We start from the raw sequence: 54462 nt of genomic DNA, 5'->3' as shown, positions 1-54462 counted from the left end.
CGCGCCTGAAATCCTGCTTCTTTACGGGGCGAACCTGTTCTGGACTCTGGGCTATGACACCATCTACGCCTGTCAGGATATGGAGGACGACGCCATGGTGGGGGTGAAATCCTCCGCCCGCGCGCTTGGCGGCAAGATCAGCTTCGGCGTTCTGGCCTTCTATCTCATGACGGCGGCGCTGGCCGCGCTGGCCGGGCTGGTCGCGGGCGCCGGGCTGATGTTCGCGCCCGCCTTCGCGGTCTTCGCCGCGCACCTGCTGCTACAGACCCGCAAACTTGACCCCGAGGACGGGCGGGAATGCCTGCGGCGGTTCAAGGCGAACCAGATCACCGGCTTGCTGCTGGCCGGCGCCTTTCTGCTGGGCGCTTTGTGAGCGAACACGCCGGCTTCACCAGCATGTGACTGGTCATGACGCGCTCTGAGCTTAACTGTGAAGGGTGACGCCAAGAGGAGGCCTCGTCATGACCACGCTCAGCCGCCGCCTGTTTCTCGCCACCGGCTTCGCCGCATTCGCCAGCCCCGCCCTTGGGCAGAGCGATCAGGACGGGCTGGAAGTCGCGCTGTTTGACCACCCGGACATCACGCCCTGGGGCGAGGCCGACATTGATTTCATGAGCCTCACTCGGGACCAGTGGCGCGAGCGCCTGAATGGCGAACAATTCCGCGTCTTGCGCCAGGAAGGCACCGAGCGCGCCGGGACCAGTCCTCTGAACCGCGAGCATCGCGACGGCATCTTCGTCTGCGCGGGCTGCGCTCTGCCGCTCTTTTCGTCTGAAGCCAAATACGAAAGCGGCACAGGCTGGCCCAGCTTCTGGGCGCCGATCCGCGGCGCCGTGGCCACCAAAGCCGATTATCGACTGTGGACGCCGCGCACCGAATACCATTGCGCCCGCTGCGAAGGCCATCAGGGCCATGTGTTTGATGACGGCCCGCGCCCGACGCGCCAGCGCTGGTGCAATAACGGGATCGCCCTCAACTTCGTGCCGCGCCCGGATAACGCCTGACCTGATTTTCCTGAAAGGATCTGACGATGAGCGACGACAATTACACGCATGTGACGCGCGCCAACGCGGACTACGCCGCGGGCTTTGATCGCGGCGGCAAACCCATCCCGCCCGCCAAGCAGGCCGCGATCCTGACCTGCATGGATGCGCGCATCATCCCCACCGAAGCCCTGGGCTATGAGCTGGGCGATGTTCACGTGATCCGCAATGCCGGCGGCCGCGCCAGCGATGATGCGATCCGCTCGCTGGTGATTTCCCACAAACTGCTAGGCACGAAAGAGTTCTTCGTGATCCACCATACCGATTGCGGCATGGCGCTGTTTGATCAGGAGACCATGGAGCGCCTTCTGGCCTCCAGCCTGAACACCGCGACGCCCGGCCCGGACGGCTGGAGCGATCCCGGCGGATCGGACGGCTCAGATGCCGGCAAGGATGTGGACTGGCTGACCTTCAAGGACGCCGCCGACGCCGTCACCGACGATGTGAAACGCGTGCGTGAACACCCGCTGGTGCCCGCGCGCATTCCGATTTACGGCTTCATGTATGATGTCGACACCGGAAAACTCACCGAAATCGAAGCCGCCAGCGCCATCGGCAAAGCCCGCTGAACCGCTGACGCCCGATCAGGTTCTGGACGCGCACTGCCGCATCGCCAGCGCTCCGCTGACGCCTGAATTGCGCTTTCACCTCGCCAATCCGCAGAGTGATCTGTGGCGGGAGGAGGAAGATGCGCTGATCTCCATGGGCCTGCCCTCTCCCTTCTGGGCGTTCGCCTGGGGCGGCGGGCAGGCGCTGGCGCGGCTGGTTATGGAGCAGCCTGATCTGGTGCGCGGCAAACGTGTGCTCGACTTCGCCTGCGGCTGCGGCGTCGCCGGGATCGCAGCCGCCAAGGCCGGGGCGGATCTTGTGACGGCGACAGAAATCGACCCCTTCGCCGTTCACGCCGCCCGCACCAATGCGCGCCTCAATGACGCTGAGATGCTGGTGCTGCACGCTGATCTGGTGGGCTGTGATGATGGCTGGGATTTGGTTCTGGCGGGCGACGTGTTTTACGAGACTGATGCCGGCGCCGCGATCACGGACTGGCTTGAAAGCCTGCATGACCGCGGCGCGACCGTGCTGATCGGCGATCCGGGCCGCGCCTATCTGCCCAAGGACAAGCTTCACGTCGCCGCCCGGTTCGAGGCGCCCAAAGCGGGCGATCTCGAAGACCAGGATGTGGGCGCGGCGCGGGTCTGGCGCTTTCACGCCAAGCCCCGCGGCCTGCCCGAAATGGACTAGCGCAGATTGGCGTAACCGCCGTCGAGCGCGATGATCTGCCCGGTCACATAATCAGACGCGGGAGAGGCCAGAAACGCCGACAGGCCGATCATGTCATCCGGCGCGCCGATGCGGCCCAGCGGGATATGAGCCGAGACCGCGTCGCGGCCTTCGGGATTACTCAGCGCGAAGGCGGTCATCTTGCTTTCAAACGGCCCCGGCGCGATGGCGTTCACGGTGATCTTGTCGCGCGCCAGACGCCGCGCCATCACCTTGGTCAGATGGTGCACCGCCGCCTTGCTGGCCGGATAGGCGTAAGTGTCTTCCATCATCGGCACGGCGAGACCCTCGATGGAGCCGATATTGATGATCCGGCCCCGGCCCGCCGCTTTTGACGCCGCCTGAAGCTGGGGCAGCAAAGCCTGGGTCAGGAAGAAGATGGATTTGACGTTCAGATCCATCACACGGTCCCAGCCGTCCTCGGGAAACTCTTCCAGCGCTGCGCCCCAGGTCGCCCCGGCGTTATTGACCAGGATGTCGATGGCGTCCGTCTGCTCACCCAGCCATTTGGCGAAGGCCTGCCCGCCTTCATTGGTGGACAGGTCCGAGGGAACAGCATGAACTTCGCCAAATTCCGAGAGACGCTCCTGCGCCGCCTTCACCGCATCCGGCTTGCGCGACGTGATGAACACCCGCGCGCCTTGCTTGAGCAGGCCGGTGGCGATCATCTCGCCAATGCCGCGCGTGCCGCCGGTGACGACGGCGGTCTTACCGGTGAGGTCAAAGAGTTGGGTGACGGACGTCATAATCGCGCTCCTTCATTCGGTAAGCGCTTAAGCAAGCAGCAAAGGCGGGCTGTGGGAAGAGGGTTTTGCTTTATTTTTCAGGCTCTGCCCCTGACCAGAAGCGGGTAAAGTCTTTCACACCCGAATGAATCGCGGCAACACTTCGGCATGGCTCGCGTTCGCGCCGTTGACCGGCGACTCTTCTTGCTGATCGAAATCGCCGCTCGGCGTCTGAGCCGGGAAGCGGATGCGCGTTTGCGCGCGGAAGCCAATGTCAGCGCCAGCCAATCCGCCGTCCTGTTCTTGCTGTTAAGGCGCGGCGAACGACGCCTGGGCTCCATCGGCGATATGCTGGCGCTCGGCGCGCCCGCGGTGACGGGCCTGATCAACCGGATGGAGACCGCCGGGCTGGTGATCAAACGCAAGGACGCGAGCGATAAGCGCGGCGCCCTGGTGGATCTGACCGAAGCGGGCCGTCGCGCCGCCGAACGTGCGGACCAGGTCTTGCGCGGGTTCAACACCGAGCTTGACGACAAGCTGGGCGAGCATGACGCGGCTGTGGTCTATGACGCCCTGACCCGGCTGGCGATTGATAGCGACGAATAATCAAACCGTCCGCGTTCAATTTCTGGACGCCGTTCACGCTGCGGCGTAGCCTTCCTTCATAGAAAACAAGCGTTGGGGGATCGGGTCATGTTTCGATTGATTTTGGGAGTGCTGGGCGTTGTCCTGGTTTTGGGCGTTGTACGCATCGGCTATGTGGTCACCCGCGCCAGCGGGGCGCTGAGCCATCCTGAATACACCGATAACGCCGCCTGCACGCCGGTGGAGATCGCGCCCGGCACTGAAGACGTGACCTATGATCCTGTGAGCGGGCTGGCCTTCGTGTCCGCAGCCGAGCGTCGCTCGGGCGAGATGCATCCGCGCAACGGCATCTATGTGTTTGACCCGGAAGACCCTCAGAGCGTGCGACTGGTCTCCATTGATGCGCCGGCGGACTTCCGCCCTCACGGCATCAGCCTGTGGCGCGGGGAGAGCGAGAGCGGCGAGCCCCTCGCCCGCCTGTTTGTGATCAGCCACCCCTATAGCGGCCATCAGGTGCTGATCTATGACGTGGCCGAGGATGGCGCGCTGTCCCATCTTCAGACCGTCAGCCATGACGCCCTGCGGTCGCCCAACGACATCGTCGGGGTCGGGCCAGAGCAGTTCTACGCCACAAACGATGTCTATTTCGGCGACACGCCGATGGGTTATCTTGAAGCGTTTCTCGGCCTGCCGCTGGGTTCGATCAGCTATTATGACGGCCAGGACGGCCGCATCGTCGCCGAAGGGCTGGCCTACGCCAACGGCATCAACATCAACGCCGACGGTTCTGAAGTTTACGCCTCGGGCTTTATCGGGCGCACGGTTCATGTCTTTGACCGGGATGCGGATACAGCCGAGCTGAACCGCACGGCGCGGCATCCTGTGCCGTTGGGCCTTGATAATATCGAGGTCGGCCCGGACGGTGATCTCTATATCGCGGGCAATGTCAGCGTCTTTGACTTCCTGGCGCACCAGTCAGACCCTGAGGCGCGCGCCCCGGCCCAGGCGGTTCGGGTTGACCCGCAAACGGGTGACTGGACGACGGTGTTCGCGGATTCCGGTGAAGCGATTGACTCCCTGTCCGTGGCGACACGCGCCGGCGATCAGCTGTTGCTGGGCGCGGTGTTTGATTCCCACGTCCTCGTCTGCCCCTATATGGCCAACTAATGCCCAGAGATTCCAAGGATGGCGTAATGACCGACCTGATCCGTGTGAGCGACGCAAATGGCGTGCGCACCCTGCGCTTTGACCGCGCTGACAAGAAAAACGCCATCACCCGCGCCATGTATTCGGCGATGGCGGACGGCCTTGAAGAGGCCAATGCGCGCTCTGACATCCGCGTGGTGGTCATCGCGGGCGGCGAAGGCTGTTTCTCCGCCGGCAACGACCTGATGGACTTCATGGAGGCCCCGCCCCATATCGGCGGCGGCGAAACCCCGCCCGTCGAGCGCTTCATGATGGCGCTCATGATGTGCGAAAAACCAGTCATCGCGGCGGTGGACGGGCTGGCGGTCGGCATCGGCACGACGCTGTTGCTGCACTGTGATCTGGTCTACGCCACCGAGCGCGCCCTGTTCACTACGCCCTTCGTCAATCTGGCGTTGGCGCCGGAATACGGCTCCTCCCAGATTCTGCCCGGCATTGTCGGTCGGGCCGTGGCCAGCGAAATGCTGCTGCTGGGCGCGAAATGGGACGCGAAGAAGGCCGAAGCGAAAAACCTGATCAATGCAGTCCTGCCAACCGAGGGCTTTGACGCGGCGGTGATGGAGATCGCCCAGCAAATCACCCAGCTGGCGCCGGGCGCGGTGAAAACCGCCAAAATGCTGATCAATCTGCCGCCCGAGGACATCAAGGACCGCATTGTGCGCGAAGGCGGCCTGTTCGCCGAGCAATTGCGCACCGATGAGTTCAAGGAAGCCGTGACGGCCTTCATGGAGCGCCGGGCGCCGGACTTCTCGAAGTTCGGATAGGCGAGATGGCCAAGGGCAGTCACGAATACATTGACGATCCCAGGAACGCCGCCATCCGGATCTGGATCAATGGCGAGCTGTTTGCACGCGAAGACGCCAAGGTCTCCGTCTTTGATTCCGGCTTCATTCTGGGGGATGGCGTCTGGGAAGGCCTGCGCGTCCATGAGGGCCAGATCGCTTTTCTCGATCGGCATCTGGACCGGCTCTATGAAGGCGCGAAAGCGATCGACATGGAGATCGGCCTCACCCCTGAGGCTCTGACGCAAGCGCTTTACGACACGCTCAAGGCCAATGAGATGAGCGGGGACGGCGTGCATATCCGCCTCATGGTGACCCGCGGGATCAAGGCGACGCCGTATCAGGATCCGCGCGTCACCATCAGCCCGGCCACCGTGGTGATCATTCCCGAATGGAAGACGCCCAAGCCCGAAACCGCTACCCAGGGCCTCAACCTGTTCACCGTCCATGTGCGTCGGGGCTATCCCGATGTGCAGGATCCCAAGCTGAACTCCCACTCCAAGCTCAACTGCATCACCGCCTGCATCCAGGCGGCGAAGGCCGGCGCCGACGAAGCGCTGATGCTCGATCCGCATGGCTTTGTGGCCACCTGCAACTCCACCCATTTCTTCATCGTCCGCAAGGGCGAGGTCTGGACCTCGAGCGGGGATTATTGCCTGGACGGGATCACCCGCGGCGTGGTGATCGAGATCTGCAAGGAGGCGGGCATTCCCGTCTTTGAGAAGAATTTCTCCCTGACGCAGGTCTATGGCGCCGACGAGGCTTTCGTGACCGGCACCTTTGCGGGCGTCGCGCCGGTCTCCACCGTGGACGGTCGACTTCTGTGCGAGGGGCGCGGCCCGATGGTGGAGCGCCTGCAGCAGCTCTATCTTGAAAAGATCACACGAGAGAGCGCGTCATGACGGACGCGCCCGTGCGCCTGTGCCTGTGGTCGGGACCGCGCAACATCTCCACCGCCACCATGCGCAGCTTTGAGGCGCGCGGGAACTGCGCCGTCTGGGATGAACCCTTCTACGGCTATTATCTCAAACAGACCGGGCTTGATCATCCGGGCCGGGAGCCGACGCTCGCAGCCTGGCCGACCGACCCAGCTGAGATCGCCCGCGCCTGCGCCGGGGCCGCGCCCCAGGGCCAGGCTGAGTTCTTCCAGAAGCATATGTGCCAGCACATGCTGGACGGGCTGGATCTGAGCTGGACCAAAGACTGCCGCCATATCTTTCTTATTCGCGACCCCGCCGAAGTCGCCGCCAGCTATCACGCCACCATGAAGCGCGCCTGCGCCGAAGATCTGGGCGCGATCCGGCAGGCGCGTTTGTATGACGAGATTTGCGATCTGACCGGACAGGCCTGGCCCGTGATCGAAGGCGCAGACGTGCTGGCGAACCCCGCCAGCATGCTCAGAGCGGTCTGCGACGCCGTAGGCATCGCCTATACCGACGCCATGCTGAGCTGGCCGCCCGGTCGGCGAACGACCGACGGCCCCTGGGCGCCATACTGGTATGCGCGCGTTGAAGCTTCCACCGGTTTTGAAGCCCCCCGGTCGAGCCCGCACGACCTGCCAGCGCACCTGTCCGAGGTCGTCGCAGACTGCGCGCCCGCCTATCAGCATCTCAAGGCTAGAAAGCTGACAGCGAGGTGACACTCGGAAAGCCTGCCTTTCCAAGTTCGACACAGACGCAGGACGGCCTCTGGCTTAGGGTTCCCTGAAGCGCAGAGACAGGGGCCGATCATGACCGAGTTCACGATTACCGAAGAGCGTTCACAAACCAAAGGTCGCTATGTCGCGACAGCCGCGGGCAAGCCTGAAGCCGAGCTGACCTATTCGATCGCCAATGACCATATGATCATCATTGATCATACCGGCGTGCCTGACGAGTGGCGCGGCATGGGCGTGGGAAAGGCGCTGGTTCAGCGCGCTGTTGAAGACGCGCGTGAGCGCGGCGTCCAGATCATCCCGCTCTGCCCGTTCGCCAAAGCCCAGATCCACAAGACCCCGGACTGGCACGACGTGCTCGAACCGGTGAGAAACACCTGAACGAACTTAGAAAAACGGGCGGACCACAGGTCCGCCCGATCAGGTGAGTGCTCACAGGGGAGATTATGATTTCAACCTAGCCTCCCACTTGTTTAAATTTAGTTAGTGAACGATTTCACCGAATACATTTCCTCACAAGCCGCTTGACCCTGCCCTGAAGCGCGCGGACCCTCTGAAAAAAGGGGAGGATTTTCAATGCGCCGTCTTGTCTGGGTGATCGCCCTGATCGCCGCACTGTTCGTGGGCGGCTGGCTCTATGTCAGCCAGTCGACCTGGGGCCGGATCTATCTGCCGTCCGGCGCCGGACTCACCGCCAAGCAGGCCTGTTCGCTGACCTTCGTCTCCGGCCTGGATCCGGAGCGCGCACAGACGGACTATATCGACCCGCTGCTCGGTCCTGCGAAATCCTTGATCAGCCTGGACGTTGACACAGAGGCGCGCACCACGACGAGCGCCATATTCGGCTTGTTCTATCGTCAAACGGCTGTGTTCCGGGACGGGCTTGGCTGCACCCTGGTGCACGACCCCGATCAGTTTGACGCCGATCTGACGGTTCCCATGCCGCCTCCCTCCGCACTGATGGAGATTGATACAGCCTGGCGGGACGCGCATTTTGATGCGGATGCGCTGGACGCCGCCCTGGACGCCGCGTTCACCGAGGATGGCCGCAACACGCTCGCCGCCCTGGTGCTGCATGACGGGCGACTGGTGGCGGAACGCTACGCCGACGGCGTGGATGCACGCAGTCCGCTACTGGGCTGGTCGATGACCAAGTCCACGGCCGTGACATTTGCGGGCGTGCTGGTCGAGCGCGGTCTGATCGACATGCGAGCCGAAGGGTTGTCGCCGGATCTCAACGCGGTGGACCGGCCAGACATCACGCTGGACGACATGCTGCGCATGACGGGCGGTCTCGACGGCTTCGAACTCAATAACGGCCATGACCCCAATTCAGAAATGCTGATGACCCAGGCCGACATGGCCGCCTACGCCGCGTCACGCAACAAGTTGCACGAGCCGGGCGAAGAGTGGAGCTATCAAAGCGTGAACACCATCCTGGCAGGGGCCGCGATGGAAGAGTTCATGGGCGATACGCTCGCAGACAGGGTTGAAACCCTGCGCGCCTGGCTGTTTGAGCCGCTGGGCATGAATTCTGTGGTGTTTGAGCCCGATCAGTCCGGCACGCTGCAATGGTCGAGCTATATGTACGCCACCGCTCAGGATTGGGCGCGACTGGGCCAGCTTTACCTCGACAATGGCCGGGTGGGCGACGCCCAGATCATCCCGCCTAACTGGCTGACCTATGTGGGCACGCCCACTGTGGACTGGTACGGCTCAGGCTTCTGGTTAAACATCGAGGGATTGCCCGCCGACACGGTCGCCATGCAGGGCTTCCAGGGTCAGCACGGCTTTGTCATCCCGTCTGAAGACCTGGTCATCGTGCGCATGGGCGCCACACTAGGTATGGAGAGCGGCGCACCCGAATTGGGCGCCGCTGTCATCGCCGCCAAGCGCGACATGTCTGATCTGGAGGCGCCCGCAGAGGCTCAGGCGGCGGAGGGCTAGTCCACTTCAGTCCGCTGCAGGATCCGGTCGAACGGGTGCGGGGTCATCCGTTCGGCCTTGATCATGAAGGCGTTGAACCTGGGATGACGACCGCGCCAGCCGCGCACATGGTTCCGCGCGCTGTCTGAATTGGACAGGATCAGCGCGGCGCCGATGGCGATCAGCACAAGCCCGAACGGCAAAGGCGTCCAGAAGAGTGGGAGGCCGACCGCGATCAGCAAGAACCCCAGTGTTTGATATACGAACCTCATGCATCACAAATGCGCAGGGCGGCATTTGGTTGCAAGAGCGTTAACAGCATCAGACGCCGCCCGCGCGCAGCCTTGCGCCTGTAACGCAGCTTCGCGCTTGGCCCGCCTGCCGGGCAGGCCTAGTTTGCACTCCATCTGACAGGAGGGCCGGATGGCGTACAAATCTCTGCGCGACTTCATCGCTTTGCTGGAGGCGGAAGGTGAGCTCAAGCGCGTCTCCCGCCCGGTCTCCACCCATCTGGAAATGACCGAGATCCAGACCCGGCTTCTGAAAAACGGCGGTCCTGCGGTCCTGTTTGAAAACCCCGTGCATGAAGACGGCCGGCCCAGCGAAATGCCGGCCCTGGCCAATCTGTTCGGCACGGTGGGCCGCGTCGCCCGCGCGGTGACCCTGGGCGGCGAGCCGCGCAAGACGGCGTCTGATCTGCGCGAAGTGGGCGAGCTTCTGGCCTTCCTGCGTCAGCCCGAACCGCCGCGCGGCCTGAAAGATGCGCTCGGCATGCTGCCGCTGGCCAAGACCGTGATGAGCATGCGCCCCGCCAATGTGCGCAAGGCGCCGTGCCAGGAAGTCGTGCTGCAAGGCGAGGACATTGATCTGGATCGCCTGCCGATCCAGGGCTGCTGGCCGGGCGAGCCGGACCCGCTGATCACCTGGCCGCTGGTGGTTACAAAGGGCCCGTCCGACGACAAGCAGGACGACTTCAACCTCGGCATTTACCGAATGCAGAAGCTGGGCAAGGACCGCGCGATCATGCGCTGGCTCAAGCATCGCGGCGGCGCCCAGCATTTCCAGCGCTGGAAGAATGAAAAGCCCGAGCCCCTGCCCGTGGCCTGCGTTCTGGGCGCCGATCCCGGCACCATCCTCGCCGCCGTCACGCCCGTGCCGGATACGCTGAGCGAATACCAGTTCGCAGGGCTGCTGCGTGGTCAGAAAGCCGAGCTGGTGGATTGCAAGACCGTGCCGCTGAAAGTCCCCGCCGAGGCCGAGATCGTGCTTGAAGGCCATGTGATGCTGGATGAGTACGAGGATGAAGGCCCGTACGGCGATCACACCGGCTATTACAACTCGGTCGAGAAATTCCCGGTCTTCAAGATCAGCGCCATCACCATGCGCAAGGACCCGATCTATCTGACCACCTTCACCGGCCGTCCGCCGGACGAACCCTCCGTGCTGGGCGAGGCGCTCAACGAGGTGTTCATCCCGCTGGTGCGCCAGCAATTCCCCGAGATCGTCGACTTCTGGCTGCCGCCCGAAGGCTGCAGCTATCGCATCGCCGTCATCTCGATGAAGAAAGCCTATTCGGGCCACGCCAAGCGGGTGATGATGGGCGCCTGGTCCTATCTGCGCCAGTTCATGTACACCAAATGGGTGATCGTCGTGGATGACGACATCAATGCGCGCGACTGGAAGGATGTGATGTGGGCGATCTCCACCCGCATGGACCCGGTACGCGACATCACCCCGATCGAGAACACCCCCATCGACTATCTCGACTTCGCGTCTCCGGTCTCAGGCCTCGGCTCGAAGATCGGGCTCGACGCCACCAATAAATGGCCGGGCGAGACCAACCGCGAATGGGGCGAAAAGCTCTATATGGAGCAGGACGTCATCGACCGGGTGGACGCGATGTGGAGCGAGCTGGGGCTGGACTAGGGCCCCAGCGCCCGGCGCAACGGCTTAGGCCGTCGCCCGTTCCGGTTTCATGACCAGCAGGGCCACGCCCACCACAAAGAACCACGCAATAAAGCCGAGCCCGAAAATCATCGTCGCGACCGAGGCCAAGACGGGCAGGGTTGAGGCTACGCCCGCGCCGCCCACCACCAGCCCCAGCAGATTGACCGGCATGGGGAGGGTCCGGGACTGAAACCCGGCCAGGCTAAGCAGAACGATCCACAGCCCGCCGGTGATCTCATTCCCGCCGCCCAGTCCGGCCGCCACCACGACCGTGCTCCGCCACAAGGATGCGGCAGCGGCCATATCGGTTTCGGCGAGCTGGACGATCTGGCTGGTGGCCACATTGGTCAACATGCCCGTGGCCAGGATCAATCCCGCCCAGATCAGTCCGAACGCCGTCGCGGTTTGCACCAATCCATTCGCAGCCGCTTTCACCCGTTGATGCACGGCGATGACCAACACCACCATGAGCACGGCGTTGAGCACATAGATCACCAGATTCCAGGCTGACATCAGAGCCGCATTTTCAACCAGGAACCCCACATGCTGCTCCGCAGGCACGGACAGGCTGCCATACTGAACCGGCCCCAATATGCTGAAATAGACCCAGAACCCGATCACGTAGGTCAGGCCCGCCGCGATTGCGGCCACTCCACCGAGACGTTGAAACATCCGTCTTCCCTTCCTTCAAAAGTCAGTTTGAAATCGGTCTAGCCCGTTGAGGCTTGCCGTGTGTGTCCGCGTGACGGCGTGGACATCAGCGCTGCATTCCACCGGCTGCGAGCCGGACTTTCACCCCGAAGACCAAGGTCCAACCGATCACGGTCAGAACCGGGACAGACAGAACAAGCGGAGTGCGAAGCGCTTCGGGCAGCACGTGGTTATTGCCAAAGAAAAAGATCCCTGTGGCCAGGAAGAAGGCGAAACCCATCCGCCAGAGATGACGACTGAGCCAGCTCACGCGCTGCGGCGCCGTGTTTCGGGCATAAAACAGATCCAGCACGAACAGCCCGAAACTCACCCCCGCAAGCAAGTAGAAGGCTGCCGGGGGGAGGTCATTGAGCCTTCCCTCAGGGGAAGACGCGGCAATCAGCCCGCCCGACACAGCCCCCAGACACAGCCCGCCTGAAACAAGGCCGGACCATCGCGCCAGAACGATTGAGAGCCAGGCCTGTCGTCGGGCCGCAGCCCAACTGGTCAAGACGGCATGTCCCGCTATGCCTGACAGAAACACCGTGAACAGAATGTCTCGCGCCAGACTGAGCCAGAGACCGCTGAGCGCCAGGGCCAGCATGGCGATCACAAAGATGGACCCCGAGGCGCGGTGCCAGACCTGCCCCTTGCGAGATGACAAGGCCGCCAGTCCGGCCAGCACGGCCACGCACCCCACTGCAAAATGGGCGATCCCCAACAGATCAGGCTCAGTCATCATCCCGCACTTCCATGACGTGTCCGCGCGAACGCCGCGCATATGTCTCATCGGCATAGGAGGCGAGACGGCCAAACGTCGTCCGCGCGTGAGGGCGAGGACACAATCAGGCAGGGATAGCGATTGAACGGGGCAATGCGCTGAACTAGACCCAAGCCATGCAAACTGACGCACTGCTCGTGATCTCTTCCGTACTGGTCGGCATTTCCCTGACCGGCGTTGTCATGACTTTGCGCGGGTCTGCACCGGCGCCCGGTCGCCCTACGCTGATCGTCGTGTTCGGATTGTTTCTGGGGTTGGCCGGACTGCCGCTGATCGCGCGGTTCGCCAGACCCGTGTATGATCTGTACCTGCCCGCGCTCTTGCCCTGCCTCATGCTCTTGCCGGCCTGTCTTTTCCAGTATGTCACAGAGCGGATTGACGCCATCGACCACAGGCCCTGGCGGCGTCGGCATCTGGGCCTCCCGTTCATCGGCGTGATTGTCATGATCGGCTACTGGGCCCTGCCCGGGCCGGTCCGGCGAACACTGCTGATCGAAGGCGATCTGCCAGAGGGCTGGTTCCCGGCCCTGCTCGCGCTGACAACCTTTGCGCTCATTCTGATCTGGGCCGTGACGTCCCTGATTTACCTGGCCGTGATCGTGAAACACCTGTCGCGCTACAGAGCCCGGCTCAAAACCCTCTATTCCAATACCGAAGCGTACGAGCTGCGCTGGATGGATGGGTTCATCCTCATGCTCGTCATCGGCTGGGGCCTCTCAGGCCTCTCAGTCATCAGTGACAATCTGGGTCCTGGTTTGATCGTGCCGGCTGAAGGGGTTGTTCTCACGATTGGCCTGGCCGTGCTGATGCTTGTGGTCTTCGCCACCGGACAAATGCCCGCTCAAGACATCCCGCTTGCACTGCCCCCCGAGCCGGACAAGTACGCCCGCTCGGCGTTATCGTCCGAACGCATGGAACACATCGCCCGCAAGCTCGAAACGGCCATGCGAGCCGAGGCGCTCTATCTGGACCCCACGCTGTCGCTCCAAAAACTGGCCAAGCATGTGGCCGCACCCCACAATCATGTCTCCCAAACCCTGAACGGGCATCTGGGCACGACATTTTTTGATTATGTGGCGCGATGGCGCGTTCAAGCGGCCCAGCCCTTATTGCTGGCACAAGAAGCCTCGGTCCTGACCATAGCCCTCGAAGTCGGCTTCAATTCACGCTCCACCTTCTACAAGGCGTTCAAACGTGAAACCGGGCTGACCCCTAAAGACTATCAGAAACAGAACGCGCCAAGCGCTTAACCCCGCGGTAACTCACATTACCAGTTCCGCGTGCAATTTCCGGATGTTGGACGCATGGTCTGGGTATGAACTCGGTTTTCTCATCCGGCGTACAAGCCTTCCAAGCCGCCACAGCGCGGCTGGATGCTGCGGCAGGCATGGTCAACCGCGTTCGCCCATCGACCATCCCTGCCGCGCTTACCCAAAGCGCTTCAGCTCCTGACGCGCCTGCCGGGCGATCCGACGCCCCCCCACCACCCGCCGGACCCGGCGGGCGCGTTTCTTCTTTTGACGATGACTATGTCACCGCCATGGTCGATATGATCAAAGCTGAACACCAGGCCTCAGCCGCCGTCAGCGTCATTCGCACGGCCGATGAGATGATCGGTAAGTTGCTGGACGCGAAAGCGTAAATCGCGCGAACTGACTGCAGTAACTCCGCCGATGCTCAGGAAGCCGTTAAGGCTTCACACCTAGTGTGCCCCCATGGCTGTGTCAGAATCCATCCCTGCTGCGGGTGCATCCCCCAATGTGTCGGCGCCCGTCCTGGATGCCGGCGAAGATCGGCTGCATATCCATATCTGCGAAGCCAGCCGGGTTCAGCGCGCCATTCTGTGCCGCATGCTGGGCGAAGCCGGCTTTGAGACCAGCTCGTCCGGTCATGCCGAAGACAGCCTCAAACAGCTGGCCGACAACCCGCCCGACATTTTCATGACAGCGATCGAGTTGCCCGATTTCTCCGGGCTTGAGAGCTGCTGGCTGGTCAAGGCCAACCCCGAGACCGAGCATATTCACACCATGGTGCTGACCGCGTCAGGCCAAGAGGACAAGCTCGCTGAATCGCTCGATTCAGGCGCTGACGATTATCTGACGAAACCGCTCGATCCCAATGAGTTGAAAGCCCGCCTGCGCGCGGCGTCGCGCATTGTGCGCCTGACCCAGCGCATGCGGAACGAAGCGGAGACGGATGCACTGACCGGGGCGTATAATCGCCGGGTCTTCATGCGCACGCTGGAGCGCGAACACAAGAAAGCGCTCGACCAGGCGCTGCCGTTCAGCGTCGGCATGGTTGATCTTGATTTCTTCAAGAAGATCAATGACACCCATGGCCATGCCAGCGGCGACCGGGTGTTGATCGAGACCGTGCGCCAGCTCAAAGCCCAGCTCCGCCCGCCCGCCATGCTGGGCCGACTGGGCGGCGAGGAATTCGCCGTTGTTCTGCCCGGTCAGGATGAGCAGCAAGCGCGCCAGACATGCGAAACCCTGCGCGAGACCGTCCAGGCCATGCATGTGGAGAACGATGTGGGACAGCGCATCCCCGTCACGGCCTCGCTGGGGCTCGCCGTTCTGAACCCCGGCGATCTCAACTCGACCGGCGAGCACATGCTCGCACGCGCCGACGGCGGCCTTTATGACGCCAAGGAAGGCGGTCGCAATCAGGTTTGCATCGGCTGATCTTTTCGAGCTGGTGCGAACGCTCTAGGGTCCGGCCATGACCCAAGTTTCCGTTGATATCGTCTCTGACGTGGTTTGCCCCTGGTGCTGGCTTGGCCTGCGCTATTGGGATCAGGCCCGAGCGCTGGTTCCCGAGATCCAGACCGAAACCCTGTATCGTCCGTTTCAGCTGGACGGCGCGATCCCGCCCGGCGGCGTCGCCTATAAGGACTATATGAAAAAGAAGTTCGGCGATGGCCCGGACGACCGCTTCAAGATGATGCGTGAGCATCTTGAACAGGCCGGCCCCGCCGCCGGGATCAACTTCCGCTTTTCCGGCATCCCCATGCGGCCCAACACGCTTAACGCGCATCGCGTCATCCGCTGGGCGCAAGGTCAGGATCTGGGCGAAGCCGCCTCCGAACGCCTGCACAAGGCGTTCTTTGACGATCATCTCGATATTGGCGATCTGGCCGTGCTGACACAGCTGGCGGGCGAGATCGGACTGGACGCCGACATCGTCGCCTCGCTGCTGCAGTCAGACCAGGACGCTCAGGCGGTTCTGGACGAAGAGCAATTCTACCGGCGGCTAGGCGTACAGGGCGTGCCGTGCTTTATTTTCAATGGACAGTTCGCAGTCTCCGGCGCCGAGGCGCCTGAAGTTCTGGCGGACGCGATCCGGCAGGCCGCAAGCCTGCCCCAAGACAATGACGACGCCGGATAACCGGCGCGCCGCAGGGGGAATCCATGACCGCAATGCAAGTCGCCAGCCTGTATGTTGGCCTCAACTTACTCATTCTGCTGATCCTCGGGGCCAATGTGGTCCGATATCGGCTCAGCACCAAGACCAGCCTGGGGATGGGCGACAGCCCCGACCTCGAACGCGCCTGCCGCGCCCACGCCAATGGCGCGGAATGGACGCCGGGCGTGCTGATCGCTCTGGTGGTGATGGCGCTGATCGGCGCGCCGGTCATGGCGATTCACGCTGTCGGTGTAACGCTGACGGTCGCGCGCGGCATTCATGGCTGGGGCGTCGCCACCCAGGACGGACCTAATATCGGTCGCTTTCTCGGCGCCCTGTTGACCATGACCATTTATGCGGTTCTGGCGGTCGGTCTGATCCTTCACGCGGTCACGGGCTGAGCCTTCAGCCGATCTGACGCGTTGCGCTCGGGGTCGTGTTGACGTTATGGGATCGGTATGACCGATCAAAACGCCAGCGCCGGCCTGGGCGCGCCCGACACCCGTTCGCTTCTTTCCCTGGCTCATGAGCTGGTCGACCGCGCCAAGGCGGCCGGCGCTCAGGACGCCGAGGCCCTGCTGTCTGAATCGCGCGCCATCGAAGCGGGCGTTCGCGAGGGCAAGCTGGAAACCGTCGAACGCAGCGAGACCCGCGATGCGGGCTTGCGCGTTCTGATCGGCAAACGCCAGGCGGGCGTCGCCTTCTCTGATCTTTCCGAAGCAGGGATGAGCCTCGCCGTCGAACGTGCGGTGGCGATGGCCAAGGCCGCGCCGGAAGACCCGTATTGCGGTCTGGTCGAGCCTGAAAAACTGGCCCGCAACCTGCCCGACATCAACACCTATGAAGCGTCGGACTTCACGCCGGAGCAGCTGGAAGCCGCCGCGCTTGAGATAGAAGCGGCCGCCCTGGGCGTCAAAGGCGTCGCAATGACCTCAGGCTGCGGCGCCAGCGCGGGCGTCGGCGGATCGGCCTTCGTGACCTCGACCGGATTTGAACGCGCCCGTCTGGGCTCGCGCTGCGGGCTGGGCGTCGCCGCCATCGCCAAGGACGCCTCCGGCGCGATGGAGCGCGATTACGACACCCACGCCGCCCGTCGCCGCTCGGACCTCAAGACGGCGCAGGAAATCGGCCTCAGCGCCGGCGAACGCGCGGTCAGCCGCGTGGGCGCGGAAAAACTCTCGACCGGCAAGATGGCGGTGGTGTTCGACAAGCGTGTCTCCACCACCTTTATCTCCTCGCTTTTGGGCGCGATTTCCGGCCCGGCCATCGCCCGCGGCACGTCCTTCCTGCGCGACAAGATGGGCGAGCGCCTGTTCAGCGAAGGCGTGGACGTGATCGAGGACCCGTTGCGCGACTGGAGCTTCGGCGCCCGTGCGGTGGACGCGGAAGGCATCGCCTGCAAACCGCGCGCCCTGATCGAAGACGGCATGCTGACCACCTGGCTTCTGAACGCCTCGAGCGCGCGCCAGCTGGGGCTGGAGCTGACCGGGCACGCGTCGCGCAATCTCGGCGGCGCGCCGGGCGTCGGCGCCTCCAACGTGCATCTGAGCGCGGGCGAGCTGGACCGCGACGGCCTGATCGAGGCCGCCGGAACCGGCGTTCTGGTCAGCGAGATGTTCGGTCCGTCGCTGAACGCCAACACCGGCGACTGGTCGGTGGGCGTTGCGGGGTACGCCATCGAGAACGGCAAACTGGGCGGTCCCGTCAGCGAAATCACCGTGGCGGGCAATCTGCTGGACATCTTCGCACGGCTTGTCCCCGGCTCGGATCTGGAATTTGACAGCGCCATCAACGCCCCGAGCGTTCTGGTGGATGCGCTGTCCATCGGCGGGCGCTGATGTACGACCCGCGCGCAGACCGGGACTTGCTGGCGGATGCGGCGCGCGCCGCAGGCGAGCTGGTGCTGGCCTTTCGGGCGCGCGGCATGCGCGACTGGGAGAAACTGCCCGGCGATCCGGTCACCGAAGCGGATCTCGCCTCGGACGCCCTGCTTCAGGAACGTCTGAAAGCGGCCCGTCCCGATTATGGCTGGCTGTCGGAAGAGACCGTGGACGATCAGTCCCGGCTGACCGCCAAGCGCAGCTTTCTGATTGATCCCATCGACGGCACTCGCGCCTTCCTGAAGAACAAGCCCGAATTCGTCATTTCCTGCGCCGTTGTGGAGGATGGCCGCCCGGTCGCCGCTGCGATCTACGACCCCAGCGCCGATGCGATGTATGACGCGGCCCTGGGCCATGGCGCACGCAAGGATGGCGCGCCGCTCGCCATCAGCACCCATGACCGGATCACCGACGCGCGGCTGATCGGCGACCCCGGACGGCTGGCGGATCTGCGCGCGCTCGGCGCTGAGGCGCACACCGTCAATTCCGCGGCCTTGCGCCTGTGCCGACTGGCTGAGGGCGAAGCGGACGCGGTGGTGGCGGTCCGACCTAAGTGGGACTGGGATCTGGCGGCGGGTCATTTACTGGTGGAGGAGTCAGGCGGCGTCTTCACTTCGTCGAAAGGCGAGCCGATGTATTATAACAGGACGAGCGCTGTTCAGGACCCGCCTCTGGCGGCTGGCCCGGTGCTGCACGCCTTGTTATTAGAGCGCCTGACGCAGACCCCATAACGTCCTTTCGGGAGACTCCCCATGACCGAAACCTCTGAACAACAACTGCTCCATCTGGTGATTGGCGGCGAGCTGAAAGATATCGGCCCCTGCGCGCCCGAATTCAAAGACCTCTCCAAGGTCGATTTCGTCGGCGCCTATCCCAATTACGACGCTGCGCGCGAAGCGTGGAAATCCGCCGCCCAGCGCACCGTGGACAATGCGCATATGCGTTATTTCGTGATCCACGCGCACAAGATGCTGGATCCGTCCAAAAAGGACTAAGCGCCCTGTCTGCTGACCCGCCTGCAACCGACGGCGCCCTGCCCGGCGCGCCCAAGCCTCAACGCGCGCGCTCCTTTGCGTTGGCGAAGCGGTTATGGCGCGAGCAGATCACCAAGCATAAAGGGCTTCTCGCCTGGGCGAGTTTGCTCGCCGCCATCACGGCGGCGGCGGCGTCAGGCTATGGCGTGGTGGTGCAACAGGCGTCCGGCCTTCTGGAAAACCGCGACCCCAGCGTGCTCTGGCTGGCGCCGGCGCTGATCCTGGGCGCGGTGATCGTGCGCTCGGTCAGCCTGTTTCTACAAAACCTCGCCACCAACCGGCTGGCGCTGGCGATCATGCGTGATCTTCAGGTCGCCATGTTCGACCGGCTGATCACCGCCGATTTCCAAAGGCTGGAGCGTGAGCCGGTGGGCGCGATCATCTCGCGCTTCACAAACGACATCACCATGCTGCGCGAGGGACTGATCCGCGCCGCCAACAACCTCACCCGCGATTTCCTGACCGTGGTGGGCTGTCTGGCGGTGCTGTTCTGGCTCGACTGGGCGCTGACGCTGGTGGTACTCGCCGTGCTGCTGCTCGCAGGCCACCCCATCACCGTCATCGGCAAGGCGATCCGCAAGCGCTCGGGCGATATTCAGGACCAGATGGGCGATGTGTCGAGCTTTCTCGAAGAAGGCTTTTCCGGCGCCCGGATGATCAAGACCTTCTCGCTCGAAGACTGGTCGCAGACCCGCGCCAAAGGCCGCTTCCAGCAGCGCTTTGAGTTGCTCTTGGCCATGGTCGCCCAGCGCGCCCGGATCGAGCCGATCATGGAAGTCGCCGCCGGCGTCGCGCTGGCAGTGATTTTCGGCTTCGCCGGCTGGCGCGCCTTGAACGGCGCGACGGAACTGTCGGACCTTCTGGGCTTCATCGTCGCTTTCGGGGTGATGAGCTCGCCCATCCGCGCCCTCGCCTCGCTCTCGGGCGTGCTGCAGGAAGGTTTCGCGGTGCTCGACCGGGTCTTCGCCCTGCTCGATGAACAGCCCACGCTCACCGAAGCCGACGACGCCAAACCCCTCGTCCTCACGGGCGGCCATGTGCGCGTCAATGATGTCAGCTTCCAGTATGAGCCGGGCGTGGATGCGCTGTCGCACATCACGCTGGACGCCAAGCCGGGCGAGACGATCGCCTTGGTGGGGCCATCAGGCTCGGGCAAGACGACGCTCTTGAACCTCATCGCGCGGCTGTATGATCCCCGTGAAGGCTCGGTCGAGATCGACGGTCAGGACATCGCCCAGGCCCAGCTCTCCTCGCTGCGCCGCCAACTGGCGCTCGTCAGCCAGGAGGTGACCCTGTTTGACGACACGATCAGAAACAATATCGCGCTCGGAAAGCTCGGCGCCTCGGATGACGAGATCATCGCCGCCGCCAAGGCCGCCGACGCCCATGACTTCATTCTGGGCCTGTCGAGCGGCTATGACACGCAAGCCGGGCCCAAGGGTTCAAACCTCTCCGGCGGTCAGCGCCAGCGCGTGGCCATCGCCCGCGCCATCCTGAAAGATGCGCCGATCCTGTTGCTCGACGAAGCCACCAGCGCGCTCGACGCCAAGTCCGAAGCGCGGGTCCAGCACGCCCTTGATGAGCTGAGCCGCGACCGCACCACCATCGTCATCGCCCACCGCCTCGCCACCGTGCGCAAGGCGGACCGCATCTATGTCATGAAGGCGGGCGAGATCGTGGAAAGCGGCGACCATGACAGCCTGATCGCCCAGACCGGCCTCTACGCGCAATTGAGCGCGCTGCAGTTCGCGGACGGGTAGTCAGGTCCTGAATTCCCGGGCGAGCGAAGCGAAGACCCGGGACCTCCCTCCGCTTGAAGCGCCTTATCCTGATGGAGGCCCCGGCTCTGCGCTGCGCTTGGCCGGGGTTTCATCCACATTTCGAGGCGTACAAATCCCTCTTTCCCGGCGAAGGCCGGGACCCAGAGATCATCTCACACTGCGCATACGGCTCTGGATCCCCGCCTGCGCGGGGAGAGAGGAGGGAGAGACATTCAAGCCGGCCACAGCCCGCAGCGCTTCAAGTCACCCACCCGCTCGCCGGGCACATAGACCGTATTCTCGCGGCCTTCCTCGCCCGGACGGAGGCGGTCGCCGTCAAAGGCGGCGCGGGTATAGCCCAGCTCTTCGGTCAGCGCCTGATCGGCGAGCTCATTGGTCTGCATCAGGATGAGCGGACGGCAGCGCTGAAGCGTCTCTTTGGCGCCGCGCACGACCGAGGCGAACCAGCCCGGCGCGTCGATCTTGAGAAAGCCGGGATTGAGCGACAGCATATCCAGCGTGAAGGTGCGCGCCTCGCCCGCCATCATTTCCAGCTGATCCGGATCAAACCCGCTCACCCGGTGTTCGCTCAGCCAGCCGCCCGCCTGGTCAGGATCAAAGGAGGCCAGCCCGTCATAGACAAAGCTGCGATAGACCGGCACGTACAGCCGCCGCGCCTCGTCTTTGTCGCTTAACCCGCAGGCATAGACCGCCAGCGCAGGATCATCGTCAAACAGGGTCGCCAGCGAACACGCCAGCGGCACATTGGGTTCAAACGCATGGATCAGGGCGTTGGGCTGATAGAGCCGTATGGCGTCCACGCTCTGGCCGCGATGGGCGCCCACATCAATGAAGACCTCGCCCGGATCGGGCCGCCAGCGTGAGAGCAGCGAGAATTCGCGCTCGAACGGACGGCGCAGCGTGCGGCGCATGAAACGCTGGGCGCTCGCCTTGGCGTCGACAAATCGCGGAAACCGGCTTTGCAAAGCCCGGACATGGCTGGTGATCGGCATGAGGCGCTCCCTCCTGCATCCAGAAGATGCAAGCGGTGCGCCATCAACCTCAAGCTATTCGCGGCGCAAGATTTTCTCGGTCAGGGCCGAGCCCCACCAGCTGGCCATGAAGCCGTCATGGCACGCCTGGCGGTCATATTCGGTGCGCACCCAGTCCAGAAACTCGATCGGCGAAGCGGCGTTTCTCTGACGATAGAGGTCAAAGAAATGATCGAGCATGCCGGTCTTGCCCTGCTTGATATGGCCGTATTTGAACGAGAGCTGCTCGACCGCCTCTTCAAACGGGGCCTTCTCGTGCAAGAGCTTGTACATCACCGCCACGATGCCCGCCCGGTCCGCGCCGGACTTGCAATGCATGAAGGCGGGGTAGGCGATTTCGTCGAACACTTTGATGAGATGCTCGATCCGCTCCACATACGGCGCCTCACGCGAGCCCCAGGGCAGGTCGACGATCTCAAGGCCCAGCTCGGCGCAGGTATGATGCTCAAGATCATAATAGTGCCGCCCCGGCTGGGTCCCGCGCAGGTTGAGGATCGTCTTGAACCCCATATCCTTGAGCGCTTTCAGCCGCTTGGGGCTGGGCTGATTGCCGCGCCACATCTCGCCGCCTACGCGGTGCATGTTGTGAAAGCTTTGGCGCAGCACGCCATGATCGCCCCACATCAGGCCCTTCATCGCGCGCTTGTAATCCGCCGGATCGTTCAAATCATACGTCATGGCGGGCTGAAGTAAGGCGCTTGAGCACAGCTTGCAATGACCTGTTGCGTGCGATTGACGCGCACGGAACGCTTGACGGATCGGTCCGGGGCGGCGATCCAGCGCAGACCATGTTGAAGTCCATCCTCTCTTCGGCCCCCGTTCAAGCGCTGATCGCCGCGTTGCTGGCGGGCTATATGAGCCTTGTCAAAGCCACCACCCGCTGGGAGGTGCGCGGGCGCGAACACGCTGAACAGATCTGGGCGGGCGGGGACGGCGTGATCTGCGGCGTCTGGCATGGCCGGATCCTGATGACCATCGCCGCCTGGCCCAAAGACGTGCAGCCGCCCGCCATATTGATCTCCCGCTCCCGCGAAGGCGATGTGGTCACCAAGGTCGCCGCCCATCACAAGGTGGAAGTCGTGCGCGGCTCATCGCGCAACAAGAAAAAGACCAAGCAGAAAGGCGGGCTGAGCGCGTTTCGCGAAATGGTCCGCTGGGTCGAAGGCGGCGGCTGCATGGCGCTGACCCCGGACGGGCCGCGCGGGCCGCGCATGCGCGCCGGCCTCGGCGCGGTGAAACTCGCCCGCGCGACGGGCGCGCCCATTCTGGGTCTGGGCTGGTCCACCTCCAACGCGATCATCTTCAAGAGCTGGGACCGGTTCGTCCTGCCGCTGCCCTTTGGCAAGGGCGTCATCGTCTGGGCCGAGCCTGTCCGGATCGCCAAGGACGCGGACAAGGATCAGCTGGAAGAGGCCCGCGCCACGCTGGAGGCGCGCATGATCAGCGCCAATATGGAAGCTGATCTCGCCTGCCGGGGCGAAGCGATCATCGCCGCGCCGCGCCCGGACGCCCAACAGGACGCGGCATGAGTGCGGCCGGCCTGTCGCTCTATCGCGCCGCCGCCACCGCCCTGAAGCCGGCGGCGCGCTGGCTGTTGAACCGGCGAGCCCGCGCCGGCAAGGAAGATCCAGACCGGCTGACCGAACGCTTGGGACAGGCGGGACTGCCGCGACCCGAGGGCCGGCTGATCTGGCTGCACGCCGCCAGCGTCGGCGAAAGCCAGATGGCGCTGACGGTCGCTGAAGCCCTGCTCGCTCAGCATTCGAACGCCCATGTGCTGATCACCTCGGGCACGCTCACCTCTGCAAACCTCATCGCGCGACGCGGCCTGGATCGGCTGATCCATCAGTTTCCGCCCGTGGATGCGCCAGACTGGGTGAGCGCCTTTCTCGATCATTGGCGTCCCGATCTGGCGGTGTTCACCGAAAGCGAGCTTTGGCCGAACCTCATCCTCGCCGCGAAAGCGCGCGGCGTGCCGCTGGCGCTGATGAATGCGCGGATGAACCAGAAATCACTGGACGGCTGGGCGCGCTGGCCCCAAAGCGCCCGCACGCTTCTGGGCGCATTTGACTGGATCGGCGCTGCGGACCAACGCACGGCGGACGGTCTGTCCAAACTCACCGGCCAGCCGATCACGAACGCCGGCAATCTGAAACTCGAATGCGGCCTGCCCGCACCCGACCCCGAGACGCTGACTGAGGGTCAGGCGCTGATCGGCGACCGTCCGGTCTTTGTCGCCGCCAGCACTCATGCGGGCGAGGAAACGCTGATCGCCAACGCCCATGCAGCTCTGCTGAAAGACCAGCCCGACGCGCTGATGATCCTGGTCCCGCGCCATCCCGAGCGCGCTAGCGAAGTGGCGGATATCCTGAACGCGGCGGGGCTCAGCTTCGCCCAGCGCTCCAAGGGCGAAACGCCTCAGAGCGTGCAGGTCTGGCTGGCCGATACGCTGGGCGAGATGGCGCTGTGGTATGCGCTGTGCCCGGTTGCGGTGATCGCGGGCAGTTTCATGGACGGCATTGGCGGGCATAACCCGATTGAGGCCAGCCGCGCGGGCGCGTCGGTCGTGACCGGTCCTTATGTGGACAGCTTTGCGGATGTCTACGCGGTCTATGACGCCCATGACGCGCGCAGCGTCGCGCACACGGCGGACGAGGTCGCAACGCAAATCCGCCAGGGCTGGAGCGATGGCGGCAGGATGATCGAAAACGCCCGGGCGGCGCTCGACGCCTTGCCCGGCGGCGCGTTGCCCCTCACCCTGTCCCATCTGAACCGACTTCTCGACCAAGGACCCAAAGGATGAGAGCGCCGCCCTTCTGGGATGACACCGCCCCGCGCAGCTCCGCCGCGCTGACCCGCGCGCTGCTCTCGCCGCTGGGGGCGCTCTACGCCTGGGCCGGGGCGCGCCGCCTCCGCACCACAACGCCTGCGCCAGCCCCCGCGCCGGTGATCTGCGTGGGCAATCTGACGGTGGGCGGGGTCGGCAAGACGCCGGTGACCGCCGCCCTGATGCGCGCCGCCCGTCAAAAAGGGCTGAAAGCGGCGGGGCTCAGCCGCGGTTGGGGCGGCAAGCTTGCCGGGCCTGTGAAGGTCGACGCCAAGCTGCATTCCGTCTCGGATGTGGGCGATGAGCCGCTGCTGCTCTCGCGGCTGGCGCCGGTCTATGTGGCTCGCCACCGCCCCGAAGGCGCGATGATGGCCGCTCAGGAGGGCGCGGACCTCATCCTCATGGATGACGGCCATCAGAACCCCAGCCTTGAAAAAACGCTCTCCATCGTGGTGGTGGACGCGGTGACCGGCTGGGGGCCGGGCACGATCTTTCCCGCCGGGCCGTTGCGCGAACCGGTCAAGGCGGGCCTGGCGCGCGCCGACGCGGTGATCGTGATGTGTCCCAGCGCCGAGTTCACGCCCGATCTGGACAAGCTTCAGCTTTCAGATCTTGAAATCCCGGTGCTGACCGCCTGGCTGGCGCCGGAAGCCGCGCCGCCCTCAGGCCCGCTTCTGGCCTTCGCGGGCATCGGACGGCCGCAGAAATTCTACGACGCGCTGGAAGCGGCGGGCGGGACTTTGGCCGACACGGCGAGCTTTCCCGATCACCACGCCTTCACCCGTGGCGAGATCGAGGAACTGGCCGATCTGGCTGAAAGCCATAACGCCACCTTGATCACCACGGAAAAAGACCATGTGCGCCTGCCCGGCGGGGTAAAGGGTTCGGTCATCGCCTGGCCTGTGCGCGCCGTGTTCAAGGATGAGGCGCGGCTGGACGCGCTGATTGATCAGGCCATGGATTCCTTCGCCAACTCCCGCTAAGCCAGAGCCATGTCAGATTTGATGAAATCCATCGGCTTTCGCGCCGAAGCCCTGGGCTGGGACGCCTATCAGGGCCTGTTCCGCTCCATGGGGCTGGAGCGCGCCTCGGACTATGGCGCCAAGCTGCTGCGCACTTTGGGGCCGAAACTCTCCGTGCATCATGTGGCGCGGGTGAACATGCAAATCGCCTTTCCCGAAGCGTCAGAGCGCGAAATCGACGGATTGCTGGACGCCATGTGGGACAATTTCGGCCGCGTCGTCGGCGAGTTCCCCAACATGCACCGCTTTGATTTCAGCCCCGGCAGCGATCAGGTCGAAGTGGTGGGCGCGGACATCCTCGCCGAGCTCGACCGTCAGGGGCGCCCGGCGGTGCTGGTGGGCGGCCATTTCGCCAATTGGGAAATGCTCGCGGCCGTGATCGTGCAGCAGATGAAAGACTGCCGCATCACCTATCGCCACGCCAACAACCCGCTGATCGACAAACGCATCATCGACCAGCGCAAGGCCTATGGCGTCAACATCCTGGCGCCCAAGGGCGGCCATGGCGCCAAGGAGCTGATGCAGGCGCTGAAAGCGGGCGCCTCGGTCGGGCTGATGAACGATCAGAAGATGAATGACGGCATCGCCGCGCCGTTTTTCGGGCGGGACGCCATGACCGCCGCCGGTCCTGCGCGCATGGCGCTGCGCTATGACTGCCCGCTGGTGCCGATGAATGTGGTGCGCAAGGACGGCGCCCGGTTCAAGGTGACGATCTACGAGCCCCTGCCCAAGCCCGACGGTCAGGACGCGGCGGCCATCCTTGAGACCGTCACCACCATCAACCGCTTCATCGAAGACCGTATCCGCGAAGCCCCCAGCCAATGGTTCTGGGTGCATCGCCGGTTTGAGAAATCGCTGTATAAAAAGGCGAAGACGGAGGGGGTTTAGGCGCCTCCCCTCTCCCCCTTGAACAAGAGGGAGAGTTTGGGTGAGGGGGTGCGTTTCAATATGCGCAGCGCCTGAAACCTGCCCCGCCGCTCACCCCTCACCTGTCCTCTCCCCTCAAAGATGGGAGAGGGACGCTCTCAACCGTTTCACTTTTCCCGTCATCCCGGCCTTGAGCCGGGATCTGCTGCAGGCGTCTGGGTAAACAGAACAGAGTGATTTCGGTGGATCCCGGATCGCTGCGCGTCCGGGATGACATGTTCAGGATATGAATATCTATCTCTGTCCCGGCGAAGGCCGGGATCCAGAGCCGGATGTGCGGCGCTTGATGATCTCTGGGTCCCGGCCTTCGCCGGGAAAGAGAAGAAAAAAGCCAGACCGCGACGGGTCCGGGACTTCAGGCGCTTACCGCAAACCGCTGGGGTCCACCTCGAGCGCGGCGGCGGGATCGATATAGCGGTTGTGCCATTTGATGCGCCAGTCGAGATGCGCGCCGGTGGAGCGGCCGCCCGAGCCCACTTCGCCGATCACTTCGCCTTGCGCGACTTGCTGGCCGACTTCCACGTTCACCGCGCCCAGATGCAGGAAGGCGCTGGTCAGGCCCTGGCCGTGATCAATGAAGATCAGCCCGCCTTCGTAATACATGTCGGGATCAGCCAGGGTGACGACGCCCGCCGCGGGCGCGATCACCGGCGTGCCGCCCGGCGCGGCGATGTCGATACCGTAATGAGGCCGGCGCGGTTCGCCATTGTAATAGCGCTGGCTGCCGTAAACGCCTGTCATGCGGCCCTCGACCGGCATTTCAAACAGGGTGGCGAAGCCGTCGCCCGCCCAGCGTGATTGATAGGCGTTGCGCTTTTCACGGCCCTCGGCGCGGATCCGGTCGAGCACGTCTTCAGGCGGGGTGACGTATTGCTGGGGCACGCCCTCAATGCGCTGAATGTCATACTCGCGCTGCTGGACGGTGACGGTCTCTTCATAGGACAGCCCCGCCGCGCGCACGCTCAGAAGCGTCCGGGGCTCAGCGTCGCGGTCATGGCCCAGAACCACCCAGCCCTCGTCATCGGCGGACACGGTGATGTCGCCCAGGCTCACATCGGCGCCCGGCGCGGTGCGGCAGACGATCATCGCGCCCTGACGATGGGTTCCCGCGCAATTGATCGGCGAAACCGCGCTTGGCGCGCTTTCCGCGATCAGCGCCGCCATGGGATCAGCCGCACCCTCCGGCGCAGCGGCGACGGATTGAACAAGAGCGAGCGCGGCGATCAGAACCATGAGAATTATCCCGGTTTTTGCTGTTTGGTGCTGCCAGGGCCCTGATAGACCTCGCGCCAGCGCGCCGTGGCGGCGTTGGCGTCCAGATAGGCTTCCTGCAGCTCGGCGGACCAGTAGCGCAGATTGTTGATGGCGATTTTCTCACCCGTCACCGCGCATTTCACATAAGCGCCGGGTTTCAGGATCATGAAATCCGCGTCGCCATACTCGAGCATGGCCTCGCCGGTGAAATCACGATCAAAAGATGTCAGATCAGTATCGGTCATACCGCTTTCCTATCACGTCTCTTTGCGCAAACGGAAGATGGCAAACAGCACGGCTTTCTTGACCGACTCACACCGCGTCGCGAGGTTGGTCCCATGAGCATCATCCGCCGCCTGTCGCCAGAAACCGTCAACCGCATCGCCGCCGGCGAAGTGGTCGAGCGCCCCGCCAGCGCCGTCAAGGAGCTGGTGGAGAACGCGCTGGACGCCGGCGCGCGCCGGATCGACGTGCGCATCGAGGGCGGCGGGCTGACCCGCATCGTCATCGAGGATGACGGCTCGGGCATGGATTCCGACGGGCTGGAAACCGCCATCGAGCGGCACGCCACCTCCAAGCTGCCGGTGGGCGAAGACGGCCAGGATGATCTTCTGAATATCCATTCCATGGGGTTTCGCGGCGAAGCCCTGCCCTCCATCGGGTCTGTGGCGCGGCTGACGATCACGACACAGGACCAGGAGCTGGGTGAAGCCTGGGAGCTGTGCGTCGAAGGCGGAATCAAATCCGGCCCGCGCCCGGCGCCGTCGCTGGGCCGTCGCGGCACGCGCGTCGAGGTGTGCGATCTGTTTTACGCGACGCCCGCCCGTCTCAAATTCCTCAAATCCGAACGCGCCGAGAGCACCGCCGTTGCAGACGTGATCAAGCGTCTGGCGCTGGCCCGCCCCGATGTGGGCTTCTTCCTGTCGGTCGAGGGCCGTTCGCGCGTCTCCGCCCCGGCGGAAACCACTGACGATCGCGACGAAGCGCGGCGGGGCCGTCTGTCGTCCATTCTTGGCGCGGATTTTGGCGAGAACGCTCTGGTCATCGATCAGGAGCGCGAAGGCGTGCACCTGACCGGGCTCGCCAGCCTGCCCACCTATAATCGCGGCTCGAACCAGCACCAGTTCCTGTTCGTCAATGGCCGCCCGGTCAAGGACAAGCTGATCGTCGGCGCGGTGCGCGGCGCCTATCAGGATTTTCTCGCGCGCGACCGGCACCCGGTGGTGGCGCTCTATGTGGATCTGCCCACCGGCCATGTGGATGTGAACGTGCACCCGGCCAAGGCCGAAGTGCGCTTTCGCGATTCAGGGCTGGTGCGCGGGCTGATCGTCGGCGCTTTGCGTCATGCGCTGGCGGGCGCCGGGCACCGCGCCTCCACCACGGTCGCTGGCTATGCGCTCGGACGAGCGCGGCCTGAAGGCGCGCCGTCTCACGCTTTGCCTTTGACGCGGGGCAGTTCGATCTCCAGCGGCTGGGCGAACCGGCCCTCCCCCGCCTGGGAAAGCCAGCTGTCCGAGCATCATGAGACGTCGGGTTACGGCTATGGCGAGTCCCGGACCGAGACGTCCCATTCTGAACGCTCAGATCTCGCGCCGGGCATGTCCGCGCGCACCGAGCCCCAATATGGCGGCGAACCTGTAGAGGGCGGGTCAGAGCCAGAAACCCAGCATCCTGACTATCCGCTGGGCGTGGCGCGGGCGCAGGTGCACGCCACCTATGTGATCGCCCAGACCGAGGACGGCCTGGTCATCGTCGATCAGCACGCCGCCCATGAGCGCCTCGTTTATGAGCGGATGAAGAAACAACTCGCTGCCACCGGCGTGGCGCGACAGGCTTTGCTGGTGCCTGAAATCGTCGAACTGGATGAGGCCGAGGCGCGCCGTGTGCTCGACCGCGCCGATCAGCTGGCCGAGCTAGGCCTGATCGTCGAACCCTTCGGCGCGGGCGCGCTGGCCGTGCGCGAGACGCCCGCTCTTCTCAAACGCCTGAACGTGCAGGGCCTCATTCGCGACCTGGCCGACGAGATCGCTGAATATGACGAAGCGCTGTCTCTGAAAGAAAAGCTCGAAGAGGTGGTTGGCACGATGGCGTGTCACGGCTCGGTGCGCGCGGGCCGCCGCCTCACCGGCGATGAAATGAACGCGCTCTTGCGCGAGATGGAAGCCACCCCCCATTCGGGCCAATGCAATCACGGCCGCCCCACCTATGTGGAGCTGAAACTCGCCGATATCGAACGGTTGTTCGGGCGGCGGTAGCGCAGACGCTCCATATCGGACTTAGTGCGCACGCCTTACATGCGCCTTGCCAAGACGTGCACACGCACTGTGCTATCGTCAGCATCCCATCACACTTCAATTTCGGACCATATCCATGATTGCATTCCTGCCGACGCTGGCGCTTTTGCTGGCCGCTTCAACAGCGCAAGCACAAACTGAGGCTGACGCGGTGCACACCTACAGAAGCCCTGATGGCGAAGCGTTGTCAGCGTATGTGTTTCATTCCTCCAGCCCAGACCCAGCCCCCGCTATCATCCTCTTGCATGGAGGCGGTTGGGCCTATGGCTCCCCTGCCTGGATGGAAAGCTCCGCCCGGCGTCTGGCGGATCAGGGCATGGTCGCAATCTCTGTTCAATATCGCCTGTCCAGAAATGGCGTGACACCAGTTGATGCTCTTCACGACACTTGTGCATCTCTGGCGTGGGTCCGCGAGCAGGCGTCATCGCTTGGCGTCGACCCGTCCCGGATCGCCGCCTATGGCGTGTCCGCTGGCGGGCATCTTGCCGCCTCCATGGCCACCGTCGGCTGTCCGGACGGCACTCAGGGTCCCGACCTGCTTGTTCTTTACTCGCCGGCTATTCGCACCAGTCAGGATGGCTGGTTCCAGCGCCTGCTCGGCCAGCCTGATGATCCGGCGGAGTATTCGCCTTTCGAGCACGTCTCAGAGACCACGCCGGCAACGCTGATCATCAGTGGCGAGCAGGATACTCTGACCCCGCATGCCTATGCGATGGGCTATTGCGACCGCCTGCACGATTTCCAGACTGAATGCGAGATCGAGACTTTTAACGATGTCGGCCATCTTTTGACGCGCAATCTAGACAATCAGGAATCAGATTTCGACGTCGCTGAAGAGGACATTACACGCGCTCGTCACGCCATCAGCGCCTTTCTGGGCCGCCATGGGTATATCAATGACATGACGCAGACGACAGACGAGAGCGCCCCAGAAGGCTGAGGCGTATACACAGCTAACCGACGAACCTGGCCAGAACAGCTTCCGGCTTCAGCCTGCTGTCACAACCAACCCCGCCGAAGCGCCCAGTCAGATTTCGTCGCAGTCAGATTGCGGCGCTTTCACTGGACCGTCTGGCGTGCGCCCTGCTAAGCGTTTCTTCAGAGGGAATGCAGGGACTTGATCATGCAGCGAATGTTTTCGCGTCGGCGCAGCGCCGGATCGTTCACGATTTTCGGCTTTATCATCGCCGTGCTTGTGCTGATCGCGGACCAGGCCAGCAAATACTGGATCCTGTACGGGCTCGATCTGGACGGGCGCACGCCGCAACAGGTTCAGGTCCTCGATCCGTGGTTCAACCTGACCATGGTGTGGAATCACGGCGTCAGCTTCGGCATGTTTCAGGCGGATTCCGATCTGCAGCGCTATCTCCTGGCGGCGGTGTCGCTGGCGATCGCCGGCATGCTGATCGTATGGATGTTCCAGACCACCCGCCGATTGCAGGCTCTGGCCTTCGCCCTGATCATCGGCGGCGCGATCGGCAATGTGATCGACCGGCTGATCTATGGCGCGGTGGTCGACTTTTTCGATTTCTCAGGGCTGTACTTCCCCTATGTCTTCAACGTCGCGGACGCAGGCATCTGCATCGGCGTCGCCGTGATGATTTTGGACCTGATCGTGAACGGGGACCGCTAAACCGGTCTTCCAGCGGCGCCGGGCCTCTGGCCAGAGCGTGCGCCAGTCTGATACAAGCGGTGAGAACCGCCCATGAAAGCGAGCTTTCGACCCATGCGTATGCGCACCGCCCTGATCCTTTCCGCCACCGCCCTGTTCGCGTTGACCGGCTGTAATTCCGGCGTCCGCCAGGCCCTTGGCGTAGACAAGACCACCCCGGACGAGTTCCGCGTCGTGACGATTGCGCCGCTGTCAGTGCCGCCCGAATACAATCTGACGCCGCCGCGTCCAGGCGAGCTGCGCGCTGAAGACATGTTCCAGGACCAGCAGGCGCGTCGCGCCCTGTTCGGCGACCTGTCGGGCACCAACGCCAGCGACGCTGAAATCCTGTTCGCCTCGCGCGCCGGCGCTGCAGACGCCAATCCCAATGTGCGCGCCATCATCGACGGCGAGACCGCATCCCTGATCCGCAAGGATCAGAGCTTTGCAGACCGCGTGCTGTTCTGGCGTGACAATGAGCGCCTGGTCCAGCAAGGCGGCGAGCCGATTGATCCCGACGACGCCACCGCCGCGATCGAGGGCGTCACCGGCGGCGGCGAAGTCGAAATCGAGCGCCGCCGCACCGTGCGCCGCAAACTGCCGGGCCTCTAAGCCCTGCTGATGCTCTTGACTATCTCTGCAAACGCCCGGCCCTCGCGCCGGGCGTTTTGCATGGCACGCCCCCTGTTTCCTGCCGTTTGAGGTTTGACACTCGCCCCGGAGCCGGACACTTTTGCGATTAAGCTCTAAAGAGCACCAAAGGGGAGACAGACATGAACCGCACGATTGCTGCGCTTGGCGCACTCACGCTCACTGCCGCACCGGCGTTCGCCGACGATCATGGCGAAGCGCCGCTCACCGTCATCCATGCCGGCCATCTGATCGCTGCGCCCGGCGAGGAACGCGTGCAGAGCGAAGTCTCCATTCTGGTGCGCGGCGATTCGATCGAAGCGATCGAAAACGGCTTTGTCAGCCCCGACGGCGCCGAGATCGTGGATCTGTCGAACGCCTGGGTGATGCCCGGCTTCATCGACGCCCATGTGCATATCACCAACGAACAAGGCCCGGGCCGCCGCATCTCCGCCTTCACAGAAGGCAGCGCGGACCGCGCCATTGACGGCGTCCTGTATGCGGGCCGCACCCTGATGGCGGGCTTCACCACCGTTCAGGATGTGGGCGGCGACATGGAAGCCGTGCGCGCCCTGCGCGCCGGCGTCGAGGCAGGCGACATTGTCGGCCCGCGCCTGCGCATTGCGGGCGGCGCGGTGACGCCCACCGGCGGGCATGGCGATGTGAATGGCTGGAGCGTGGAATTCATGCGCCAGAACGCCAGCCCCTATGCCTGCAACGGCCCGGCCGATTGCGCCCGCGCCACCCGCCAGCTGGTTCAGGAAGGCGCGGACGTTATCAAGATCACCGCCACGGGCGGGGTGCTCTCCTCCACCGGCGCCGGGGTCGAACAGCAGTTCTTTGAAGACGAGCTGGAAGCCATTGTCGAGGCCGCGCACATGATGGGCCGCCGGGTGACCGCCCACGCCCATGGCGTGACCGGGATCAACGCCTTCCTGCGCGCGGGCGGCGATTCCATCGAGCACGGCACCTATCTGGATCGCGACTCCATGCGCCTGTTCCGCGACAATGACGCGGTGCTGGTGCCCACCGCCATGGCGGGCGAATGGGTGGCCAATCAGGCCGACGCCGGCTGGATGACGCCGTTCCAGGCCGCCAAGGCCCGCATGGTCGGCCCGCAAATGCTGGAAATGGTCCGCCGCGCCCATGAGGGCGGCGTCACCATCGCCTTCGGCACCGATTCCGGCGTCTCCGCCCATGGCGACAACGCCCGCGAATTCCTGCTCTACACCATGGCGGGCATGACCGAGATGGAAGCGCTCGCCACCGCCACCACCGTGGGCGCGCGCCATGTGCAGATGGAAGACACGATCGGCCGCATCGCGCCGGGCTTCGCCGCCGACATCGTGGCGACCAATGGCGATCCGCTGTCTGACATCGAAGAGCTGATGGACATCGACTTCGTCATGGCCCGCGGCGTGGTGCGCAAGAACGAAGAGTAAGACTGACGCCCCGGTTGGCGCACAGCGCCGAACCGGGGCCTCTCTCCGCCCTTGGCGCAGTCCTTCAATGAGGTCCCGGCTCGGTCTTTCTGACCGTCCGGGATTTCCACTTAGACAACAAGAGTGACCCCGACCCATGTCCCAACTTGACGACACCTATACCGGCACCAAGCCGGTCGCAGACGCGCTGAAATTCGACCAGGCGGCGCTGGAGCGCTGGATGCAGGCGCATGTGGAGGGTTTTGCGGGACCGCTGACCATCGAGCAGTTCAAGGGCGGGCAATCCAACCCCACCTACAAGCTTGAAACGCCCAAGGCGCGCTATGTGCTGCGCCGCAAGCCGCCGGGCAAGCTCTTGCCGTCCGCCCATGCTGTGGACCGCGAATACCGGGTGATGAAGGCGCTCGGCGAGCAGGGCTTCCCCGCCCCGCACATGTTCGGCCTGTGCGAGGATGACAGCGTCATCGGCACCGCCTTCTACATCATGGATTTCGTTGAGGGCCGGATCTTCTGGGACCCGTATCTGCCCGATCTGAAGCCCGAGGATCGCGCCGCGATCTATGACGCGTCCAACGCCACCCTCGCCCATCTGCACTCCATCGACCATGAAGCGGCGGGTCTGGGCGATTACGGCAAACCAGGCAATTATTTCGAGCGCTCCATCGGCCGCTGGTCCAAGCAGTACAAGGCGGCGGAGACGCAGACCATCGCCGCGATGGACAAGCTGATCGAATGGCTGCCCGAGCATGCGCCGGCGCAAGAACGCACCAGCGTGGTGCATGGCGATTACCGCATCGACAACATGATCTTCCACCCCACCGAGCCCAAGGTCATCGCGGTTCTGGATTGGGAGCTGTCGACGCTGGGCGATCCGCTGGCGGACTTCACCTATCAGCTGATGCAATGGCGCACGCCCAAAGACATGCGCAACGGCTTCCTGGGCGCGGATCTCAAGGCGATGGGCATCCCCACCGAAGACGAATATGTCAAAGCCTATTGCGAGCGCACGGGCCGGGACGGCATCCCCAAGCTCGATTTCTATTTCGCCTACAACATTTTCCGCCTGACCAGCATCGTGCAGGGCGTCTACGCCCGCTCGCTGCAGGGCAATGCGTCCAATGAAAAAGCCAAGGAAATGGGCGCCCTCGTCCAGCCCATGGCCGAATACGCCTGGAGCATCGCCGAAGGCGCCTGAGGCGGACTAGCCGCCCAGATGGCTGAGGAAGGGCGCGCCCAGCGCGCCCGCCATCACCAGCTCGAAGCCCAGCGCCATGGCGTTGTAGGAGGTACGGGTCTCCTGCTCGGCGTCCGTCAGCATGGACAAAGCGCGCCCGATCACCATGCCCAGCCAATAGCAGCTGGCGGCGAAACTGGCGCCCATCACAGCGCCGGCGCCCGCCTGATAGCTCATCGCGATCGTCAGCAGCACCGCGGCGTGCAGCAACAAGAGCGCGCCGCCATAGCTGGCGCGAAACTCCGACCAGCCGCCTTTCCAGCGCGGATCCGGCGCCAGCCGCACGACGCTTTGCGCCCAGCGCGGCACGATAAGGGCGCCCAGCCCCATGCCGACGCCCAACAGGGCGGCGAGGCCGGCGATAATCCAGGTCGCGGGAAAGTCCATCATGGCGGTTCTCATTGTCGCTACGAACGAGCTTACGCGCGGACACGGCGATCAGATCACTTCAAGACGCGGTTATCCACAGCGTGGCCGCAAAAGAAAAGCCCCGGCGCAACCGCCGGGGCTTTGAGGGGCGTGAACATCGATAGGCCTTAGCCGTTGAGCCATTTCTTGGCTTCGAGGCGGGCGATGGTGCGTTCGTGCACCTCGTCCGGACCGTCGGCGAGGCGCAGCGTGCGGATGCCGGCATAGGAATAGGCGAGCGGGGTGTCATTGCTGACGCCGCAGCCGCCATGGGCCTGGATGGCGTCATCGATGACTTTCAGCGCCATGCGCGGGGCGGCCACCTTGATCATGGCGATCTCGCCGCGGGCAACCTTGTTGCCCACTGTGTCCATCATCCACGCCGCCTTGAGGGTGAGCAGACGGCAGGTCTCGATCTCGATGCGGGCCTGCGCGATGCGGCTGTCCCAGACCGAATGCTTGATGATCGGCTTGCCAAAGGCTTCCCGGCTCATCAGGCGTTTGACCATCAGCTCCAGCGCGCGTTCAGCGGCGCCGATGGTGCGCATGCAGTGGTGAATGCGGCCCGGCCCAAGCCGGCCTTGTGCGATCTCAAAACCTCGGCCCTCGCCCAGCAAGATCGCGGAGGCGGGCACGCGGACATTTTCGAGCTTGATTTCCATATGGCCGTGCGGCGCGTCGTCATAGCCGAACACGGGCAGGAAGCGCTCGATGGTCACGCCCTTCGCGTCAGCCGGCACGACGACCATGGACTGCTGGGAATGCACGTCGGCGTCGGGATTGGTCTTGCCCATGACGATGAAGACCTTGCAGCGCGGATCGCCGGCGCCCGAACTCCACCATTTGCGGCCATTGATGACGTATTCGTCGCCATCACGCTCGATCTTGCACTCGATATTGGTCGCGTCGGCGCTGGCCACCGCCGGCTCGGTCATCAGGAAGGCGGAGCGGATCTCGCCCGCCAGCAGCGGCTTGAGCCATTTTTCCTGATGCTCTTTAGTGCCGTAGCGCACAAAGACTTCCATATTGCCGGTGTCGGGCGCGGCGCAGTTAAACACTTCGCTGGCCCAAGGCACCCGGCCCATTTCTTCCGCCAGCGGCGCGTAATCGGAGTTCGACAGGCCCGCGCCCTCTTCACTGTCAGGCAGGAAGAGATTCCACAGACCGGCGGCCTTGGCCTTTTGCTTCAACTCCTCGATGATGGCGGGGACCTGCCAACGTTCGGTTCCGAACGCGGCCATCTGAGCGGCGTAGACCGGCTCGTTGGGATAGACATGCTCGTCCATGAAGGCGCGCACCCGCGCCTGATAGTCTTTGCAGAGGTCGGAATATTCAAAATTCATGGCGATAGGCCTCCCCTTGGCGGCGATCCGGACCCGGTCCGCCGAACAGTTCTTAAGAGCTTATCTAATTATCGTCATCCCGGCGCGAAAATCCACCCTTAAAACCCTGCGTCACAATGGCGCCCATGGATCGATGTGCTAGCATCTGCAGCATTCTGTGGGAGGAAAGGCCTGGTCCATGACTGCGCTGCACATTCAAATCGATGATCCCGCCCGTCCGGACGTCACCACCCTCCTGCAGACTCACGCCGCGTTCGCGCTGGAGGAATCCCCCCCAGACACCTGTCATTTTCTGGATGTGGCGGGGCTTAAAACGCCGGACATCACCTTCTGGAGCGCCCGCAAGGACGGCGCGCTGCTGGGCGTGGTGGCGCTCAAAACCCTGTCAGACACAGACGGCGAGGTGAAGTCCATGCACGTGGCTGAGGCCGCAAGGGGTCAGGGCGCGGCGCGCGCGCTGATGGTGCATCTGATCGAACAGGCGCGCCAAAAAGGCCTGAAAAAGCTGTGGCTGGAGACCGGCAACACCCAGGGCTTCCAGGCGGCGGTCGCGCTCTACGCCAAGCTGGGTTTCACACACTGCCCGCCTTTTGGCGGCTATCAGGAAACCGATTTCAACATCTTCATGATGCTCGACCTGAGCAGCGCCCATGCAGCTTGATCCGCAAATTCTCGAAAACGCCCATGTCAGGCTTGAGCCCCTGACCGATCAGCATCGCGAAGCTCTGCGCCCGCTGGCGCAGGAGGAGACGATCTGGGCGTTGACCACCAAGCGCGGCGACGGGCCGTATTTTGATCCCTGGTTTGATCTGATGCTGCAAGGCCAGGCGAACCGCACCCAGATCAGCCATGCCGTCTGGTCGAAAGCGACCGGCGCCTATGCCGGGCACACCGCCTTCTTGCAGATCGATGCGGACAATCAACGCGTTGAGATCGGCTGGACCTGGTATGGCGCGCCCTATCGCGGCGGCGTCACCAATCCGGCGTGCAAATCCTTGCTGCTCGAACGCGCTTTTGGCTGCGGCGCGCAGCGTGTGGAGCTAAAAACCCATCACCTCAATGAGCGCAGCCAAGCCGCCATGCTGAAACTGGGCGCGATCCGTGAAGGCACGCTGCGTTCGCATTCGCGCACCTGGCGCGGCGACCGGCGCGACACCGTGTTCTTCTCCATCCTGCCTGAAGAGTGGCCAGGGGTTCAGGCCGGATTAAACCTGCGGCTGACAAACGCTTGAGTTTGCGGGGCAACGGGTGAAGATGGAGCCTCAACTCACAGGGGACGTTTCCATGCTTCGTACATTTCTGGCGCTTGGCGCTGTATCCGCCCTCGCCGCGCCCGCATGGGCTCAAAGCGAGCCTGGCAGCGTCTATTTCCAGATCGATAATTGCGCCAGCTATCAACTCCCCGGAGAGCCGGTCTGGGAGACCGCCTGCGCGGCCCATGACAGCTGGAGCATCTTCCTGCACTCCACAGAGCATGGCAGCGGCATCGCCTACGCCTATAATGGCAGCGAGCGCACCGAGTTTTATACGCCGCCCGCCACGCTGTTGTTCGGCGGCTATCATTCCACCATGGAATGGCGGCGCAATGAGAGCGGCGCTTACGCCACCATCCATCGCTATGTCAGCGAAGGCCCGTCCATGGATGTGGACCCCAATGGCGGCCCGGATTCGGGCGAAGACCAGCGCCAGGACCATCTGGTGATCACCGCGCTCAACCCGGACAGTTACGAGCGTGTCGCCTGCCCGCTCTTCGTGGTGGACGCCAGCCAGATCAGCGACGCCAACGAGGCCGCACAGATTCTCGCGGATACGTTCGCACCGGGGCATGTGTGCGATGACAGCGAGGCGTATGTCTTCACCGATATGGGCGAGGTCTACGCCACGGTAGAAGCCTATGACATGGAAATGGAAATGAACGAGAGCCAGGGCGACGACGCTGCGTCCCCCATGCAACCTCCCAAATCCAAGTCTTGATCCCGACCTGCCGAACGCCGACATGGTTTCATGACGGCGTTCGGGACAGGAGCACATCACGATGATGATCATAGTCAGAGAACGCGGCGGCTGTTTCGGCGGCGGATGCCTGGGCGTTGTGGCGCTGGCGGGCTGGATTACCGCCGTGGTGCGCGACGCCATGATGGTCAAATGGCTCTGGCTGATCTTTGATCTAGCGCTGGCTCCACTGGGCGCCATCCGCGGCTTCATGATGTGGTTTGGCTGGGCCTAGGAGGCAGGGCGCTTTTTCCGCCGCGCCCGGAAAAACGCTTTCAGCATGGCGCTCGACTCGTCCGCCAGAACGCCGCCGGTCACATCCGGGCGGAAATGACAGGTGGGCTGCGCAAAAAACTGCGGGCCATGATCCACCGCCCCGCCCTTGGGATCGGACGCGCCATAAACCACCCGGCCAATACGGGCGTGGCTGATCGCGCCCGCGCACATGGCGCACGGCTCCAGCGTTACATAGAGCTCCAGCCCGGTAAGCCGATAATTGCCAAGCTGTTGCGCCGCCAGACGCAGGGCGCGAATTTCAGCGTGCGCTGTGGGATCATGCTCTGAAATCGGGGCGTTGCCGGCTTCTGCGACGATCTCGTCGGTCGCGGGATCGACGATCACGGCGCCCACAGGCGTCTCGCCCGCGGCAGCCGCGGCTTGCGCTAGACCCAGCGCTCGCCGCATAAAGCCCGTTTCACGATCCTGTTCTGGCGTCGAGTTTTGCGTCGTCATGAGCGGGCCTTACCTCTGGCCTGGAGCGCTGGCAAGTTTTGACAGACACCCCGTCTACCCCTGACACGCCTGAAGACAGCGGCGAACGCATCGCCAAAGTGCTGGCCCATGCCGGCATCGCCTCACGCCGCGAGGCTGAAAAACTGATTGAAGCGGGCCGGGTCAGCGTCAATGGCGAAACCCTGAAAACCCCAGCCTTCAAGGTGCGCGCGGGCGATGATGTGCGGCTGGACGGCGAATCCATCGGCGCCCGCCCGCCCACCCGCGTCTGGCGCTATCACAAGCCTGTGGGCCTTCTGACCACCCATTCCGATCCGCAAGGCCGCGAAACCGTGTTTCAGGCCCTGCCTGAAGATATGGGCCGTGTGATCTCGGTCGGGCGGCTCGATCTGAATTCCGAAGGCCTGCTGCTGCTGACCAATGACGGCGAGCTGGCGCGGGTGCTGGAACTGCCGAGCACCGGCTGGACCCGCCGCTATCGCGTGCGCGCCTATGGCCACGCCACCGACAAGGCGCTCGCCGAGCTGGAAAAAGGCACGACCGTGGACGGCGTCGTCTATGGCCCGATCGAGGTCAGCGTGGATCGCCGGACCGGCGCCAATGTCTGGCTGACCGTGGGCATCAAGGAAGGCAAGAACCGCGAAGTCCGCAAAGTGCTGCAAAGCGTCGGACTGACCGTGAACCGGCTGATGCGCGTGGCCTATGGCCCCTTCCAGCTCGGTTCGCTGAAACGCGGCGACGTGTCGGAAGCCAAGCTGGGCGTGTTGCGCGACCAGCTGGGCAAGCTCTATCCGCTCGACAATGGCGGCCTGCCGCTGAAACCCGGCGAGACCGCCCAGCCCGACACCCGCACCGGAACGGCGAAAGCCAAGCCGCGCGCGGTGCGTCCGGCCTCTCGCGGCCCATCCACCAGCAGCAAACACAAGTCAGGACCAGACGCGGATTCCATCATGCCCGCGGGCAAGTCCAAATCGGCCAAGGGCTGGGCGAAAGCCAAACCCAAGGCCAATGAAAAACCCAAATCCAAACGCGCCGACCCGAAAAAGTCCGGCGGCAAACCCAGCGAAGGCAAGCGTGATGCGGATCGTCGCCGGCGTCCATAAGGGCCGCGCCATCATCGCCCCCAAGGGCGACACCACCCGTCCGACCACCGACCGCGTCCGCGAAAGCGTGTTCAACAAGCTCACCCATGCGCCCTGGGGCGTTGAGCTTGCCGGAGCGCGTGTGCTCGACCTGTTCGCAGGCTCGGGCGCTCTGGGCTTTGAAGCGATCAGCCGCGGGGCGAGCTTCACGCTGTTTGTGGAGACCGATCCGGCCGCCCGCGGCGCCATCCGCAGCAATGTGGACGCGCTGCAATTGTTCGGCTGCACCAAGCTGCATCGCCGCAGCGCCACCGATCTCGGCCCCAAGCCGGAAAAGGTCGGAACGCCGTTTGATCTGGTGTTTCTCGACCCGCCCTATGACAAGGGGCTCGGCGATATCGCCCTCGCCAAACTCATTGAGGGCGCCTGGGTGACGGACGACGCCCTCGCCGTGCTCGAAGAGCGCAAGGGCGTCGAGGTCGACGCGCCCGGTTGGGACCTGATCGACACGCTGGAAGCGGGCGACACGGTGGTGCGGTTTTTCCGGCGGGAGGATGCCTGAATTCCCGGGCGAGCGAAGCGATGACCCGGGACCTACCTCCGCTTTAAGCGCCTTATCTGATGGAGGCCCCGGCTCTGCGCTACGCTTGGCCGGGGTTTCAGCGTTAGAACGGGATCTAAACCCCCAGAATCTCCCGCGCCGTCGCACTATCCGCCGCGATTTGCGCGGTCAGCGCGTCGAGCCCGTCAAACTTCTGCTCGGGGCGGATGAAGTCGATCAGATCGACTTCCAGAATCTGCCCGTAAAGGTCCGCCTCAAAGTCAAACAAGTGCGCCTCTAGACGCGCTTCAGTCCCCTGCACTGTGGGACGCGAGCCAAGATTGGCGACGCCGGCGACACTGTCGCCAGACGGCAAATGCGCGCGCACGGCGTAGACGCCAAACTTCGGACGCAGATACTCGCCCAGGCCGATATTGGCTGTCGGGAAACCCAAAAGGCGCCCGCGCTGATCGCCCTTGGACACCACGCCCTCAATGGCGAAAGGACGCTCCAGCAGCGCTGCAGCGGTCTTCACATCGCCGTCGCGCAAGGCGTTGCGCACATTGGTCGAGGAAATCTTGCCCGACGCATCGTCCAGATTGACCGCTTCTGCGATTTCGACCGCGACGCCATACCGGGCGCCCAGCGCTTTCAGCGCCGCCGCATCTCCCGCCCGGTCCTTGCCAAAGCAGAAGTCCGCGCCGGTCACCACGCCTCTCAGACCCAGCCCCTCGGCCAGCACCTCGCGCACGAACGCATCGGGCGTCATCGCCGCCATCGCCTTTGAAAACGGGATGTGAAACACCGCTTCAGCGCCCGCCTCTTTCAGGGCGCGCGCCCGCTGATGGTCGTTCATCAACAGGAAGGGCGGCGCATCCGGCGCAAAGACCTGGCGCGGATGCGGGCTGAACACGGCCCCGGCGCAGCGCGCGTCCAGCGTTTTGGCGAACGCGCAGGCGGTCTGGATCACGGCGCGATGGCCGCGATGCACGCCGTCAAAATTGCCCAGCGCCGCCACGCAGCCGCGCGACACCTCGGGCAGGTCCGTATAGCCGTGATAAACCGACACGCCTTACGCCGTGCTCTTGCGGCGTTTGCGGACAATCACTTCAGCATCGGCTTCCATACAGGTCTGGCCTTCCACTTCGCATACGCAGGCGAGTTTCACCCGGCGCGCCTTGATGTCCACCTCTGTGACAGTGGCGCGCGCGATCACGGTATCGCCGATCCGCACGGGACGTTCAAACCGCATCGTCATCCCTGCGAACACGGCGCCCGGCCCCGGCAGATGATTGCCCAGAACGCAGGAAATAAAGCTCGCCACCAGTGCGCCATGGGCGATCCGGCCCCGAAACGGAGAGCGGGCGGCATAGGCTTCATCCATATGCAGCGGGTTGAAATCACCGGAAACCTCGGCGAATTGCTTCACCGTATTATCATCCACGAGCCGCGTGATTTCAGCAGATTGCCCCACCTCCAGCTCGTTGATGCCGTAGCCCTCAAAATCACTCATGTGTCACTGCCTTTCCACTTGCGGCGCGTGTTTAACCGAATTTTGACCGCGCTTGTCTACTGTCAGTTTTGTACTGAGCCCTCAATCAGGAGCTTTGAGGGGTTCAGCTATGGTCGTTAATTGGATGGAGGAAGGGTCATGGCTGTCGAAATGACGATGCCGATCCTGGTGGTGGACGATTACAAAACCATGGTTCGCATCATCAAGAACCTGCTCAAGCAGATCGGGTTCGAGAATGTGGACGAAGCTTCGGACGGGACCGAAGCATTTGAAAAGATGAAGAAGAAAAAATATGGCCTGGTCATCTCCGACTGGAATATGGAGCCGATGACCGGCTATGAACTGCTGCAGAAAGTGCGCGCTGACGAATCCGTCAAGGCCACGCCTTTCATCATGGTCACAGCGGAATCCAAAACCGAGAACGTGATCGCAGCGAAAAAAGCCGGCGTGAACAATTATATCGTAAAACCGTTCAACGCCGGAACGCTAAAAGCCAAGATGACCGCCGTCATCGGCGAATTCTAGGGCGAGGGCTTCGTCCCGCCCCTCATGACTAACACGTCGTTAGGGGTGGTGCTGTTGAAGTCCCGCTAGGGCTGGAGTGAAAGGAAGACCGACATGCCTGCCGCAGAAGTCGCCGCACGGGTACGCCAGTCTCTGGAGTCGGTGAAAGTTTCCGATCTCGAAAACGTACAGCTGATCGAGGTGTTGCGCATGGCGCAGCAGCTCACCGACACCATGCAGATGTTTTTCGGGTCCCTGGACAAGTCGATCCACGCCGAATTCAATTCCATCGCCGATTACATCGCGAAAACCCGTGATGAAATCGCGCATCTGCGCCCCAACGACATCCGCGATTCCCGGCTTCCGGGCGCGGGCGCCGAACTGGAAGCGCTGATCGCCGACACCGAACGGGCGACGGAAACCATCATGAGCGAAGCTGAAACGCTCATGTGCAGCGAAACGGAAGATCTGGACGCCTACAAGATGGAGGTCTCCGATTCGATGACCAAAATCATCGAGGCGTGCTCCTTCCAGGATCTCACCGGTCAACGCGTGTCCAAGGTGGTCAGCTCGCTCAAGCATATCGAAGAGCGGGTGGCGCGCTTCGCCCAGACCATGGGCGTGAACGACGCCGAGGCCACCGCTAATGAAAAGGCCGAGGAAGAGCGCAAAGCCAAGCTCCACCTCAACGGCCCGGCCATTGGCGGACCCGAAGTGGGTCAGGACAATGTCGATGACCTTCTGGCCATGGACCAGGATTCCATCGACGCATTGTTTGATTAAATCCTTCAAATACCATGCGCTCTTTGGGGCGCATGAAAAAAGCCCCGCCGGATCCCGGCGGGGCTTTTTTTTCGTGTTTCACCCGGCCTGAACTAGGCGGCGTCGAGCTTGCGGCCGGAGCCTTCCTCGACGCTGACCACGTCATTGTTCTCGTCCAGCAGCACCACGGTGGGCACGAACTGGCGCGCCTCTTCGGCCGCCATGCCGGCATAGGCCACCACGATGATGCGGTCGCCGGGCTGGGCCAGCCGCGCCGCGGCGCCATTTATGCCGAACATCTTGGAGCCGCGCGGGGCGGAGATGGCGTAGGTGGTGAACCGTTCGCCATTGTTGATGTTCAGGACATCCACCTGCTCATTGACCAGAATGCCCGCCGCTTCCAGCAGGTCCTGGTCGATGGAGATGGAGCCTTCATAGTGAAGGTCCGCTTGCGTCACCGCGGCGCGGTGAAGCTTGGTCTTCATCATGGTGAGTTGCATGCCGCCCTCGTCATGAAAATGAGTCTGTTGCACTGCGGTATACTCGATTGCGACAGAAAAAACACCCGTTTCGCACTGACATATTTGTCATGTGGGGATTAAGGGGGCGTTGGTGAAGGGGGGCTTCCTCTTCCCCCATACTGAAACCCCGGCCAAGCGCAGCGCTGAGCCGGGGGCTCCATCAGAACTTGGCGCTTTAAACGGAGAGAGGTCCCGGGTCTTCGCGATGCTCGCCCGGGAATACAGCTTCTTTCCGTTCTCTCAATACCCGTCATCCCGGACGCGTAGCGATCCGGGATCGACCGGATACACTCTGCTCTGATCACAGAGACGCCTGCAGCAAGCCTTGACGCGAACATAATAGGAACGCATTGTGGCATCTGTGGGTGACCAGCTGTTGTTCCTAAAGCTTCGGATTTTGTTGCGAATCGAATAGCCTTGATTATCCAGAATTTTGCTTGCTTACCAAGTTAGCTACCCAAAATACCAACTTCTTAGACTTCCTAGGGGCGACGCCTTGCTGCCAGTGATTGATCTTTTTGCCGGTGCCGGTGGATTTGGTATTGCTAGTAAAATCGCGGGCGCGGACCTTCGCCTTTCGGTAGAAATCGACCGTAAAGCATGCGAAACGTTACGGATGAATCACGCTGATTCTAGCCACTCGGTACATGAGGGCAGCGTTCTTGATTTTAGCGGACAACAAATGCGAGAAATGGCTGGCTTAGATAAGTCAGATCCACTTCTGGTGGTCGGAGGCGCTCCCTGTCAGCCATTTTCGAAAAATGCCTACTGGACTGATCCCGGCGAAGACCTGAAGCTTCGCTTGGCGTTCTATAGAGGTGATGATTCAGTTTACAAAAGGCCCCCTTCAATAACCGAGCCTCGCCCAGATGAACGACGAAATCTTCTGTTGGAGTTCGCGCGTCTTGTTATCGAAGCGAAAGCTGACGGATTTGTCCTTGAAAACGTGGCTAGCATTTTTCACCCACGCAACAAAGAGACGGCCGAATTCTTTATAGATGTAATGAAGGACGCCGGAATGAACGTAGCAATATTTAAAGGTAACAGTGCTGAGTTTGGGGTCCCACAGAAACGCCAGCGTGTATTCATTTATGGAGCCCGGTCACAAACCCCGGAAATTCCGGAGATTACCCACTCAGAGGAACCCTCGATTTTCCTGAAGCCTTTTGTCAGCGTTGGAGAGGCAATCGCCGCATATTCTGGAGATGAATTTTTTGAACGTGAGGAGTTAATCTCAGGTCGTTACGCGCATCATCTGGCTGACGTGCCCCCCGGCTGGAACTATAAAGCACTTACCGCATGGGCTGGGCACCCCAACCCATCATTCGAAGCGGAAAGCCGTTTTTGGAACTTTCTACTTAAGCTGCACCCAGAAAAACTGTCTTGGACCGTAGCGGCTTCACCAGGTCCTTGGACGGGCCCATTTCATTGGGATACACGTAGGCTAAGAACCCCAGAGCTCGCGGCCATCCAAAGTTTTCCTGACGGATACCGGTTTGCAGGAAGTCGTCGCGACCGCGTGCGACAAATCGGCAACGCTGTTCCACCTAAGCTTGCAGCTCCAGTAATTGTTAAGGTCCTAGAGGCAATCGCATGACTAACGCTAACGTAGCACTACGATCAATTTCTATGTTCAGCGGATGTGGTGGACTTGACTATGGTCTTGAACGCGCAGGCTTTACTACTGTTGGAGCAGTGGACAACGATAAAGACTGCGTAGAGAGCTTCAAATCAAACTTTCCCGACGCTGAAGTACGATGCGAAGATCTCATCAGTTGGACAGAGGCTGACATGCGGACTTGGCTTGAGCGGTTCGATGCTCCTATCAGTCTGCTGGCTGCCGGGCCGCCCTGTCCCCCTTTCTCTAAATCCCGCTTTTGGCGCACTGATCTACCAAAAGGCTTTGATGACCCCACTGGCGCGGGAAGCTTCCGCTCAGTTCTCACCGCGCTTTCAATCGTAAAACCGTTGGCATTCGTGATCGAGAATGTCAAAGGGCTGACTTACCGCAATAACCGCCCGGCAATGGACTCTGTAATTGAAAGGGCCCAGGCACTTGGGTATCAGGTGACCTGGGCAGTCTTGAATGCGGCCAATTATGGCGTGCCTCAGATCCGAGAGCGATGTTTTATTGTAGGGCTACTCGGTGATGCTGCCTTTCAATTTCCTACTCCAACGCATGATAAAGAACCGAACAATCCAGAATTGAAGCCTTGGGCGACGGCAGGTGATGTTTTGAATGACATCGATACCGACGAGGCTGCTGATAGCTGGGGTCATACAGCTGGTGGCCGTTACAAGCACCTCTTGGAAGAATTACCCCCTGGTGAGAACTACCTTTATTTTACTGCTGAGCGCGGTTATCCAAACCCCCAGTTTAAATGGCGCTCTCGCTATTGGACTTACCTTTTAAAGCTAAGCCCAAGTCTCCCATCTTGGACTATTCAGGCCAAACGTACCAATAATATGGGACCTCTCCACTGGAGAAATAGGATCCTTCGAATTGAGGAGGTGAAGCGGCTGCAGACGTTCCCTGACGACTATTTTCTAGTTGGAGATGTAAATAAAAAATGGCGCCAACTTGGAAATGCAGTCCCACCAGTATTAGCTGAAGCACTTGGAAAGGCACTAGCAACGCAAATTCGGAGAATAGGAAAGTGGGAAACGAAGGTCGCATAGATTCATCAGGCGGGACGGGTAAGCCTTCGCTAATTCTTCCTATTGCAAATGAATTTAGCCCTGGGGCTCCTAAAAACAATCCAGTTAGTCTACAGATTGTACTGAGGATTGTTAGCGAGAATTCGGGACGGGATGCGCAAGTCGAGGCAATACGAAGCCATTATTTTTACAATGCTGCTGAAAAACAGTCAGACCCTCAGCTCCGACGGCTTCAACAAAAGCAGCTTGCTAGCAATGTCTTAATTGGGATGGATAGCTTTAAAATTTATGACGAAAAGACTGAGGACCTTACAGATATTGGAGCTCACCTTCTTTCATTACCTTCGGAATTTGAAGCTAATCGTTCATTCGCCAAACACATCCTCTTAACTCTCAATGGCACCGAGATTCTTCGCATAATCCGGTCAATGGAGAAGGGCGGCAGAGCCATCAATAAAACGTCCCTCGCGGAGGAGTTGAATCGCTATGGATTTGTGACAAAGGCAGGGGGCCCTATTTCAACTAGCTCAAAAAACCACCTGATCTTATTGTCATGGCTGCGTAAGGCTAATGTTCTCCCGAAGAGTGGATACAATATCAATAACGATGAACTAAAGGCAATTATCGGAACTTCCGTCGATGACGCGGATGATGCGATTGCGCTTTCTGACCGGCAAAAAGTGTTTGCTTCAACGCTCCGACGTGACTTTGAAATTAATGGCGTGCGAGATGTATTCGTAAAAGACCTTCGTGCCCTCTGCCAAGCCCAGCACCCTACTGTATTTGGACGAACAGACGATTTAAGGAAAGCTATAATCAATCCTTTAGTTATGGATGGTTGGATAACGCATTCTGAAACCAAAGGGGGGAGAAGCAAAGGACGTGGCAGAGGAGGAGCCTCAGGAACAGTAAGTGTAACAGAAAAGTTGGTGTCACTTGATCCAGAATATTTAGGCCTTGCAGACCTCGCGGGAATTCCTGGAGAAGTGCGAAACCATTTGTCGCGACCGATAACTCAAATTATTGAGGAGCTTAGCAGTGACGATACGGGCGTTAAAGGTCTTGCGCTTGAAACCCTCTCGGTACGTATTTTGTATGAACTCGGGCTTACGCCTGTAGCCTTCCGAGAGCGCGGATCAGAAAACAATGGTGCGGAGGTTGATCTTATTGCTGAGGGCGCTGACACCCATTTTCACCGCTGGATGGTACAATGCAAGAATATGGCTAAGGTGCCTGTATCTGCATTGGCAAAAGAAATTGGAATGGCGGTGCTTTACAAAGCACAAGTTATATTAATTATTACAACAGGTGAATTTACAAAGACGGTTCATCTCCACGCGAAACAGCTATCAGAGACTAGTAGTCACCAAGCTATTTTAATTGATAAATTCGGCCTTCAAATTTATTTTGATGAAGGTGTTACTGGTTTGTTTCGTGAGATGGGTTTGCAAGCACGAGATATTCTAGAATGGAAGCTGCCGCAACGCCGCGCGTTGGTCGAATAAATCCAATATTTGATCAATTTCTGCCACATTAGATCCTCACTAATTTTTGATTATAGAAGACTTTCACTGAACGTATCTCTAGCCTCTCCAGCTTGTCCAAGGTGGGAATGGTGGAGAAATTGCCCCCAGCCTCTCGGCCTTCGGGATTGACCCGGAGGTCCATGCGGCGGCTCGGCTGGGTATGGGTCCCCGGATCAAGTCCGAGGACCGAAGGAAGAGACTCTTAGTCTCTGTCCCCGCGAAGGCGGGGTCCAGAGCCGGATGCGCGGCGCTGGATGATCTCTGGGTCCCGGACCAAGTCCGGGACAGAGGAAAAAACGGGGGACAGGCGAGAGCCTCAGACGCCCCCAATCCCCCTCGCCTTGGACGGCGCTAGACTCCGCGGCGTTCTTTCTCAGGGTTCACAGACGCCGTTCCGCCGCCATCAGAGGCGTGAGAGTCATGGTAGTCGTCATAGGAGTCACCCCGATGAGACTCTCATGACTCCCATCGGGACACTCCGCGCGCCGCTCCGGCCTTTATTTCGGGTGCTGGCCGCGCCAGGCTTCCATGGACAGGGAGATGGCGAAGGTTTCGCGGTATTTGGGGCTGCCGGCGGGGCGCGGCGGTTGTTCGCGGGTCAGTTCCATGATTTCCGCCAGCTTGTTATGGGCGGCGCCCGCCTGGCCCGCGCCGATATAGGCGTGCAGCTCCACAAGCGCGTTGGCCAGCGGGTCGTCGGCGCGAATGACGAAATAGGGCTCGTCATCGGCGAGATCGGGCAGGCAATCGTGTTTGCTGGGATTGGCTTTGGATCCGAGCGGGGCGGTGGTCATGGGCGAGCTCCTTGGCGAGGCGGCGCGAATCAGAGCGCCGCGCTTTGCGCCAGACTAGCAAATAGCGGCGCGGGCGCACCCGCCGAACTGACGCAGGCGCTGAGCGAGCGCGCCGCCGGCGCCGCCTCGCAATCGCCTTGAAATCGCCGCGCCCTTTCAACTCCGGTTCAGCTAGGCTCTGCGCATGATAAGGTTCACACGGGCGAATTGAGGGGAGAGACCACATGGTTCGGACCACAGGACTGATACTGATCGCCAGCGCCGCGCTGGTCGGCTGCGATCAACAATCGAGCTACACCACCGATTCCGAAGGCTATATGGTCGATGACATGGCGATGATGGAGGCCCCGCAGGCGGCCCCCGCCCCCATGCGCGCCCGGTCAGAGGCCGTGACGGTCGCAGGCTCCGGCGCCGCTCAGACCGCGCCGCAGGACGTCTCCGCGCCCTTGCTGGCCTACACCTATCAAACCAGCCTCGAGCTGCCGGGCGAGGTTCTGGCGGCCACACAGGCCAGCCATGTGGCGGCGTGTCAGACCGCGGGTCCCGCGACCTGCCAGGTGATCCGCGCGCAGGTGAACAATGCCGACGGGCCGCGCCCCAGCGCCTATCTGCAGCTGCGCGCCGCGCCGGACTGGATCGTTGAGTTCCGCGCCGGGCTTGAAGGCGAGACCGAAGAGCTGGGCGGCCAGGTGCTGTCAGACCAGACCTCGGTCGAGGATCTGACCACGCGCATCGTGGACACTGCCGCGCGCGTTGCGGCCCAGACCACCTTGCGCGACCGGCTGCAACAGCTGCTGGAGACCCGCGACGGCGATCTCAGTGATCTGCTGGCGGTGGAGCGGGAGCTCGCGAACGTGCAGGCCAATCTCGACGCCCAGGCGAGCGTTCTGGCCGCCCTGCGCCAGCGGGTGAACACCTCCATGCTGACCCTGAACTATCAGGCCGAGCGTCAGGTGGTGGAGCCTGAAACCTTCAATCCCATCGGGCGCGCGTTCAAGGAAATGGGCGAGGTGTTCGCCAATTCCGTCGCCAGCCTGATCCTGTTCCTCGCCGGCGCCCTGCCCTGGCTGGTGATCGCAGTGCCGGTGATCTCAGGGGTCGTCATCGGCTTCCGCCGTCTGCTGCGCCGGAAGAAAGCGGCGAGCTAGGCCGAAAGGTGCAGCACCATCTGCCGGATATGCGGCCGGTCACGATGCTCAAACAGGTAGAGCCCCTGCCAGGTCCCGAGCATCAACCGGCCGCCGCTGACCGGCACGCCCACTGAAGCCGCCGTCAGCGCGGACTTGATATGGGCGGGCATGTCGTCCGGGCCTTCGGTGGTGTGGCTGAGCCAAGCCATCGACGGATCATCCGAGCGCGGAACCAGCCGCGCGAAAAACGCCTGCAGATCGCGCTGCACGTCAGGGTCGGCGTTCTCCTGGATCACGACCGACGCCGATGTATGGCGGACGAAACAGGTCAGAAGCCCCTCGTCCATGCCCGACGCCGCCACGAACCGCGCCGCATCGCGAGTGACCTCATACAGGCCGGGCCCGCGGGTTTCGATCTCCAGCACCGTCTGCGGCATGTGCGCGTCTCCTTAAACCTCACCAGTCTGTGTCTCGACCCTGAGGGGTAAATCTGAAACAGTCCCGCATCAATTCAGCGGCGGCTTGGAAAGTCAGACATGCGCGAACAGGTTCGGGATTATTATGGCGACGTGCTGCAATCGAGCGGCGATCTGAAATCAGACGCCTGCTGCGAGATCTCCGCGCCCGAACCCCATATCCGCGACGCGCTGACAAACATTCATCCCGACGTGGCGAACAAATACTATGGCTGTGGCCTGATCGCGCCCGAGGACATCACAGGAAAGCGCGTGCTGGATCTGGGCTGCGGCACGGGGCGCGACGTGTTCCTGCTGGCCCAATTGGTGGGCGAAACCGGCGAAGTCGTCGGCGTCGACATGACCGACAACCAGCTTGCCGTCGCGCTTGAGCATGAGACCTGGCACGCCGATCGCTTCGGCTATGCCAAACCCAACACCCGCTTCCTCAAGGGCTATATCGAGGCGCTCGACCAGCTCGACCTTGAAGCGGGCAGCTTTGATCTGATCATCTCAAACTGCGTGATCAATCTCTCCACTGACAAACCGGCGGTGTTTGCGGGCGTGCGTCATCTTCTGAAGCCTGACGGTGTGATGCATTTCGCGGATGTCTACGCCGAGCGCGCCGTGCCGGAAGACCTGCGCACCGACCCGGTGCTCTATGGCGAATGCCTGGCTGGCGCTTTGGCCTGGTCAGATTTTCTCGCCATCGCCGAGGACACCGGCTTTGACGCGCCGGAGCTCGTCGATCACCGCCCGCTGGCGATCAGTGATGACGCCCTGATCGAGAAACTGGACGGTCTCAAATTCGTCTCCGCCACGGTCGAACTGCGCCCCGCGCCCGCCAATGACGCCCCGCGTCAGGAAACCGGCGATCCGTTCACATTACCCTCCCCGCATGCGCCCAGCAGCGGGTCTTGTTGCGGGTAAAGACCTAGCGCCAGCAGGTCAGGCCGCCTTCTGGCACGTCCATTCCGGCGGCATGGCCTGCGGCCCAGGCGATCGCCATGGGAGAGACAAGCCCCTCCCCGTCCTCGCGATTGGTCAAGACGATCACGGACTGCCCCGTCGTCATGTCTCGCACATAGGCTGTGCCGGAATAACCGGCATGGCTGGTGATCTGGCGACCCTCCACATCATGGCTCCACCAGCCGCGCGCATAGCCCCAGCGCTCGCAGCTTTCGCCCGCATCAAAAGCGCGCTGGATCTCGGCGGCCTGCGCGATGACAGCAGAATCAAGCACCTTCGGGTCATCCAGCTCGGCCTCCCAGATCATCAGATCGTTGAGTGATGAAGTGACGCCGAAATGCGAGGTCAGGCCGAACTGCCAGACCCGCCGATTGCGCGCCAGCTCACCGTCATACACGCCATAACCCTCCGCGCGATGAGGCACGATGGCGGACTGGTCGAGCATGCGTGTCTGATCCATGCCCAGCCGCGCCCAGAACCTGTCCCTCAGGGCCGTCTCGAAGGACTGCCCGGTGACACTCTCGATGATGAGACCCAACAGGAAATAGCCCTGATCAGAATAGCTCCAGTCCGTGCCCGGTTCTGATTGAAGCGGGGTCTCGATCGCTGAGGCCAGCATCTGATCAGTGGAATAGGCGATCTGGAACTGGCCATTGGGCATGGCCTCAAACCGGTGCGTCAGACCGGCCATATGGCTCATAAGCTGGTTGATCGTGATGGCGGACCAGGCTTCAGCCGTGTCTGCGACATGGAAGGAGAGCGGATCATCGAGCGACAGACGCTCCTCTTCAGCCAGGCTGAGCACCATCAGGGCGGTCATATGCTTGGTGAGCGAGGCGAGCTCGAACACGGTAGCTGCGCTTGCGGGGGTGGAATGCTCCAGGCTCGCAAAGCCATATTCGCCCACGTGCACCGGTTGGCCGTTCTCCAGCACCGCCACCGCCACGCCGGGAAACTGCCCCTCGTCCATGATCGGAATGACCGCTGCGTCCACCGCCTCGAGACGCGGAGCGGGAGCCTCTTGCGCCTGGGCCGGCGCGGTCGACAGCGCCAGCATCATCAAGCCTGTTCTGAGCATGCAATCCCCCCCTATCCTTATCCCGGCTAGCACGGTGAGAGCCTCACTCCCTAATGACAAACCCTCAAGGTGAAGGGAGTATGACGCTGGCCGCCCACCCCTATAGCCCGTTCAGCTCCCAGCGCCTCACCGGTTTCGCGAACCCGCCCGAGCTTTCATAGAGCGCTTCGGCGGCTTCGGTTTCAGAGCTGGTCCACATCAAGAAGGTGGCCGGGCTTTCGCGCACATCCTCGACCACGGCTTCAAAAAGGGCGCGGCCCGCGCCCTCGCCGCGGCCGGCCTTGCCCACGCACACTTCGGCCAGCCAGGCGCCCGCGCCGCCATGGCCAGAATCGTAATAGGCGTGCCAGACGGCATAGCCGATGGGCTCGCCATCCTGAGCCGCCGCAACCAGCACGTGAAAGCTGGCGTCATGACCGAACAGGGTGGTCTTGATGTTTTCCGGCGTGCAGTGCTCGGTTGAATCGCCGACCACTTCATTGAGTTCGCGCGACAGACGGGCGATTGCGGCGGCGTCGCGGGGGCGCGCGGCCCGGACGGTCAGGTCTGACTGGCTCATGGGATATCCTTTACGGTGTGAGTTGAGGCCGAGGGGCTCGCCCTCGCCTATTCGCTCGGCGCGTCTTCTGACAGCAAATCGCCCGACTTCGCCTCCCGGCGCTCTTCCTCGACGCGTTCGGCCAGCGATGTGTCAGGCGCGACGTCCGTGATCTCAGCGCTCGGCGTCTTGGCTGGTCGTACGGGTGCGCGGTCTGTGTCGGGCTCGGGTTTGGGCTTCGCCGCCGCTGTCGGCAAGACGCCGCTGTCAATCCGCAGGCGATAGGTCGGATCAGGCAAGGTGAAGCCGGCCTCATCCAGCGCCGCCTTGACGGTCGCAATCGCCACCGAACGGGATTTGAGAAAATCTGCGTCGGTCTGGTCGATCCAGGCGGAGAAAATGAGGTTGATGGTGGAATCGCCCACTTCGCGGATGCCGGCCGCCGGATCGGGCTCCGCCATGACGAAGCTCAAAGTCTTGAGCGCCTCAAGGCCGGTCTCGAGCGCCGATAACGGATCATCCTCGGGGTCCACGCCCAGGGTGAAATCAAACCGGCGCTCGGGATTGCGGGTGTAGTTGAGAATGACCGCCTTGAAGACCAGCGCATTGGGCAGGCGCAGATGATTGCCCTCCAGCGTCATCAACACGGTGGCGCGCGAGGTGAGACGGATCACCCGCCCCTCTTGCCCGTCGATGACCACATGGTCGTTAGGGCGAAACGGCTGGCGCACCGACAGCATGATCGAGGCGATGTAGTTCTCGATGGTGTCCTTGACCGCGAACCCGACCGCGAGACCGATCACGCCCGCCGCGCCCAAGAGCGCCCCGAGAAACGCCGTGGAGTCCAGCAAGGTCAGCGCCGACACCAGTCCGAACACCACGAA

At 62.6% G+C, this 54462-nt stretch carries 63 protein-coding genes (2 of these 63 only partly in view); 44 read left to right on the top strand and 19 right to left on the bottom strand.

The genetic code is table 11. The features are described from left to right. The 4 genes from ubiA to G405_RS0111305 all read left to right on the top strand — a co-directional run. On the top strand, positions 1–373 hold the final stretch of the coding sequence (gene ubiA, locus G405_RS0111320) for a 4-hydroxybenzoate octaprenyltransferase (RefSeq protein WP_022701639.1). Its footprint begins 554 nt before the window's first position; the window shows 373 of its 927 coding nt (coding positions 555–927); its start codon lies off the left edge, out of view; it ends in the stop codon at positions 371–373. Between the two features lie 88 nt (positions 374–461). Then, positions 462–1004 (top strand): peptide-methionine (R)-S-oxide reductase MsrB, encoded by a 543-nt coding sequence (gene msrB / locus G405_RS0111315; RefSeq protein ID WP_022701638.1) that lies wholly within the window; start codon positions 462–464, stop codon positions 1002–1004. A 26-nt stretch (positions 1005–1030) separates the two neighbouring features. Further along, positions 1031–1612, top strand: a complete 582-nt coding sequence (locus G405_RS0111310; RefSeq protein WP_022701637.1) for a beta-class carbonic anhydrase — start codon at positions 1031–1033, stop codon at positions 1610–1612. Continuing rightward, positions 1548–2285, top strand: coding sequence for a class I SAM-dependent methyltransferase (locus G405_RS0111305; protein WP_233346029.1), 738 nt, complete (start codon positions 1548–1550; stop codon positions 2283–2285). The genes G405_RS0111310 and G405_RS0111305 overlap by 65 nt, the downstream gene beginning before the upstream one ends. Here G405_RS0111305 and G405_RS0111300 read toward each other — a convergent pair. Continuing rightward, complete coding sequence (locus G405_RS0111300; protein WP_022701635.1) at positions 2282–3070, bottom strand: glucose 1-dehydrogenase; 789 nt, start codon at positions 3068–3070, stop codon at positions 2282–2284. The two genes, G405_RS0111305 and G405_RS0111300, sit on opposite strands and share 4 nt — an antisense overlap. A gap of 147 nt (positions 3071–3217) precedes the next feature. On the opposite strand from G405_RS0111300, the gene G405_RS0111295 reads away from it, so the two are divergent. The 7 genes from G405_RS0111295 (at position 3218) to G405_RS0111265 (ending at position 9223) form a co-directional block, all read left to right on the top strand. Then, positions 3218–3655, top strand: a complete 438-nt coding sequence (locus G405_RS0111295) for a MarR family winged helix-turn-helix transcriptional regulator (protein ID WP_022701634.1) — start codon at positions 3218–3220, stop codon at positions 3653–3655. 87 nt (positions 3656–3742) lie between these two features. Next, positions 3743–4801 carry a strictosidine synthase family protein gene (locus G405_RS0111290; protein WP_022701633.1) on the top strand — a complete coding sequence of 353 codons (1059 nt, stop codon included), beginning with the start codon at positions 3743–3745 and terminating at the stop codon, positions 4799–4801. 26 nt (positions 4802–4827) lie between these two features. Next, positions 4828–5604: an enoyl-CoA hydratase gene (locus G405_RS0111285; RefSeq protein ID WP_022701632.1), complete on the top strand. Its 777-nt coding sequence runs from the start codon at positions 4828–4830 to the stop codon at positions 5602–5604. Positions 5605–5609: 5 nt separating this feature from the next. After that, positions 5610–6524 carry an aminotransferase class IV gene (locus tag G405_RS0111280; protein ID WP_022701631.1) on the top strand — a complete coding sequence of 305 codons (915 nt, stop codon included), beginning with the start codon at positions 5610–5612 and terminating at the stop codon, positions 6522–6524. Then, a complete protein-coding gene (locus G405_RS0111275; protein WP_022701630.1) occupies positions 6521–7261 on the top strand; it encodes a sulfotransferase-like domain-containing protein in 741 nt (246 codons plus the stop codon). The genes G405_RS0111280 and G405_RS0111275 overlap by 4 nt, the downstream gene beginning before the upstream one ends. A 90-nt stretch (positions 7262–7351) precedes the next feature. Next, entirely contained in the window at positions 7352–7657 is a 306-nt protein-coding gene (locus G405_RS0111270; protein ID WP_022701629.1) for a GNAT family N-acetyltransferase, read from the top strand. A 195-nt stretch (positions 7658–7852) separates the two neighbouring features. After that, complete coding sequence (locus tag G405_RS0111265) at positions 7853–9223, top strand: serine hydrolase domain-containing protein (protein ID WP_022701628.1); 1371 nt, start codon at positions 7853–7855, stop codon at positions 9221–9223. Here the strand turns inward: G405_RS0111265 and G405_RS15870 are convergent. Continuing rightward, positions 9220–9474 carry a hypothetical protein gene (locus G405_RS15870; protein ID WP_022701627.1) on the bottom strand — a complete coding sequence of 85 codons (255 nt, stop codon included), beginning with the start codon at positions 9472–9474 and terminating at the stop codon, positions 9220–9222. The two genes, G405_RS0111265 and G405_RS15870, sit on opposite strands and share 4 nt — an antisense overlap. A 151-nt stretch (positions 9475–9625) precedes the next feature. On the opposite strand from G405_RS15870, the gene G405_RS0111255 reads away from it, so the two are divergent. Further along, the gene (locus tag G405_RS0111255) at positions 9626–11128 is read left to right on the top strand and encodes a UbiD family decarboxylase (RefSeq protein ID WP_022701626.1); all 1503 of its coding nucleotides are present in this window, start codon (positions 9626–9628) and stop codon (positions 11126–11128) included. A gap of 24 nt (positions 11129–11152) precedes the next feature. Here the strand turns inward: G405_RS0111255 and G405_RS0111250 are convergent, their stop codons facing one another. Continuing rightward, on the bottom strand, positions 11153–11821 hold the full coding sequence (locus G405_RS0111250) for a DUF4386 family protein (protein WP_022701625.1): 669 nt from the start codon (positions 11819–11821) through the stop codon (positions 11153–11155). 85 nt (positions 11822–11906) lie between these two features. Beyond that, the gene (locus tag G405_RS0111245; protein ID WP_022701624.1) at positions 11907–12581 is read right to left on the bottom strand and encodes a DUF2306 domain-containing protein; all 675 of its coding nucleotides are present in this window, start codon (positions 12579–12581) and stop codon (positions 11907–11909) included. Positions 12582–12736: 155 nt separating this feature from the next. Here G405_RS0111245 and G405_RS16620 point away from each other — a divergent pair, with 155 nt between their 5' ends. The 9 genes from G405_RS16620 (at position 12737) to G405_RS0111200 (ending at position 20699) form a co-directional block, all read left to right on the top strand. Beyond that, positions 12737–13870: a helix-turn-helix domain-containing protein gene (locus tag G405_RS16620; protein ID WP_022701623.1), complete on the top strand. Its 1134-nt coding sequence runs from the start codon at positions 12737–12739 to the stop codon at positions 13868–13870. A 137-nt stretch (positions 13871–14007) separates the two neighbouring features. Beyond that, a complete protein-coding gene (locus tag G405_RS17015; protein WP_160092149.1) occupies positions 14008–14262 on the top strand; it encodes a flagellar basal body rod C-terminal domain-containing protein in 255 nt (84 codons plus the stop codon). A gap of 73 nt (positions 14263–14335) precedes the next feature. Further along, positions 14336–15304, top strand: coding sequence for a GGDEF domain-containing response regulator (locus G405_RS0111230; protein ID WP_022701621.1), 969 nt, complete (start codon positions 14336–14338; stop codon positions 15302–15304). A gap of 37 nt (positions 15305–15341) precedes the next feature. Continuing rightward, positions 15342–16007 (top strand): DsbA family oxidoreductase, encoded by a 666-nt coding sequence (locus G405_RS0111225; protein ID WP_022701620.1) that lies wholly within the window; start codon positions 15342–15344, stop codon positions 16005–16007. 23 nt (positions 16008–16030) lie between these two features. Then, positions 16031–16426 carry an MAPEG family protein gene (locus tag G405_RS0111220; RefSeq protein WP_022701619.1) on the top strand — a complete coding sequence of 132 codons (396 nt, stop codon included), beginning with the start codon at positions 16031–16033 and terminating at the stop codon, positions 16424–16426. Positions 16427–16483: 57 nt separating this feature from the next. Next, on the top strand, positions 16484–17863 hold the full coding sequence (locus tag G405_RS0111215; RefSeq protein WP_022701618.1) for a TldD/PmbA family protein: 1380 nt from the start codon (positions 16484–16486) through the stop codon (positions 17861–17863). Continuing rightward, entirely contained in the window at positions 17863–18636 is a 774-nt protein-coding gene (locus G405_RS0111210; protein WP_022701617.1) for a 3'(2'),5'-bisphosphate nucleotidase CysQ, read from the top strand. Before G405_RS0111215 ends, G405_RS0111210 begins: the two co-directional genes overlap by 1 nt. A gap of 21 nt (positions 18637–18657) precedes the next feature. Beyond that, positions 18658–18900: a DUF4170 domain-containing protein gene (locus tag G405_RS0111205; protein ID WP_022701616.1), complete on the top strand. Its 243-nt coding sequence runs from the start codon at positions 18658–18660 to the stop codon at positions 18898–18900. 80 nt (positions 18901–18980) lie between these two features. Beyond that, positions 18981–20699 (top strand): ABC transporter ATP-binding protein, encoded by a 1719-nt coding sequence (locus tag G405_RS0111200; RefSeq protein WP_022701615.1) that lies wholly within the window; start codon positions 18981–18983, stop codon positions 20697–20699. Positions 20700–20932: 233 nt separating this feature from the next. On the opposite strand, the gene G405_RS0111195 is transcribed toward G405_RS0111200, so the two are convergent. Both G405_RS0111195 and G405_RS0111190 read right to left on the bottom strand, forming a co-directional pair. After that, entirely contained in the window at positions 20933–21712 is a 780-nt protein-coding gene (locus G405_RS0111195) for an FkbM family methyltransferase (protein WP_022701614.1), read from the bottom strand. Positions 21713–21766: 54 nt separating this feature from the next. Beyond that, positions 21767–22429, bottom strand: a complete 663-nt coding sequence (locus G405_RS0111190) for a fused DSP-PTPase phosphatase/NAD kinase-like protein (RefSeq protein WP_022701613.1) — start codon at positions 22427–22429, stop codon at positions 21767–21769. A 20-nt stretch (positions 22430–22449) separates the two neighbouring features. On the opposite strand from G405_RS0111190, the gene G405_RS0111185 reads away from it, so the two are divergent. The 4 genes from G405_RS0111185 to G405_RS0111170 are packed head-to-tail and all read left to right on the top strand — an operon-like array spanning position 22450 to position 26488. Next, positions 22450–23280, top strand: coding sequence for a lysophospholipid acyltransferase family protein (locus G405_RS0111185; protein ID WP_022701612.1), 831 nt, complete (start codon positions 22450–22452; stop codon positions 23278–23280). After that, positions 23277–24554 (top strand): 3-deoxy-D-manno-octulosonic acid transferase, encoded by a 1278-nt coding sequence (locus G405_RS15860; RefSeq protein ID WP_022701611.1) that lies wholly within the window; start codon positions 23277–23279, stop codon positions 24552–24554. The genes G405_RS0111185 and G405_RS15860 overlap by 4 nt, the downstream gene beginning before the upstream one ends. Beyond that, the gene (gene lpxK / locus G405_RS0111175; RefSeq protein ID WP_022701610.1) at positions 24551–25561 is read left to right on the top strand and encodes a tetraacyldisaccharide 4'-kinase; all 1011 of its coding nucleotides are present in this window, start codon (positions 24551–24553) and stop codon (positions 25559–25561) included. The genes G405_RS15860 and lpxK overlap by 4 nt, the downstream gene beginning before the upstream one ends. Positions 25562–25570: 9 nt before the next feature. Further along, positions 25571–26488 carry a lysophospholipid acyltransferase family protein gene (locus G405_RS0111170; RefSeq protein WP_022701609.1) on the top strand — a complete coding sequence of 306 codons (918 nt, stop codon included), beginning with the start codon at positions 25571–25573 and terminating at the stop codon, positions 26486–26488. Between the two features lie 402 nt (positions 26489–26890). On the opposite strand, the gene G405_RS0111165 is transcribed toward G405_RS0111170, so the two are convergent. Together G405_RS0111165 and G405_RS0111160 are read right to left on the bottom strand one after the other, a co-directional pair. Beyond that, entirely contained in the window at positions 26891–27760 is an 870-nt protein-coding gene (locus G405_RS0111165; RefSeq protein WP_022701608.1) for a M23 family metallopeptidase, read from the bottom strand. A 5-nt stretch (positions 27761–27765) separates the two neighbouring features. Beyond that, entirely contained in the window at positions 27766–28026 is a 261-nt protein-coding gene (locus G405_RS0111160) for a DUF2093 domain-containing protein (protein WP_022701607.1), read from the bottom strand. A gap of 93 nt (positions 28027–28119) precedes the next feature. On the opposite strand from G405_RS0111160, the gene mutL reads away from it, so the two are divergent. The 6 genes from mutL to G405_RS0111130 all read left to right on the top strand — a co-directional run bounded on the left by mutL (position 28120) and on the right by G405_RS0111130 (position 34993). After that, positions 28120–30036 carry a DNA mismatch repair endonuclease MutL gene (gene mutL / locus G405_RS0111155; RefSeq protein WP_022701606.1) on the top strand — a complete coding sequence of 639 codons (1917 nt, stop codon included), beginning with the start codon at positions 28120–28122 and terminating at the stop codon, positions 30034–30036. A gap of 115 nt (positions 30037–30151) precedes the next feature. Then, a complete protein-coding gene (locus G405_RS15855; RefSeq protein ID WP_051143348.1) occupies positions 30152–31015 on the top strand; it encodes an alpha/beta hydrolase in 864 nt (287 codons plus the stop codon). A gap of 183 nt (positions 31016–31198) precedes the next feature. Next, entirely contained in the window at positions 31199–31708 is a 510-nt protein-coding gene (gene lspA, locus G405_RS0111145; RefSeq protein WP_233346028.1) for a signal peptidase II, read from the top strand. A gap of 72 nt (positions 31709–31780) precedes the next feature. Beyond that, complete coding sequence (locus G405_RS0111140; protein ID WP_233346027.1) at positions 31781–32338, top strand: DUF3035 domain-containing protein; 558 nt, start codon at positions 31781–31783, stop codon at positions 32336–32338. 161 nt (positions 32339–32499) lie between these two features. Then, positions 32500–33798 carry a metal-dependent hydrolase family protein gene (locus G405_RS0111135; RefSeq protein ID WP_022701602.1) on the top strand — a complete coding sequence of 433 codons (1299 nt, stop codon included), beginning with the start codon at positions 32500–32502 and terminating at the stop codon, positions 33796–33798. Positions 33799–33934: 136 nt separating this feature from the next. Continuing rightward, entirely contained in the window at positions 33935–34993 is a 1059-nt protein-coding gene (locus G405_RS0111130; RefSeq protein WP_022701601.1) for a phosphotransferase, read from the top strand. A 6-nt stretch (positions 34994–34999) separates the two neighbouring features. Here the strand turns inward: G405_RS0111130 and G405_RS0111125 are convergent, their stop codons facing one another. Both G405_RS0111125 and G405_RS0111120 read right to left on the bottom strand, forming a co-directional pair. Continuing rightward, complete coding sequence (locus G405_RS0111125; RefSeq protein WP_022701600.1) at positions 35000–35422, bottom strand: hypothetical protein; 423 nt, start codon at positions 35420–35422, stop codon at positions 35000–35002. 146 nt (positions 35423–35568) lie between these two features. Next, positions 35569–36783, bottom strand: a complete 1215-nt coding sequence (locus tag G405_RS0111120) for an acyl-CoA dehydrogenase family protein (RefSeq protein ID WP_022701599.1) — start codon at positions 36781–36783, stop codon at positions 35569–35571. Between the two features lie 178 nt (positions 36784–36961). Here G405_RS0111120 and G405_RS0111115 point away from each other — a divergent pair, with 178 nt between their 5' ends. From G405_RS0111115 to G405_RS0111100, 4 genes are all read left to right on the top strand, one after another. After that, positions 36962–37444 carry a GNAT family N-acetyltransferase gene (locus G405_RS0111115; RefSeq protein ID WP_022701598.1) on the top strand — a complete coding sequence of 161 codons (483 nt, stop codon included), beginning with the start codon at positions 36962–36964 and terminating at the stop codon, positions 37442–37444. After that, positions 37434–38015, top strand: coding sequence for a GNAT family N-acetyltransferase (locus tag G405_RS0111110; RefSeq protein ID WP_022701597.1), 582 nt, complete (start codon positions 37434–37436; stop codon positions 38013–38015). The genes G405_RS0111115 and G405_RS0111110 overlap by 11 nt, the downstream gene beginning before the upstream one ends. Before the next feature lie 52 nt (positions 38016–38067). Next, the gene (locus G405_RS0111105; RefSeq protein WP_022701596.1) at positions 38068–38757 is read left to right on the top strand and encodes a hypothetical protein; all 690 of its coding nucleotides are present in this window, start codon (positions 38068–38070) and stop codon (positions 38755–38757) included. A 61-nt stretch (positions 38758–38818) separates the two neighbouring features. Then, positions 38819–39010, top strand: coding sequence for a hypothetical protein (locus tag G405_RS0111100; protein WP_022701595.1), 192 nt, complete (start codon positions 38819–38821; stop codon positions 39008–39010). On the opposite strand, the gene tadA is transcribed toward G405_RS0111100, so the two are convergent. Beyond that, the gene (gene tadA, locus G405_RS0111095; RefSeq protein WP_022701594.1) at positions 39007–39459 is read right to left on the bottom strand and encodes a tRNA adenosine(34) deaminase TadA; all 453 of its coding nucleotides are present in this window, start codon (positions 39457–39459) and stop codon (positions 39007–39009) included. The genes G405_RS0111100 and tadA overlap by 4 nt on opposite strands. A gap of 86 nt (positions 39460–39545) precedes the next feature. Between tadA and G405_RS0111090 the strand changes: the two genes are divergently transcribed. Both G405_RS0111090 and rsmD read left to right on the top strand, forming a co-directional pair. Further along, positions 39546–40610, top strand: a complete 1065-nt coding sequence (locus G405_RS0111090; RefSeq protein WP_022701593.1) for a pseudouridine synthase — start codon at positions 39546–39548, stop codon at positions 40608–40610. Next, the gene (gene rsmD / locus G405_RS0111085; protein ID WP_022701592.1) at positions 40585–41151 is read left to right on the top strand and encodes a 16S rRNA (guanine(966)-N(2))-methyltransferase RsmD; all 567 of its coding nucleotides are present in this window, start codon (positions 40585–40587) and stop codon (positions 41149–41151) included. The genes G405_RS0111090 and rsmD overlap by 26 nt, the downstream gene beginning before the upstream one ends. A 115-nt stretch (positions 41152–41266) precedes the next feature. Here rsmD and G405_RS0111080 read toward each other — a convergent pair whose 3' ends face one another. Further along, the gene (locus G405_RS0111080) at positions 41267–42199 is read right to left on the bottom strand and encodes a bifunctional riboflavin kinase/FAD synthetase (protein ID WP_022701591.1); all 933 of its coding nucleotides are present in this window, start codon (positions 42197–42199) and stop codon (positions 41267–41269) included. 3 nt (positions 42200–42202) lie between these two features. Continuing rightward, on the bottom strand, positions 42203–42643 hold the full coding sequence (locus G405_RS0111075; protein WP_022701590.1) for a MaoC family dehydratase: 441 nt from the start codon (positions 42641–42643) through the stop codon (positions 42203–42205). Positions 42644–42781: 138 nt separating this feature from the next. On the opposite strand from G405_RS0111075, the gene G405_RS0111070 reads away from it, so the two are divergent. Continuing rightward, positions 42782–43168: a response regulator gene (locus G405_RS0111070; RefSeq protein ID WP_022701589.1), complete on the top strand. Its 387-nt coding sequence runs from the start codon at positions 42782–42784 to the stop codon at positions 43166–43168. Between the two features lie 93 nt (positions 43169–43261). Further along, complete coding sequence (locus tag G405_RS0111065; protein WP_022701588.1) at positions 43262–43930, top strand: protein phosphatase CheZ; 669 nt, start codon at positions 43262–43264, stop codon at positions 43928–43930. 92 nt (positions 43931–44022) lie between these two features. Here G405_RS0111065 and panD read toward each other — a convergent pair whose 3' ends face one another. Then, entirely contained in the window at positions 44023–44409 is a 387-nt protein-coding gene (gene panD, locus G405_RS0111060; RefSeq protein ID WP_022701587.1) for an aspartate 1-decarboxylase, read from the bottom strand. Between the two features lie 526 nt (positions 44410–44935). Here panD and G405_RS16845 point away from each other — a divergent pair. From G405_RS16845 to G405_RS16835, 3 genes are read left to right on the top strand one after another with little or no spacing between them, the layout of a single operon-like run. Further along, entirely contained in the window at positions 44936–46027 is a 1092-nt protein-coding gene (locus tag G405_RS16845) for a DNA cytosine methyltransferase (protein WP_233346053.1), read from the top strand. After that, positions 46024–47109, top strand: coding sequence for a DNA cytosine methyltransferase (locus G405_RS16840; RefSeq protein ID WP_028284744.1), 1086 nt, complete (start codon positions 46024–46026; stop codon positions 47107–47109). The genes G405_RS16845 and G405_RS16840 overlap by 4 nt, the downstream gene beginning before the upstream one ends. After that, complete coding sequence (locus G405_RS16835; protein WP_156861481.1) at positions 47088–48593, top strand: restriction endonuclease; 1506 nt, start codon at positions 47088–47090, stop codon at positions 48591–48593. Before G405_RS16840 ends, G405_RS16835 begins: the two co-directional genes overlap by 22 nt. A gap of 518 nt (positions 48594–49111) precedes the next feature. On the opposite strand, the gene G405_RS0111045 is transcribed toward G405_RS16835, so the two are convergent. After that, on the bottom strand, positions 49112–49408 hold the full coding sequence (locus tag G405_RS0111045) for an aspartate decarboxylase (RefSeq protein WP_022701585.1): 297 nt from the start codon (positions 49406–49408) through the stop codon (positions 49112–49114). Positions 49409–49632: 224 nt separating this feature from the next. On the opposite strand from G405_RS0111045, the gene G405_RS0111040 reads away from it, so the two are divergent. Further along, positions 49633–50556 (top strand): DUF4349 domain-containing protein, encoded by a 924-nt coding sequence (locus tag G405_RS0111040; protein ID WP_022701584.1) that lies wholly within the window; start codon positions 49633–49635, stop codon positions 50554–50556. Here G405_RS0111040 and G405_RS0111035 read toward each other — a convergent pair. Then, complete coding sequence (locus G405_RS0111035; protein ID WP_022701583.1) at positions 50553–50975, bottom strand: secondary thiamine-phosphate synthase enzyme YjbQ; 423 nt, start codon at positions 50973–50975, stop codon at positions 50553–50555. The two genes, G405_RS0111040 and G405_RS0111035, sit on opposite strands and share 4 nt — an antisense overlap. Positions 50976–51074: 99 nt before the next feature. Between G405_RS0111035 and G405_RS15850 the strand changes: the two genes are divergently transcribed. Then, positions 51075–51923 carry a methyltransferase domain-containing protein gene (locus G405_RS15850; RefSeq protein WP_022701582.1) on the top strand — a complete coding sequence of 283 codons (849 nt, stop codon included), beginning with the start codon at positions 51075–51077 and terminating at the stop codon, positions 51921–51923. A gap of 4 nt (positions 51924–51927) precedes the next feature. Here G405_RS15850 and G405_RS0111025 read toward each other — a convergent pair whose 3' ends face one another. The 3 genes from G405_RS0111025 to G405_RS0111015 all read right to left on the bottom strand — a co-directional run. Next, positions 51928–53040, bottom strand: coding sequence for a serine hydrolase domain-containing protein (locus G405_RS0111025; protein ID WP_084683466.1), 1113 nt, complete (start codon positions 53038–53040; stop codon positions 51928–51930). Positions 53041–53140: 100 nt separating this feature from the next. Next, positions 53141–53599, bottom strand: a complete 459-nt coding sequence (locus G405_RS16615) for a GNAT family N-acetyltransferase (RefSeq protein ID WP_022701580.1) — start codon at positions 53597–53599, stop codon at positions 53141–53143. Positions 53600–53646: 47 nt separating this feature from the next. Then, positions 53647–54462, bottom strand: partial view of a mechanosensitive ion channel family protein gene (locus G405_RS0111015; protein WP_022701579.1) — the 3' portion only. 555 nt of this gene lie beyond the right edge of the window; only the last 816 of its 1371 coding nucleotides appear in the window; its start codon lies beyond the right edge, outside the window; the stop codon is at positions 53647–53649.

The organism is Oceanicaulis alexandrii DSM 11625 (assembly GCF_000420265.1).
Taxonomy (GTDB): domain Bacteria; phylum Pseudomonadota; class Alphaproteobacteria; order Caulobacterales; family Maricaulaceae; genus Oceanicaulis; species Oceanicaulis alexandrii.
The sequence above is the reverse complement of the archived record's forward strand: the minus strand, read 5'-3'. Positions and strand labels throughout refer to the sequence as shown.

Bases quoted from the DNA above. Each gene is read 5' to 3' on its own strand.
- msrB (WP_022701638.1), top strand. From the start codon at position 462: ATGACCACGCTCAGCCGCCGCCTGTTTCTCGCCACCGGCTTCGCCGCA.
- G405_RS0111310 (WP_022701637.1), top strand. From the start codon at position 1,031: ATGAGCGACGACAATTACACGCATGTGACGCGCGCCAACGCGGACTAC.
- G405_RS0111305 (WP_233346029.1), top strand. From the start codon at position 1,548: ATGATGTCGACACCGGAAAACTCACCGAAATCGAAGCCGCCAGCGCCA.
- G405_RS0111300 (WP_022701635.1), bottom strand. From the start codon at position 3,070: ATGACGTCCGTCACCCAACTCTTTGACCTCACCGGTAAGACCGCCGTC.
- G405_RS0111295 (WP_022701634.1), top strand. From the start codon at position 3,218: ATGGCTCGCGTTCGCGCCGTTGACCGGCGACTCTTCTTGCTGATCGAA.
- G405_RS0111290 (WP_022701633.1), top strand. From the start codon at position 3,743: ATGTTTCGATTGATTTTGGGAGTGCTGGGCGTTGTCCTGGTTTTGGGC.
- G405_RS0111285 (WP_022701632.1), top strand. From the start codon at position 4,828: ATGACCGACCTGATCCGTGTGAGCGACGCAAATGGCGTGCGCACCCTG.
- G405_RS0111280 (WP_022701631.1), top strand. From the start codon at position 5,610: ATGGCCAAGGGCAGTCACGAATACATTGACGATCCCAGGAACGCCGCC.
- G405_RS0111275 (WP_022701630.1), top strand. From the start codon at position 6,521: ATGACGGACGCGCCCGTGCGCCTGTGCCTGTGGTCGGGACCGCGCAAC.
- G405_RS0111270 (WP_022701629.1), top strand. From the start codon at position 7,352: ATGACCGAGTTCACGATTACCGAAGAGCGTTCACAAACCAAAGGTCGC.
- G405_RS0111265 (WP_022701628.1), top strand. From the start codon at position 7,853: ATGCGCCGTCTTGTCTGGGTGATCGCCCTGATCGCCGCACTGTTCGTG.
- G405_RS15870 (WP_022701627.1), bottom strand. From the start codon at position 9,474: ATGAGGTTCGTATATCAAACACTGGGGTTCTTGCTGATCGCGGTCGGC.
- G405_RS0111255 (WP_022701626.1), top strand. From the start codon at position 9,626: ATGGCGTACAAATCTCTGCGCGACTTCATCGCTTTGCTGGAGGCGGAA.
- G405_RS0111250 (WP_022701625.1), bottom strand. From the start codon at position 11,821: ATGTTTCAACGTCTCGGTGGAGTGGCCGCAATCGCGGCGGGCCTGACC.
- G405_RS0111245 (WP_022701624.1), bottom strand. From the start codon at position 12,581: ATGATGACTGAGCCTGATCTGTTGGGGATCGCCCATTTTGCAGTGGGG.
- G405_RS16620 (WP_022701623.1), top strand. From the start codon at position 12,737: ATGCAAACTGACGCACTGCTCGTGATCTCTTCCGTACTGGTCGGCATT.
- G405_RS17015 (WP_160092149.1), top strand. From the start codon at position 14,008: ATGGTCAACCGCGTTCGCCCATCGACCATCCCTGCCGCGCTTACCCAA.
- G405_RS0111230 (WP_022701621.1), top strand. From the start codon at position 14,336: ATGGCTGTGTCAGAATCCATCCCTGCTGCGGGTGCATCCCCCAATGTG.
- G405_RS0111225 (WP_022701620.1), top strand. From the start codon at position 15,342: ATGACCCAAGTTTCCGTTGATATCGTCTCTGACGTGGTTTGCCCCTGG.
- G405_RS0111220 (WP_022701619.1), top strand. From the start codon at position 16,031: ATGACCGCAATGCAAGTCGCCAGCCTGTATGTTGGCCTCAACTTACTC.
- G405_RS0111215 (WP_022701618.1), top strand. From the start codon at position 16,484: ATGACCGATCAAAACGCCAGCGCCGGCCTGGGCGCGCCCGACACCCGT.
- G405_RS0111210 (WP_022701617.1), top strand. From the start codon at position 17,863: ATGTACGACCCGCGCGCAGACCGGGACTTGCTGGCGGATGCGGCGCGC.
- G405_RS0111205 (WP_022701616.1), top strand. From the start codon at position 18,658: ATGACCGAAACCTCTGAACAACAACTGCTCCATCTGGTGATTGGCGGC.
- G405_RS0111195 (WP_022701614.1), bottom strand. From the start codon at position 21,712: ATGCCGATCACCAGCCATGTCCGGGCTTTGCAAAGCCGGTTTCCGCGA.
- G405_RS0111190 (WP_022701613.1), bottom strand. From the start codon at position 22,429: ATGACGTATGATTTGAACGATCCGGCGGATTACAAGCGCGCGATGAAG.
- G405_RS15860 (WP_022701611.1), top strand. From the start codon at position 23,277: ATGAGTGCGGCCGGCCTGTCGCTCTATCGCGCCGCCGCCACCGCCCTG.
- lpxK (WP_022701610.1), top strand. From the start codon at position 24,551: ATGAGAGCGCCGCCCTTCTGGGATGACACCGCCCCGCGCAGCTCCGCC.
- G405_RS0111170 (WP_022701609.1), top strand. From the start codon at position 25,571: ATGTCAGATTTGATGAAATCCATCGGCTTTCGCGCCGAAGCCCTGGGC.
- G405_RS0111165 (WP_022701608.1), bottom strand. From the start codon at position 27,760: ATGGTTCTGATCGCCGCGCTCGCTCTTGTTCAATCCGTCGCCGCTGCG.
- G405_RS0111160 (WP_022701607.1), bottom strand. From the start codon at position 28,026: ATGACCGATACTGATCTGACATCTTTTGATCGTGATTTCACCGGCGAG.
- mutL (WP_022701606.1), top strand. From the start codon at position 28,120: ATGAGCATCATCCGCCGCCTGTCGCCAGAAACCGTCAACCGCATCGCC.
- G405_RS15855 (WP_051143348.1), top strand. From the start codon at position 30,152: ATGATTGCATTCCTGCCGACGCTGGCGCTTTTGCTGGCCGCTTCAACA.
- lspA (WP_233346028.1), top strand. From the start codon at position 31,199: ATGCAGCGAATGTTTTCGCGTCGGCGCAGCGCCGGATCGTTCACGATT.
- G405_RS0111140 (WP_233346027.1), top strand. From the start codon at position 31,781: ATGAAAGCGAGCTTTCGACCCATGCGTATGCGCACCGCCCTGATCCTT.
- G405_RS0111135 (WP_022701602.1), top strand. From the start codon at position 32,500: ATGAACCGCACGATTGCTGCGCTTGGCGCACTCACGCTCACTGCCGCA.
- G405_RS0111130 (WP_022701601.1), top strand. From the start codon at position 33,935: ATGTCCCAACTTGACGACACCTATACCGGCACCAAGCCGGTCGCAGAC.
- G405_RS0111125 (WP_022701600.1), bottom strand. From the start codon at position 35,422: ATGATGGACTTTCCCGCGACCTGGATTATCGCCGGCCTCGCCGCCCTG.
- G405_RS0111120 (WP_022701599.1), bottom strand. From the start codon at position 36,783: ATGAATTTTGAATATTCCGACCTCTGCAAAGACTATCAGGCGCGGGTG.
- G405_RS0111115 (WP_022701598.1), top strand. From the start codon at position 36,962: ATGACTGCGCTGCACATTCAAATCGATGATCCCGCCCGTCCGGACGTC.
- G405_RS0111110 (WP_022701597.1), top strand. From the start codon at position 37,434: ATGCAGCTTGATCCGCAAATTCTCGAAAACGCCCATGTCAGGCTTGAG.
- G405_RS0111105 (WP_022701596.1), top strand. From the start codon at position 38,068: ATGCTTCGTACATTTCTGGCGCTTGGCGCTGTATCCGCCCTCGCCGCG.
- G405_RS0111100 (WP_022701595.1), top strand. From the start codon at position 38,819: ATGATGATCATAGTCAGAGAACGCGGCGGCTGTTTCGGCGGCGGATGC.
- tadA (WP_022701594.1), bottom strand. From the start codon at position 39,459: ATGCGGCGAGCGCTGGGTCTAGCGCAAGCCGCGGCTGCCGCGGGCGAG.
- rsmD (WP_022701592.1), top strand. From the start codon at position 40,585: ATGCGGATCGTCGCCGGCGTCCATAAGGGCCGCGCCATCATCGCCCCC.
- G405_RS0111075 (WP_022701590.1), bottom strand. From the start codon at position 42,643: ATGAGTGATTTTGAGGGCTACGGCATCAACGAGCTGGAGGTGGGGCAA.
- G405_RS0111070 (WP_022701589.1), top strand. From the start codon at position 42,782: ATGGCTGTCGAAATGACGATGCCGATCCTGGTGGTGGACGATTACAAA.
- G405_RS0111065 (WP_022701588.1), top strand. From the start codon at position 43,262: ATGCCTGCCGCAGAAGTCGCCGCACGGGTACGCCAGTCTCTGGAGTCG.
- panD (WP_022701587.1), bottom strand. From the start codon at position 44,409: ATGCAACTCACCATGATGAAGACCAAGCTTCACCGCGCCGCGGTGACG.
- G405_RS16840 (WP_028284744.1), top strand. From the start codon at position 46,024: ATGACTAACGCTAACGTAGCACTACGATCAATTTCTATGTTCAGCGGA.
- G405_RS0111045 (WP_022701585.1), bottom strand. From the start codon at position 49,408: ATGACCACCGCCCCGCTCGGATCCAAAGCCAATCCCAGCAAACACGAT.
- G405_RS0111040 (WP_022701584.1), top strand. From the start codon at position 49,633: ATGGTTCGGACCACAGGACTGATACTGATCGCCAGCGCCGCGCTGGTC.
- G405_RS0111035 (WP_022701583.1), bottom strand. From the start codon at position 50,975: ATGCCGCAGACGGTGCTGGAGATCGAAACCCGCGGGCCCGGCCTGTAT.
- G405_RS15850 (WP_022701582.1), top strand. From the start codon at position 51,075: ATGCGCGAACAGGTTCGGGATTATTATGGCGACGTGCTGCAATCGAGC.
- G405_RS0111025 (WP_084683466.1), bottom strand. From the start codon at position 53,040: ATGCTCAGAACAGGCTTGATGATGCTGGCGCTGTCGACCGCGCCGGCC.
- G405_RS16615 (WP_022701580.1), bottom strand. From the start codon at position 53,599: ATGAGCCAGTCAGACCTGACCGTCCGGGCCGCGCGCCCCCGCGACGCC.